Genomic DNA, 57,671 nt, shown 5'->3' with positions numbered 1-57,671 from the left:
TCTGGGCCATCGTCCCGGTGGTGCTCGTGGTCAAGCTGACCACCCGGGCGAAGATCCGGCAGCGGGCCGACCTGGAGGCCTGGCGCCGGCTGGCCAGCACGACCGACCGGCTCAACGTGACCGAGCTCTCGGCCGTGCTGCACGCGGCGGTGACGCGTACCCCCGAACTCTTCTCCGCCGACGAGGCCGAGATCCAGCTCGACGACGTCGAACCGCCCCGGATCGTGCGCGGCGCGGCGGGACGGCTGGGCTTCGAGGGCGCCCTGCGCGACGCGCCCACCCGGGTCGGCGCCGTGGTCGAGGCGCGCCTGGACGGCCCCGAGACCGGGAGCATCGGGGTGCTGCGGCTGCGCTTCCGCAAGCCGGTGAAGCTCAACGAATCCGAGCAGTACAAGCTTCAGGCGTTCGCGTCGTCGCTCTCCACGGCCATCGGCAATGCCCGGGCGTACGCGCAACTCAAGCGGATCAACGCCGAGAACGCGTACGCGGCCACCCACGACCCGCTGACCGGCCTGGCCAACCGCCGCGAACTGCTGGACGAGGCCAACCGGATCTTCGGGCAGCGCGCCCCGGACGGCATGTTCGCGATGCTGCTGATCGACCTCAACCACTTCAAGGAGGTCAACGACACGCTCGGGCACGCCGCCGGGGACGAGGTGCTGCGCGCGGTCGCCCGGCGCCTGGAGGACGCGGCCCGCCCCGGCGACCTGGTCGCCCGGCTCGGCGGCGACGAGTTCGCGGTCCTGCTGACCGGCCTGCCCGCCCCGGCCGTCGCCACCCACCGCGCCGCGGAACTGCTCTCCACCCTGGACCGCCCGATCGAGGTCGACGGCATGCAGCTCACGGTCGAAGCGGCCGGCGGCATCGCCCTCGCCCCCGGCAGCGGCGGGGTGCAAGAGTTGATGCGTCGCGCCGATGTGGCCATGTACGAGGCGAAACGCGGCGGCCGCCGGACGGCCATGTACGCCCACTCCCGCGACACCGCGGACGTCGGCCGGCTGGTGCTCGGCGGCGAACTGACCCGGGCCGTCGCGCGGCGCGAGTTCGTCGTGGACTTTCAGCCGATCGTCGACCTGAGCAGCGGCGAGGTCGTCTCCGCGGAGGCGCTGGCCCGCTGGCACCATCCCGAGCACGGCGACCTCACCCCGATGCAGTTCCTGGAGACCGTCGAGCGGTCCGGGCAGTTGCCCGCGTTCGCCGACGCCGTCCTCGACGAGTCGCTGGCCGCGATCGGCGCCTGGCGGGAGGCGGGCTTCGACCTGCCCGTCGCCGTCAACGTGTCGCCGCGCAGCCTGCTCGACCCGACCTTCCCGGCCGCGGTGCTGAACCGGCTCGCCGGCCACGCCGTACCGCCGGACCGGCTCGTGCTCGAGTTCGCCGAGACCCTCACGCTGAGCCAGCTGGAGGTGGTCGACCGGGCGCTCACCGAGCTGCGCGACGCCGGCGTCAAGCTGACCCTCGACGACTTCGGCACGGGCGTGTCCTCGCTCTCGGTGCTGTCCCGCATCCCGGTCCACCAGCTCAAGGTCGACCGCGAGTTCGTGGTCGCGGTCGAGACCTCCGCCGAGGCCGCCGCGGTCGTCCGCTCGACCGTCGACCTCGCCCGCAGCCTCCACCTCGCCGTGGTGGCGGACGGGGTGGAGAGCGAACCGCAGCGGCACGCCCTGTGGGAGCTCGGCTGTGTCGCCGGTCAGGGCCACCTGTTCGCGCGCCCGATGCGCGCCGGCCGGCTGCTGGCCACCCTCCAGCGCGGCTCCGAGGGACGCCCGGGCTTCCTGGCCGGCCCGCTGCACAGGTCCGGATCGGTGGTGCGGATGGCGCGCCGCCGCAACCCGAGATCGCCTCTGCCACACTTGCCTGCGTGAGGGTGCTGCAGCGGATCGATCGTGCCGCCGGCGGCCTCCTCGCGGACGCCGTGCTCTACGGGCTCTCCGCCGTCTTCGCGCTGGTCACCGCGCTGACCTCCACGCTGCTGCCGCACCGCGCCTGGGGCGGCGTCGCGGTGTGGGGCTACGTCGCCGCCTTCCTCGCCGTCGCCCTGCAACTGGGCCTGCGGCGTCCCGCGCTCCGGGCGCCGCTGACCTGGCTGACCTGGGCCGCGGTGGCGCTCCTTCCGCTGGTGGTGCAGGCGGTGCAGCGTTCGGCGGGGCGCGCCGACCGGGCCCAGGAGGAGGTGCTCGTCGTCGAGCACATGGGTGAGCGGCTGGCGCACACCGGCACGCCGTACCTCGGGCCGGAGGCGATCGGCGCGCTGCCCGCGGGGGAGCGGTTGCTGGGCTATGCCCCGTACCAGCCGGGAATGGCCGTGTTCGGCCTGCCCCGCGCCGCCTTCGGCGACGTCTGGTGGACGGACGCGCGGATCTGGTTCGCGGTGGTCACCGCGGCGGCCCTGGTCACGGCCGTCCGCCTGCTGCGTTCCTCCCCGGTACGCGCGCTGCAGTTCGCCACGGTCCTCCCGATCTGCGCCCTGACCCTCGCGACCGGCGGCGACGACCTGCCGGTGCTGGCCCTGTGCCTGCTCGCGCTGGCATGCTGCGCCGCCGGCCCGGCCGTGAGCGGTGCCGGCCCGGACGCGGGTGCCGCCGGCCGCTTGAGTGCCGCCGGCCCGGCCGCGGGTGCTGCCGGCCGCTTCGGGGCTGCCGGGGTGGCCGTGGGCGCTGCCGCCGCGCTCAAGCTCTTCGCCCTGCCGGTCGTGGCCGTCCTGATCGTGCTCGCCTTCACCACCGGGAACCTGCGCCGCTTCCTGCCCGGCGCGCTCGGCCTGCCCGTGCTCGCGCTGCTGCCGGCGTTCCTCGTCGACGGCGACGCCTTCGTGGAGAACGTGATCCGCTTCCCGCTCGGCCACGGCATCGTGACCAGCCCCGCGCAGTCGCCGTTCCCCGGCTACCTGATCGCGGAGGCCGTGCCCGGCGGACGCTTCGTGGCGATCGCGCTGCTCGCCGCGGCGGCCCTGGCGATCGCCGTCGTGCTCGTCCGCCGCCCGCCGGTCACCGCCGCGACGGCCGCGCTCTTCTGCGGGTACGGCCTGCTCGCCGCGATCCTCCTCATGCCGACGACCCGCTTCGGCTACCTGCTGTATCCGCTGGCGCTACTGGTCTGGGCCCCGGCGCTGGTCCTCAGGCAACCCACAGGAACAACGGCACCGCGGAGTGACAACGCCTTGTACCGTTTGTGAGATGCAGATGACCTGTCCCAAGTGTCACGGCGAGATGCGGGTCTACGAGCGCAGCGGCGTCACCGTCGACCAGTGCACCGAATGCCGGGGCATCTTCCTCGACCGCGGTGAGCTGGAAAAACTCTTCGAGGCCGAGGCCAACTGGAACAACCGCCAGGCCCCCGCCAGCGCGCCGCCGCGGCCCGCTCAGGCACCGCCCCCGCCCGCGGCTCCCGGTGGCTACGCGCCTCCGCCGCCCCCGCCCGCCCACGGTGGCGGCTACGCGTCCCCGCCGCCGCCCGCCCCCGCCTACGGCCAGCCCGCCTACCCGCCGGCCGCGTACGGTGGCGCGCCGCAGTACGGGCACGGCGGCTACCACGGGCACTACCGGCGCCAGGGCCACCACGGCCACTACCGCCGCCGGAAGAGCTTCCTCGGCGAACTCTTCGACTGATCGTCGCCACCGGCGTGCGGGCTTCCGAGCCCCACGCCGGCCGCCGCCCATCGCCGCCCGCCGACTCCCGTCGCGCCCAGCAGGGCCAACACGGCGGCCGGCGCAGTGGACGGCGAGCGGCGAAGTGGATCGACCGGCGGGCCAGCCCGATCGACCGGCGGGCGGGCCGGTGCGATGGACGGCGGGCCGGCGCACTGGATCGACCGGCGGGCCAGCCCGATCGGCCGGCGAGCCGCCGCGGTGGACTGGCGGGCGGGCCCGCGCGGTGGGCCGGCGCGGTGGACTCGCGGGTGGGCCGCTGCTGTGCCGACCGGCCGTGGGTTACCAGGTGCCGTCGTCGCGGATCCGCTCCGCGGGTCCGTCGCCGGTGAGCAGGCTGACCAGGCCCTCGTCGAGCGTCTCGCCGAGGAACCACTCCCCGCCCTGATCGAGCGCGAACAGCCGCCCCCGCTCGTCGATCGCCACGATCGCGTCGCCCTTCGCCTCCACCCCGAGGGGGAACAGCGCCGCCCCGATCACCTCGGCGAGTTCGCCGAGCACGTCGGCGGTGTGCGCGGCCGCCGCCGGTTCCAGCGACAGCCACCGGACCTGCCGCTGCGCGCCCGGCACGCGCAGGCCGCAGAAGATGCCCGGAAAGTCCATGATCGCGTTGCGTGCGGCGGGGAACGACCGGTGCGGGAAGCGCCGGCCCGGCACCGCGACGACGTCCTCGATGATGCCGTCGGCCAGGGCCTCCGCCACCATCCGGTGCATCGGCCGCCAGCCCGCGTCGGCCAGCGCGCCCGCGACCTGGTCCGGGAAGCGGCCCGGCTGCGCCACATTCTCCGAGTACGGCCGGAGCGGCTCCACGAACGCCAGCTGCGGCCACGGCACGAGCGCGAAGTCGACGAGCGTCACCAGACACGACTCGCACGGCCGCGCCGGCGCCCCGGCCAGCGGATCGCCCGGCTCCCGCACCAGGACCGCCTCGAACTCCGCCGTCCGCAACCACGCGCGGGCCTCGTCCAGCGTCAATGGGACGGCGCGGAGCCGGTCGGCCTCGTACAGGACGTCGGACAGCACGATGAGCTCGGCGTGACGTTCGGTGCCGCGTACGCGTGAACCGGGTTCCATCGCCCGCAGGTGGGCCGCCACCAGCGGGTGATGGTCGATGCGCTGATCGCCCTTCGCGCCCCGCGCGATGAACAGGCGACCGTCCACGGTCAGGTGCGCGGCGGTCGTCGGCGAGGGCCGGCGCCGGGCGTTACGCCGCAGCTCCACCTCGGGAGCCACGGTCCGCCGCCGGGCCGCCACCTCGGGCTGCTGCTGGCGGTAGAGGTCGGCGACCACCGCGACGGGCACCCCGGGAAACGTCGACACGGCGCCGGTCTCGCGGTCGATCACCGTACGCACACCGTCGCCGGGAATGGGCAGCACGCTCGACGGCTGCTTCGTCCAGACCACGAAGCCGAGGTCGAACTCGCTCACCATGGGCGTGCACTCGTACCCCCGGCGCTCGGACTCGCCCCGCGCCCACCCGGCGGCGATCTCCTCGGCCTCCGCCAGTGTGATCATCGGGCCCCCTCGTGTGCCAACCGCGTGCGCGCTGAAGTTACCGGAACGCACCGCCCCGCGTCGCCCGGTAGGGTCAATCCCCGTCGATGACGCCGAGGGAGGAGGAACCGTGCCGGAGACGGCGGACCGCGACGCCAACCACCCCTTGCGGGCACGCCTCGACGACGTGTTCGGCCGCTATCAGCGTCTGCGGTCCGATGTGGACGATATCCAACGCCGCCTCGCCGAGGTGCGGATCAGCGCCGAATCCGAGGACGGGCTGATCCGGGCCACCGTCGGCCCCCGCGGCCAGCTCCTCGACCTGCGCCTCGACCGCCGCATCTACCGGGACATGGACGCCGGTCGGCTGAGCCACGCCATCGTCGAGACGACCGCCCGCGCCGCGGAGCTGGCGGCGGCCGAGGTGCAGCGACTCATGGCGGGCTACCTGCCGGTCGACTCCGGCCCGATGCGCTACCTCCGCGACGACGACCTCGGCTCGCTGCTGCACCGGCAGGACGCGGCCATGCGAGAGGCGGACCCGGGCCATGGGTGAGCTCTGGCTCGACCCCGGCCGGGCGGCGGCCGGCGGGCGGGACCTCACGGACGCCGGCCGGCACCTCACCGAGCTGCGCAACGGCGCCGGTGCCGAGGTGGCGGCCCGCAGCGACACCCGCCCGTGGGGCAGCGACGACGCCGGACAGGCCTTCGAACGCAACTACCGCCCCATCGAGCAGCAGGTCCTCCAGGCCTGGGAGAAGCTCGGCGGCTACGTGGAAGGCCTCGGCGACGCGGTGGTCCAGGCCGTCCGGGAGGCCACGCGGACGGACGACGCCGCATCGGTACGCGTGGAGCACACGTACAGGAAAAGGTCGTGACGATCCTCCCCAGCCCGATCCCCCACCCGCTCGAGTTCTCCCCGTTCGAGGTGCCCGGCTGGGCCTACGAGGCGCTCGAGTGGGTCGTCGGCTTCGACTGGCCGGAGGGGGACGAGCAGGCCACGTGGGACGTCGCCGACCGCTGGTACAGGATCGCCAACCTGCTCGCGGACCCCCGCGACGAGGCGTTCGACGCCGCCCACCGGGTGATCAGCGGCTACGGCGGCGGCACCGGCGTCAGCGCGCAGGCCTTCATCGGCGCCTGGGACAAGGTCGCGGTCGAGGACCGGGCGCCGCTCATGTCCCTGCTGGAGATCGCCGACGAGCTGGGCAAACTCGTCGAGGAATGCGGCCGCGACATCGAGGGCGCGAAACTCGAGGCCTGGATCGAGATCGGCCTGTTCCTCACCGAACTGGTCGGCGCGGCGATCGTGGTCACCCTGACCCTGGGCGCGGCGTCCCCGGCCGCGGGCGGGCTCATCGCCGCCACCCGGTTCGCCATCCAGCAGATCTTCCAGCGCCTGGTCGAGCGGCTGGGCAGGAAGGCCCTCAAGAAGACGCTGAAGGAGGCCGGCGAGCGGGCGGCGAAGCAACTGACGACCCGCGAGGGCCTCCAACACCTCGGCCGCGAGGCGGTGACCGAGGGCCTGGCCGAGATGGGCGAGGAAGCCGCCACCGACGCGGGCATCCAGCTCCACCAGACCTCGACCGGTCGGGCGGACGGCCCGGAGTGGAAGCGGACGGCGAAGTCGGCGGCCGGCGGCTTCGTGGGCGGCTTCGCGGCGGCCGGGGCCGGCCTGGGACGCAGCGGACCACCCACCGGGATTTCCCGCGGTATGGGCGCGGAGGTGCTGGGAGAGCTCGGCGCGTCGGCGGTCTCGGGGGACCTGCCGGACCTCGAGGACCTGGGCAAAGCGGCAAGCTCGGGGGCGGCGGGAGCGGCGCTCGACTCCACCCGGCCGGACATGACGGGCCTCACCGTGCCGCAACTCGACCCGCTGGAGCCTGCGCCTGCGGCACTCGATCCGGCAGGGTCGACTGGCGGGCGCAGCCTGACACCTCAGACGGCGCCTCAGCCTGCCGGGCCCGCATCGTCCGTCGCGGCACTCGATCATGCATCGCAGAGCGCGCCGCCGACCTCCACCCATTCCGCCGTCCGGGTCTCCCCGGAACCACCGGCAGGGCCTCCGGGCGACACCTCCCTCGCCGCTTCAGCACCGCCCAGCGGTCCCTCTCTTCCTGCCGACACCGCCCTTGCTGACCCGGCGGGCCCTCCCGCACCAGCCGGCATGCCCGTCACCACCGCCACACCCACGGGCACTTCCGACTCGTATCCCGCAACAGCCAGCCTCTCCGCCGCACCCACCACACCAGCCGGCAATTCCGTCGCGGCGCCCACATCAACCAGCAGTTCCGTCGCAGCGGCCGCACCAGCCGGCAGTTCCGTCGCGGCCCCCTCTTCAGCGGGCATCGCTGGGCCGTATCCCGCGACAGTGAGCGTTTCCGTCACAAGCCCGCCACCTTCCGTATCGACACCCGCATCGGGTGGCGTTTCCGTCACAGTTCCCACGACCAGCGCCCTTCCCGGCGGCGGCGATCGGGACGAAGCTGTGGACGTGCCCGAGGATCTTGCGACGACGTTCGTGGCGCGACCGGCCGAACCCGGCGCGCCGCCGGCCGCTGCGTCCGCACCGCAGCAGCGCGAGGCGTACGCCCAGCTCAGGCGGCAAGACAGACTCGACGCGCTGGCGCAGAAGGTCGACAGCGCCCGCCGCCGCGCCCGGCACGCGCGGCGCTCCCTGCGGGTCGCGAAGTTCCTGAAGCTCGACCCGGCGCTGGCCCAGTTCTTCGAGGCGGACGTGATCGAAGCCTCCCTGGCCGTCGGCCGAGCGGAGACGGAACTCACCGACCTGCGGCACACACCGGTCGACACCACCCTGGTCACGCGCGCGCCCCACGATTGGCATCGCGCCTACCGCGACGAGGCGCCCCCCGCCGACCCCCAGCCGATGCTCACCCCCACCGGCCAACTACCGACGATCAACCCGCGCGCCTCCCGCGATCCTGCCGCGGCGACCGACACGCTCGGCTCGTCGTCAGCTCCCTCTCCCAACCCGCCGGCTCCCGCCGCGGAGCCAACCGCCGCCGCGTGGGAGCCAACCGCTCCTGCGTCGCAGCCGACGTCTCCCGGCGCGGAACCTTCCGCTCTTGCCCCGGAACCGACTACTTCCGCCGCGGAACCGCCTGCTTTCGCCGCGGAGCCGACCGGGAACCCGACCGTCGATGCCGCTCCGGCCGCGCGCGATCGGGTGCGGCGCGACGACCACACCGATTACCTGATCCACCTCGCCGACACCCACCGCGCGAAGATCCACCACCTCGCCGACGCCGCCGAGCGCCACCACCCCACCGACGAGTTCCAGGCCGACGCCCGCCTCACCCAGCAAGACCTGCAAAACCTGGCAAACCGGATCGATTCCGTACGCGCCGGAGCACCCGCCCCCACCCACCTGACCCCGCCCGCCTGGGCCCGCCTGAACGACGACCTCGACCTCAGGGCCACCGCCGGCGTCGAGACCGGCAACGAGTCGGCGCTCACCGGCGGCGACGATCCGCCCCCGATCGACCGCTCCCGCCCGTACGGGAAACGGGGTGGCCTTCGCCCGCCTCTCGCCGTACACCAGCTTGATCTTGAGCGCGCGATGCCGCGACGCTCGGACGGCCGGGTGCAGCGCCTGGCCGATCCGCGGGAGGGCGGCTGGTTCGCGCGGGCCAACGACGGCGGCCCGGCCGTCGACCCCACGCGCGGCATCAACTGCGTCGACGCCGTTCTTTCGCTGTTCGAGACCTACGTGCACGGCCGCCCGCGGGTCGCGGCACCGAGAACCTTCGACGCGTACGCCCAGGGCGAGCCGACCCGCCCGCTCGGCGCCGAGGAATCCGGCCTGGCCCGCATCGAGGAAACGACCGGCGCCGAATTCCAGGGCCTCTGCCCGTACGTGGGAGCGCTCCCCCCGGAGCAGGCGAAAGCCGCGGTCGATCAGGCCATGACAAACCTGCACAATCACCTGTACAACGCGGGGCCCGGCGCCTTCGCCTTCATCGTCACGGATTCGGAGCAGGGGACAGCACACGCCTGGACGGCCGTGAACCAGAACGGCACGATCCTGTTCCTCGACCCCCAGACGGCCCGCATTTCCGAAACCACCCCGCTGTACGCCCACAGGGGAACGACCGCCCCGGACAACGTCGTCTCCATGGACGCCCTGGTGGTCGACTCCCTGGGCAATCCGGCGCCGCTTCCCTACCACGAAGCGGGTTTGTGGAGCCGCAAAATCCCGGAGCCGACCGGCGCCACGCTGGAACACGATCAGGGCGAGCACGACCACCAGCAGCACCACGCGGACTCGCCCACCGAGGAACAACTCACCGCCCTGACAACCTCGGTGACCGAAGCACAATCGGTCGCCGACGCCGCACTGCCCCGAATCCGCGACCTCGCCGCCGCGATCGGTGGCGAAGTGGTGGACGAAGAGAATCGCGTCAGACCCGCGGCGTCCCTGATCAGCGCCTTCACCGCGACCGCCTCTTCCGTCGACGAATTCCTGGAGGCCACCACCGACCGGGTGCGCTTCTCGGTCGTCCTCCCGGAATCCGACTACGCCTTCCGCCTGGTCCAGGCCCTCGCCCACCTCGAGGCCTCGGGATGCCAAGCCCTGGAAATAGCCAGCTACTGGAACAACGGCCGAGGCCACCGCAACGGCCTGGACGTCACCGTCCGCACCCCCGCCGGCTTCCGCATGGAACTCCAATTCCCCACGGAACTGTCCCGTACGGTCGACAGCCACACCCGCGAACTCCAAGAGCTCCCGAACCCCACCCCCATCGAACGCGTCGAGGCCTTCCTGGCCACCCTCACCATCAACAAACTCCACGCAATGCCGGCCCACCAGCCGGAAGGCATCCCCACCCTCGAAGGCATCATCCCGGTCGACACCTCCCTGGCCCGCTGGACCACCACCCCCACAGGCGCCGCAGCCTGGACCACCTACTGCGAAGCCCTGGCCGCCGACGACATGACCCTGAACGAGGCGCTCGCCCACTGGGCCCTGCAACCGGAAGACGTCCCGGGCATCGAAAACCTGAACCCCACCACCGAACCGGCCCCCGCCCGATCAGCAACCTTCCTCGAACCCGACACCGCGGCCCTGACCATCCGCCCCCGCACCAACAACGAATCCCCCGCGCGACGCTTCCTCCGAGAACGAGTCATCGCCAGCAAACCCCCTGGCACCACAGCGGTCGAGAGCGAAGTGCAGCGCAAACCCGAGGCACGCCCCGACTCGGGACCGGAATTCGATCCGGAAGCAGAGGAGCGACGCCTGCTCGCCTCTCTCGCCGCCGGCGACCGTGCGCTGCTCGTCGCCTCCGTGGCCGAGGCGGAGGAGGCGGCTCCTCGAATTTCCGCCGGTCTTCACCGAGCCGTGAGTTCGCTCCACTCGCTCGAGGCGTCCCCTCCGCCTCGAATCGTCGGGGAGGAGCACCGGGTCAAGACGGCGCATTCGCTTGCTCGCGCGTTCGCCGTCGAGTCTGCGTTCGAGGACCTGGACGTGCCCACCTTCCTCGCGAACACCAAGGACCGGGTTCGTTTCTCCATCCAAGTTTCGGAAGATGACTACGTCGCCTCTGTCCGAGCGTCCCTCGACGAGCTGGCGAAGGCCGGTTTCACGTCCGGCAAGATGGTGAACTTCTGGGACGCCGAGGGCCGCCACAACGGGCTCAACGTGACCATCGCCGATCCCTCGGGCTTCACGTTCGAACTTCAGTTCCCGACGGCGCTTTCACGCGAAGTCTCGACGGCTACCCACAGCGCGTATGAGGTTCTTCGCTACAAGCGAGCACCCGCCGTACCCCGCGCCGAAGCGTTGCTCATGATGGTGCGCCTCAACCGTGAGGCAGGAATGGCGGACCACCAACCGCGGGGCATCGATCAACTGCCCATCACCAAGAATGTCGACACGTCTCTCCGGCGTTCGATTGCCGACGAGCCGGCTTTGTGGCGCGAGTACGCTCGCCACCTGGACCGGCTGGGCAGATCATTCGACGAATTGCTGGCTGATCATGGCCTCACCCGAGCGGAGCCGCTCCGCACTACAAGATCGGATGGCGGAGATGACCGACAAGCCGTTCGACTATCAGGCAGTCCTGAAGGCGGACATGTCGGGGACGATCACGAGCCTGATCGCGTACCAGGTCCTGCCGGACAGCCCCCTTCAGGCGGTGATCTGGAGCGTTCCCCGGAAGGACTGGATCTACGCCCCGGCGCTGGCCGTCCCGATCCTGTACGACCACAAGTACCAGGGCAGAACACGGGTGATCGATCGGTTGGTGGCGGAGGAGATCGCTCGGGAGGTGCTTCGGGTGGAGTTGCCGAGCGAGACGGCTCTGCTGGAGATGTGTCAGGAGGGGGAGAGGATGGGGTGGGAGTACGGTCCGCCCCGTCCCTGACCATTGAGATCGGCGGGTTGATCGGGGGGCGTGGGCTTTCCGGGCGTGGGGATCGGGCCGGGCTGGTGGTGGGTGCGCTGGGTGCCGCGTTCCAGGTGGGGGCCCATTATGCCGAGGTCCTCGGGTACGCCGAGCAGCGGCGGGCCGCCGAGCGGTTGGGGGATTCGTACGACGTTCGGGGTGTTGATGCTGATCGGGTGATCGTTCGCGTCGATGCGCAGGATGCCGGCTCGTACGGGCATCTTTCGTGGCTTGATCCTCGGGAGCCGGCGGGTGGTGACGATGCCGATTTTTCGCGCCGGGTGGAGCAGCGGTTGCGGGAGTCGTTCGGGTTGGATTCCCGGGTTGCCGTTGCTGTTGTCGACGGCCGGCCGGTCGGGTTGACGATCGACGGGGCGGTGCGGGGAATTCGGCGGACGTTGGAGGCTTGGCGCCGGCAGGGGCGGGACGTCGGCGCCGGTCAGCGGATGATCGTCTTCACCGGCGACGGTGGGTCTGTCGGGTGGCGGGGCGATTCGGGAGACATCAACGTCAGCGCCTGAGCGGTTCACGGCCCGGGATGCCGGTCGTTCCCGCCGTGGGACCGCGCGGCGGCTCGGGATGCCGACGCCCGAAAACACCAGTCGTCCCCGCCGTGGAATCGCACGACAGCTCGGGATGCCGACGCCCGGAACAGGGGGCGCCGAGCGGACCAGCGACGCTAGACGATGGCCATGTCGACGAAGCGGGACAGGTGCAGCTGGGCCGCGACCGTGACGGTGTCCGTCGGGCCGTTTCGGTGCTTTGCCACGATGAAGTCCGCTTCGCCCGCTCGGGGGGATTCCTTGTCGTAGTAGTCGTCGCGGTGGAGGAGGAGCACGACGTCGGCGTCCTGCTCGATGGAGCCTGATTCACGCAGGTCGGAGAGCTGGGGGCGCTTGTCCGTACGTTGTTCCGGGCCTCGGTTCAGCTGGCTCACCGCGATCACCGGGCACTCGATCTCCTTGGCCAGCAGCTTCAGGCCTCGGGACAGTTCGGAGACCTCCTGCTGGCGGCTCTCCGTCTTCTTCGGTGAGGTCATGAGCTGCAGGTAGTCGATCACCAGGAGTTTGAGGTTGTGGCGCTGCTTGAGGCGGCGGGCCTTCGCTCGGATCTCCATGAGGTTCATGCTCGGGGTGTCGTCGACGAAGATCGGTGCCTCGCTGATCTCGCCCATGCGGCGGGCGAGCTTGGTCCAGTCGTCGTCGGAGAGCTGGCCGGAGCGCAGGGAGTGCAGCGGGACGCGGGCCTCCGCGGAGAGCAGGCGCATGACCATCTCGATCTTGCTCATTTCGAGGGAGAAGATGGCGCTGGCGCAGTTGGAGCGGATGGCCGCGTTGCGGGCGAAGTCCATGCTGACGGTCGACTTGCCGAGACCGGGGCGGCCGGCCACGATGATCAGCTGGCCGGGGTGCAGGCCGTTGAGGAGCCGGTCCAGGTCGTTGAAGCCGGTCGGTACGCCGGTCATCATGCCGCCCGAGGCGCCCACGGCCTCGATCTCGTCCAGGGTCGGCTGCAGCATGTCGCCCAACGTGGCGAAGTCCTCGCTGACCCGGTTCTCGGTGACGTCGTAGATGGCCTGCTGGGCCAGGTCGACGATGTCGTCCACGTCCCGGCCGCCGTGGCCGTTGGCGCCGTAGCCGAGCTGCACGATCTTGGTGCCGGCCTCCACCAGCCGGCGCAGGACGGCGCGCTCGGAGACGATGCGGGCGTAATACGCCGCGTTGGCCGCGGTCGGCACGCTCTCGATCAGGGTGTGCAGGTACGGCACCCCGCCGATGCGCTGGAGGTCGCCGGAGTCGGCCAGCGCCGCCGCCACCGTGACGCCGTCGGCGGGTTCGCCCCGGCCGTACAGATCAAGAATGATGTCGAAGATCGTGGCGTGCACCGGGCGGTAGAAGTCGTGGGTTTTGAGGATCTCGACCACGTCGGCGATGGCGTCCTTGGACAGCAGCATGCCGCCGAGGACGCTCTGCTCGGCGGCGACGTCCTGGGGCGGCGTCTTGTCGAACCCGCCCTCGGCCGGGGGCGGCCCGCCGCCGCCGGGGGGCCTGCCGCTGCCGCCCGGACGCCCGCCGGACGACTGTGGCCGGGACTCCGGCCGTGCGTCATCGGTGATCGACACTCCGACCTCCCCTTCCCCGCCTGCCTGATCCCACCGCGAATTGCCGGAACCCGCCGCACCGCCCACCGAGGCAGCGCAGCCCGCGCCTCCCGATCACCCGTTCGAGTCGATCAAACAACCCGGGTACGACACTTTCGAGTGAGCGCGACCCGGCCGAGTGACACAGACCACCAAATCCCCCAAAACTCCGGGACGCCCGGCCCGAATCGACCCGTACGCGTGATCCGGCGCGGGTAACCATACGAAGCAGCACGTCATCGGCCCAACAGGGGCGGTGGACGAGCCTCGGGACAACCTGTGGACAACGGGGCCGCGCCTGTGCGTGGCCCTGTGCACAGCCTGTGTAAAACACCAGCCGCCGCGGCGCGAGGCGCGGCCGTGACCTGCCATTTCACCGTCCCCACCGTGTGGAGGGAATAAAAAGGTGCCGGTCGTGACGAAGCCATCGCCCTAGGGCGTTGCAGAACCGGGGAACGCACGTCACGCTTTTCAGGTGGACCAACGGGAGTGGGACTACGGCGCCCGCCTGCCGCGCGAAAGGAGCGGTGCGGAGCCCTGGTCATCCACAGCCAGCCCGGAAAGTCCTGATTCCTCCTCGAATGCGGAGCCAGGCGCCACCGTCTGGGGCACCGGGTCCGTCACGGACACCGGCAGCATGCAGCCCATTCCCGAAGCGGTCGCGTGGTCACTGCGCGCCGAGGCCTGGGCGCAGAATGAGGACCAGGCGGTCGAAAAGTCCAGTTCGGGCACGGTGAGCCGCTGGTCCGACGTCGAGGCGACCGGTCGCCCGCCGATTCCCGCCGACGGCGTGGGCTGGCGTACGTCGACAGCGGAGTGGCGTGCCACCACGGACAGCGCGCACTGGCGACAGACCACCGAATGGCGCTCCGCCTCGGGTAGGCACGGCTGGCGCACCACCACCGAGGCGTGGCAGGCGGGTGACGCCGACGGCTTCGTCCCGCCCGCGACCGAGCCGCCGACCCGGTTGCCGGCGATCTCGGGCACCGCCTGGCCCACCCCCGACTCGGCCGACCCGCAGTCCGCCACGCCGCCGGCCTCGGCCGTCCCTAGCTGGCAGCAGTCCGCCACCCCGTCCTGGCAGCAGCCGCCGGCGTCGTCGTCCGTGCCGAGCTGGCAGCAGCCCGCGGCCGACACCCCCTCCTGGCAGCGGGCGGCTCCCCCGGAGAGCACCCCGTCCTGGCAGCAACGTCCCGCCGACGCCCCGCCGTCGTGGCAGCGTGCGGCCGACCTCACGCGCCCCGGCGACGCGCCCCCGAGCTGGCAGACCCGCCCCGGCGACGCCACCCCCAGCTGGCAGCAGCGCCCGGCCGATCCCGCTCCCGGCTCGCTGCAGCGCCCCGCCGACGCCGGCCCCGCCTGGCAGCAACGGCCGGCGGACGCCACCCCCAGCTGGCAGATGCGGCCGGCAGATGCGGCCCCCAGCCGGCAGCAGCGCCCGGAGGACGCGACCCCGTCCTGGCAGCAGCGCCCGGAGGAAAGCACGCCGTCCTGGCAGCAGCGCCCGGCCGACGCCGCGCCGAGCTGGCAGCGCATCGAGGAGCGCCCGTCGTGGCAGGCCTTCGCCGCGCCGCCGACGGCTCCGCCGGCGCCGCCCTGGGAGACGTCGGCCCGGCCGGCACAGCAGCCCGCCGACGCCCCGCTGCCCCGCCCGTCATGGGATTCGCGCCCGAGCTGGCAGCAGTTCACCGAGTCACGCTCGGAGTCCGCACCCCCGCGTGAACCGAGCCGTCCGGCCGCCGATCGGCCCCAGGATCCGCCGAGTTGGCAGAATCCGCAGCCCTCGGCGTACACGGGAAGTTGGTCCGCGTTCGACAACGGCCGGCACCTGGTCCGCGAGGACGACCGCGCGCAATGGCGGCGGGAATCGGCCGCCGGCCAGGCCGGCCTGGACGACGGGTCGCGCTCCGCGGGCCGCCGCCGGGCCTCCGACCCCGGATCCCGTACGAGCGGAGGCACCGGCTGGACGGTGCGCTCGGACGCCGACAACTGGGCCGGGCACACCGACACGGGCAGCATCCCGGCCTTCCAGGACCCCGCCGCCGACACCCCGGGCTGGCGCCGCGACGCGCCCTCGGACAGCTGGCGCACGAGCTCCACCACCAACGGCTGGCGGAGCGGGGACGAGGCAGGCCGGGGCAGCGATCAGGACCGTGGCGGTTCGCGGGACGGCTGGCGCGACGGCGGCTCGTGGCGGCGGGACGCGGAGCCCGCGGACCCCTGGGCCCAGAATGCCTCCGAGACGGGCGTGATCCCGCTCCCGTTGCAGCCCCGCGACACCGAGGGTGGCGGCTGGCAGAGCCGCGCGGACACGAGCTCCTGGCAGCGCGACCCCGGGACGGCCGACAGTGGCGGCCGGCGCGGCCGATCCGACCGTACGGACACCGGCTCCTGGCAGCGAGACGACCCGCGTGACACCGGCTCGTGGTCCCGCGAGGCGCTCGGTTCGCCGCGGGGCGACGACTCCCGCGACACCGGCTCCCGGCAGCGCGACGACTTCCGCGACACCGGCTCCTGGCAGCGCGACGACTCCCGTGACACCGGCTCCCGGCAGCGGGACGACTTGCGTGACACGGGTTCCTGGCAGCGGGACGACCTCCGCGACACGGGTTCCTGGCAGCGGGACGACCCGCGTGACACCGGTTCCTGGCGGCAGGACGGGCGCGGCCGGGGCGAGGGCCGGCGCGAGATCGAGTCCGGCGCCCGTGCGGACACCGGCTCCTGGCAGCGCGATCCCGAGACCACCCGCGGCCGCCGCCCCGGACGCCAGCGCGGTCCGGAGGCGCCCCACGAGCCACGCCGGGGTCTGGACGCTCAGCGCGGCCCGGGCACGCCCCGCCGCGAGGGCCCGGCCGCGTACGCTCGCCGGCGCGAACCCGACACGAGCTGGCAGCGCGACCTCGAGTCCGGCAACTGGCACCGGGACCCGGAGTCGGACGTCTGGCTCCGCGACGCGGACACCGGCCAGTGGCACCGCGCCGAGGTCGACGACGACGAGGACGACGAGGACGACGGGCAGCCCCGGCGCCGGCGCAGGGCCCGGCCGGACGACGACAACGTCCCCGGCGGCCCGCTTGCCCTCGAGAGCGGCGAAACCGTCCGCCGGCGCAGCGCCCCGGACGACGAAGACCCCCGCGACCGCGACCTCCGCGACCGAGACCCGCGCGACGGTGGCCCGCGCGATCGAGACCCGCGAGAGGACGGCCCGCGAGTGGGTCGCCGCCGGGCGCCGGACGGTCCGCTGGAGCTCACCGCCCGCGCCGAACCTCCGCTCGATCCCGAGGTGTACCGCCGCGACAACGAGCCTCCGACCCGGCCCGTGTCGAGTCGTCCGGTCGCCGTGCCGGACGAGGACCCGACCGCGTGGCTCCGGGACCTGGCGCCCGGGGACGACCTGTCCCGGCAGCCCGACCCGGGCTCGTCCCGGCCCGCCATCGGTTCGGCCCGGCCGGTGTCGTCCCAGCCCGGCGGCGGCGCGCCACGTCCCACCTCGTCCCTGCCCGCCGCCGGCGCGGCCCGCCCCGTCTCGTCGCAGCCCATCCGCCCGCCCGGACCGGACCGCCCCACCGGCACGGCCCGCCCCGACCAGCCCTACGGCACGGCCCGGCCGGAGCAGACCTACGGCACGGCCCGATCCGAGCAGACCTACGGCACGGCCCGGCCCGAGCAGCCCACCGGCACGGCCCGGTCAGCCGCCGCGGCCGAACCGGATTCCTACCAGCCCGGCGGCTCGGCCCGCCCGACCTCTTCTCTGCCGGGCGGCGGCGCGGCCCGGCCCACCTCGTCCCAGCCCGGCGGCGGCGCGGCCCGGCCCACCTCGTCCCAGCCCGGCGGCGGCGCCGCTCGGCCCACCTCGGCGCAGCCGGGCGCGTGGCGGGCCGAGGCCCAAGCCGCGGCCCGCACCGACGCCTGGCGCAGCAAGTTGCGCGCCGAGGAGGGGGTGGCGCCGGACGACGCGACGGAGATCCGCCCGAGGGGCGACCAGCCGGCCTGGCAGCAGGCCGAGCGGGACGAGGGTCCCCGGGGTGGCGGGGCGACGTACCGCGAGGGCAGATCGGGGGACTGGCGGCGCGAGCTGGTCGCCGAGAGCAACCTCTCCGACGGCGAGTCCCGGCGCTTCGGCACGAGTGACTTCGTGCCGTTCCGGCCGCCGTCCAAGAACGGGGCTTCGGCGTCGGTCAAGGTGCCGGCCGCCAATTCGGCGTCCGAGGGCCGCACGGAGGTCATCGAGCGTACGGGGGCCAGCTGGCAGGATCCGCCGGACACCGAATGGCCGCCGAGGGGCGCGGTCATGGCCTCGTCCGCGGGCACGTACGAGCGCCGCCCGGTCAGCACGTTCGCGGCCGCCACGGCGCGGCAGAACGATCTGCTGGAGCCGGACGAGGAACTCGAGGAGGACACCGGCGGCCCGCTCGCGGCGGTCGGCTACACCGTCGTCTGGTACGGCGTGCCGGTCGTGCTCTTCGTCCTCTACATGCTGGTGCTCAACGGCACCCAGCAGGCGCACGCCCTCAGCACGCTGGCGGGAGCGGCGCCGCAGTTCGGCCTGTCGCTGGTGCTGAGCATGCTGGTGGCGGTCGGCCTGCGCTGGGCGAGCGGATCATGGAAGGCGGCCAGCGTGGGCCTGGCGGCGGCGGTGATGGGCGGCGGCCTGGCCACGGTGCTGACCTCGGCGATCACCGGCCAGTCCCTGAGCTGACCCGCGAGCGCACCCGAGCGGCACCCGGCAAGCGCAACCCCGACGGACCCGAGCGGCACCCGACAAGCGCAGCCCCGCGGACCCAGGTGGGTGCCCGACAAGCGCAACCCCGGCGCGCCGGCGGACCCGGGTGGTGACCGGCGGCGCGACACCTGGCGCTCCCGAGCCCGGCGGGACCTGCCGTTGAAGGCCAACGACCGGGGGGATGGAGCCGGATGCGGTCCTGACGCATCCCGCCACGGTGCGGGAGGCTCGGCGGCCGGCGGCGTACATGAAAAAGGCGCGCCACCCGCGGAGGGTGACGCGCCTTTCCCGGCGCTGCTGTTACTTGGCGGCGACGACGTTCACCGGGAACGTCGCGGTCACCTCAGGGTGCAGCTTGACCTTGACCGGGTACGAGCCGGTGGTCTTGATGTGACCGGGCAGCTCGAGGCGGCGACGGTCGAGGGCCGGGCCGCCGGCGGCCTTGACCGCGTCGACGATCTCGGCCGGGGTGATCGAGCCGAACAGGCGGCCGCCGTTGCCGGAGCGCGCCGTCAGCGTGACCTTGAGGCCCTCGATCTGGCCCTTGACCTCGGTGGCCTGACCCAGGTCGCGGATCTCGCGGGCGTCGCGCGCCCGCTTGATGACCGTGACCTGCTTCTCGGCGCCCTTGCTCCACTGGATCGCGAAGCCCTGCGGCAGCAGGTAGTTGCGGCCGTAGCCGTTCTTGACCTCGACGATGTCGCCGGGGGTGCCGAGGCCCGACACCTCCTGGGTGAGGATGATCTTCATCTCGGTGCCTCCCCTCAGCGCGCCGTGGCCGTGTACGGCAGGAGCGCCATCTCGCGGGCGTTCTTGACCGCGCGGGCGATCTGCCGCTGCTGCTGGGAGGTCACACCGGTGACGCGGCGGGCACGGATCTTGCCGCGGTCGGAGATGAACTTGCGCAGCAGCGCGGTGTCCTTGTAGTCGATGTAGGTGATCCCGTCCTTGTCGAGCGGGTTCACCTTCTTCTTCGGCTTGCGAAGCGCCGCAGCCTTTGCCATTGCTCTGACTCCTGAACTCAAGAAAGCCCGTCGGGCTTAGAAGGGTGGCTCGTCGTCGAAAGAGGAGGAGCTGCCGCCGCCACCGCCGGAGCGGTTGCCGCCGGAGGAGGCCGGGGCCGCCGTCGCCCACGGGTCGTCGAAGTTGTTGCCGCCTCCGCCGCCACCGCTGGACTGCCGGTTGCCACCACCGCCGCCGCCGAAGCCGCCGCCGCCCCCGCCGGACCTGCTCATCTTCTGCACCTTCGCCGTGGCGTAGCGCAGGGACGGGCCGATCTCGTCGACCTCGAGCTCGTAGACGGTGCGCTTCTCGCCCTCGCGGGTCTCGTAAGACCGCTGGCGCAGCCGGCCCTGCACGATCACCCGAGCGCCACGCTGCAGCGACTCGGCGACGTGCTCGGCGGCGTCACGCCAGATGTTGCACGCGAGGAAGAGTGGCTCGCCGTCTTTCCACTCGCCCGATTGCCGATCCAAGGTCCGCGGCGTGGAAGCGATGCGGAACTTGGCGACTGCCGCACCCGAAGGGGTGAAGCGCAGCTCAGGGTCGTCGGTCAAGTTGCCGACGACCGTGATGGTGGTTTCTCCTGCCATGATCTTCTCCTCGCCGCTTCTCTCGTTCGCGCAAAGGCTCTCAGAGCCCTACGACAAAAACGAGGGTCAGCGGGTCTCCGGCCGGATGACCTTGGTACGCAGGATGGACTCGTTCAGCCGCAGCTGACGGTCCAGCTCCGCCACGGCCTCGGGCGTCGCCTGCAGATCCACGACGGCGTAGATGCCCTCGGACTTCTTGTTGATCTCGAACGAGAGCCGGCGACGGCCCCACACATCGAGCTTCTCGACCGAGCCGCCCGCGGTCCGGATCACGTTCAGGTACGTGTCGAGCGACGGGGCGACGGTGCGCTCCTCGAGCGAAGGGTCGAGGATCACCATGAGTTCGTAATGACGCAAGACGTTCTCACCTCCTGTGGGCTTGACGGCCACGGTCTCTCCGTGGCAGGAGGTCTTGTGTCTGTCGCAGAAAGAAACCGTGGGTGGTTGCCCCACGGCGATGCTGCGAACCGGGCAAGCATACCCGCGCCGGGTTGGCCAGCCAAAAGGAGAGCCCCGTCGGTGGACGGGGCTCTCCTCGAGGACAAGCCGCGGGGCGCCCGTCCCGCATTCGCTGGGTGGGACCTGGGGAGGAACGACCACACCGATGAGGTTGGAACGGCCGCCCCGCGGAGCTTCTGCGGACTATCCTACGCGACGCTCGCCCGAGATGCACGTTGTGACACGAATGCCCGAATTGCTCCCACGGCGACCCCCGCCGCGCACACCATCGCGACCACAGCGAGCAGCCCGATCGGGCGCGAGCCACCCATCGGCCGCATCGCCGCGACCGGCTCCGCCGCCGCGACCTCCGGCGCCGGCAGGGCACCCAGGGCCGGCGCGGCCTCCGTCGGCGTCAACTCCATCGTCGGTACGCCGGGGAGCACCTTCTTGTCACTCCCCGGGGGCATCCCCGAGAACGCGGGTACGTCCGCTCCCGCCGTACCCCTCATGAGCTTGGTCTTCACCCGCGAGGTGGCGCCGCCCTGCGGCAGGGACCCGACGACCTCGGCCTGATCCCGCACCAGGGTGGGACGCGACCTTCCGGGCGGCGCGGTCAGCGGAAGCCCCAGGCCGGGGCCGCCGGGGCGCTGCGTGGCCGTCGGCGTGCCCGATCCGGGCTGCGACGAGGCCGGCGTCCCGGAAGGCGTGCCCGTACCCCCGTTCACGGCACCTCCGGAGGCGGACGAGGACGACGGGACCGGCGTGGGCGACGACGACGGCGTGGCGGTGACGAGCACCGGGGTGGCCTGGTCGGGTACCGCGCAGGTGGGGTCCAGCGTCACCGCCGTGGTGCCGCGCCGGAAGACGACCTCCGTCGCGCCGTCGTCCGGAATGGACCCCCGGGAAGCCCCGTTGAGCAGGAGCCTCGCGCCGTGCCCGGTACGGTTCACCACGCGTACGGTGCTCTCGGCCGGGACGGTCATCGCATCCACCGACGGGGTGGACCGGCAGGAGAGGCCGAGCATGCCGCCCCCTGCGAAGACGACCTGGCGGCCACCCTCGTCGACCTGCTCGGCGTTGGCCGTACCCGTCGTGACGATCGCCGCGCCGAGCAGGAAACCGCCCAGCGCGATCGTCGTCATACGGTGTCGGACTTGCCGCGACATGCCACCATCTCCCCGGATCGAGTGCAATACCCTCGATTAACGACGCCTTGTTCCCGCCGGTGACGCGTTCGGTGTCCGTCCCGCGACAAAGGGTGAGCGTCGTACCCACGTCGTAGGCTCGGTCCATGCGCATCGGAGCCCATGTCGATCCCGCCGATCCCCTCGACGCAGCCGCCGCCCGCGGCGCCGACGCGGTCCAGTTCTTCCTGGCCGATCCCCAGGGCTGGAAGTCCCCCGCGGAGCGACCCGACGCGGCGGCACTCCAAGCGTCCGACGTGGACATCTACGTCCACGCGCCCTATGTGATCAATGTGGCCACGCTGAACAACCGCATCCGCATCCCGAGCCGCAAGCTGCTGCTCGCGCACGCCCGCGCGGCCGCCGCCATCGGCGCCCGGGCGATGATCGTCCACGGCGGTCACGTCAACGCCGGCGACGACCTCGCGGTCGGATTCGACAACTGGCGCAAGACTTTCGCGTACGCGGAGAAGGAAGGCGGCCTGCCGCTGCCGGTCCTGATCGAGAACACGGCCGGCGGCGACAACGCCATGGCCCGCCGCTTCGACAACCTCGCCCGCCTCTGGGACGCGGTCGGCGAGTTCGGCGCCGGCTTCTGCCTCGACACGTGCCACGCCCACGCGGGCGGCGAGGAACTGCTGAACATCGTGGACAGGGTGAAGGCCATCACCGGCCGCATCGACCTGATCCACGCCAACGACTCCAAGGACGCCTTCGACTCGGGCCGAGACCGGCACGACAACCTCGGCAATGGCAAGATCGACCCAGACCTGGTCGTAGCGGCCATCCGCGCGGCGGACGCCCCGGCGATCGTCGAGACCCCGGGCGGAGCAGAGGGCCAGTCCGCGGACATCGCCCTGTTGCGGGAGCGGGCAGGCAGCTGAACCGGCAGCACGAGGGAGCGGGATGACGACCGAGCAACCGCAGGTCGGCGCCGCCGATGCCACCCCGGCAGGCCCACCCGGCCGACCCGGCACGGGCACGGCGCCAGGGCCGACCAGCGGCTCCAGCACGGCCGCGGCCAGCGACTCCGGCGCCGGCGCGACCAGCGGCTCCGGCACGGCCAGCGGCTCCGGCACGGCCAGCGGCTCCGGCACGGCCAGCGGCTCCGGCACGGCCAGCGGCTCCCGCGCGGCCAGCGAGGAGCAGGCCGAGGCGGTGGCTGCGCCGAGCATTCGGCGGTGGGGCGGGCTGCGAAGGGCCCGCGGCACGAAAGCGGGTGACAGCCCGAGCTTGCGGCCCGCGGTGCCACCCCGGCCTGCCGGTTCCGCCTCGAAGACGGACGGCGACGAGAGCGATAAGGGCAAAACGGCTTCCCTCTCGGCCACTCCCGGCGACACCAAGCCCGCGACCGACGGCCCGCAGCCCGGGGACGCCAAGCCCGGCAGCAACGCCACCCCCAAGACCGGCACCAACCGCGACGGCGACACCAAGCCGGTCACCGACACCAAGCCCGACGGGGAGGCCAAACCGGCCAGCGACGGCAAGCCCGACGGGGACACGAAGCCGGACGGCGACGCCAAGCCGGACGGGGAGGCCAAGCCGGACGGGGAGGCCAAGCCGGACGGGGAGGCCGAGGCGGGGAGCGACGGCAAGCCCGCGGAATCGACCGGGCGATTCCGGCGGCGGAAGGCCGCGTTGCCGTCCACGCGGCCGCCCGGCGCACCGCCCGATCCCTGGACCGTCTTCGCCCAGACCTCCGAGCGGCAGCCCGGGCGACTCCGGCGGGCGCTGCGGGTCACCGGCCGGGCGCTGATCCACGAGTATGCCCTCGTCATCTACGGTTCGCTGCTGCTCGCCGTGGCGCTCACCTGGCCGACCCTGCGCTATCCGCTGCACACGTTCCCGCAGGACATCTGGGATCCGGCCCGGCAGGCGTGGCAGGTCTCGTGGGCCGGGCATGTGCTCACCACCGAGCCCGTGCGGCTCTGGCAGGCCAACGCCTTCTTCCCGGAGCGGTACAGCTTCGCTTTCGGGGACAGCCTGCTCGGGTATGCGCCCGCCGGGATGATCGGGAGCGGGCCGCTCGCCGCCGTACTGCGGTACAACATCCTGTTCGTGCTGGCCCACGCGTTGCTGGCCATCGGCGGGTACGCGCTCGTGCGACAGCTCGGCGCCGGGCGTACCGGGGCGGTGGTCGGGGCCGTGGCTTTCGCGTACGCGCCGTGGCGGCTCGCGCAGGAGGGGCACCTGGACATCGTGTCGGCCGGGGGGATCCCATTGGCCCTCGCGATGCTGGCGCGGGGGCACGGCTGGTCGCTCCGGTACGGGTTCCGGCCCGGTCGCCGGCACGCCGGGTGGGCCGCGGCCGGGTGGGCCGTCGCCACGTGGCAGGTCAGTCTCGGCTTCTCCCTGGGCCTGCCGTTCGCGTACGTGCTCGCGGGGCTCATCGTGGTCGTCGCGTTCGGCGTGCTGTTCCGGCGGTTGCGGCGGCGGTCGCCCGTGCCCGTGCTGGGCTGGCGGCTGCTCGTCACCGACCTGCTCGGGGTGCTGATCGTCGCCGGAGTCGGCGCGCTGATCGCCGTGCCGTACCTGCGCGTGGGTGACACCGTGCCGGCCGGCACGGAGATCTCGTTCTTCTCGCCGCCCGTGCGGAGCCTGCTGATCGGTCCCGCCGAGTCGCGGATCTGGGGTGCGCCGCACGCCGTCGCGCGCGAGTCCCTGGCCTGGTCGGCCGAGATGTCTCTGCTGCCGGGCTTCGTCCTGTACGCGCTGGCCCTCGTCGGGCTGGTCTTCTCCGTCTGGCGCATGTGGCAACGGCTCCTCCTGCTCGCCGCCGTCCTGGTCAGCGCCGTCTTCACCCTCGGCACCACCTTCTTCGAGGGCCGCTGGACCTATCTGCCGCTGTTCGGGCATCTGCCGTCGTCTTTCGGCGTACGGATTCCCGGGCGGTTGATGGTGTGGGTGACGTTGTTCCTGGCGATCCTCGCGGCCGGGGCGGTGGCCGAGTTCGTCCGGCGGGCCGAGCATCTGACCGCGTCACGGATCCCGCCGTGGCCGGGGCCGTGGCTGCGCCTGGCCACGTTCGTACCGTTGTTGCTGATCCTGCTCGAGACCTGGAACGCGACCGCGCATCCGGTGGTGCCGGCTCAGCCCGCTGCCATGCGTACGGTGACGGGCCCGATGCTGGTCCTGCCCACCGGCACGCTGAGCGACCAGACCGTGATGCTCTGGTCGACGACCCGCTTCCAGGACCTGGCCAACGGCAGCGGCGGGTTCGCGCCCCGCCGCCAGTCCGAGCTGCGCCGATCGGTGGCGGCCTTCCCCGACGCGGCCAGCGTGCAGTACCTCCGGACGCTCGGCGTCGGCACGGTGCTGCTGCTCCGCTCCCAGGCGGCCGGAACCGTCTGGGAACGCTCGGGTGATCTCCCGGTCGACGCGCTCGGCATCACCCGCGAGGACCTCGACAACGAATCAGTCCTGTTCCGCCTGAACTGACGCTCCCGCCCGGGTGCCACGCCGCCGAGGCTTGCCACCGGTCCCGGCCGACCGGTTCGACGAGCACGGCGGGCTGCGCCGGGCCGGGCGACGCCCTCGGCCGCAGCCGTCAGCTGCCGCCCACCGCGGCCGGCGTCGGCGACGCCGGCGAGGACGACCCGGCCGCCGGCGTCACGTGGAAGAACCGTCGGAGCGACGCCACCCACGCCGCGTCCGGTGCGCCGTCGATCACCCCGCCGTCCGGGTCGTCGTCGTAGGTGCGGCGCACCACGTCCAGCTCCGGCCGCCAGATCTCCCGGACCACCAGCCCGCACAGCACCGCGACGGTGATCAGCCGCAGGCTCGAGGCCAGCACGAACGTCCCCTCCGGAATGACCGGCTTGCCGCCCGCGCCGAGCAGCTCGGCGTAGAAGGCCGCGAAGTAGCCGATCTCCGCGACGGTCCAGGCGATGATCGCGCCCCAGCGGGGGCGGGCGAGGACGATCAGCGGGAGGAGCCAGAGGACGTACTGCTGGGACCAGACCTTGCTGAAGATGAGGAAGGCGGCGACCACCAGGAAGGCCAGCTGGGCGAGCCGGGGACGGCGGGGGGCGAGCAGGCACAGCAGCCCGATCGCGAGGCACGCGACGATCGTCAGGACGAGGGTCAGGGCGTTGAGGGTCGGGATGTGGTCGCTGAGCCATTGGAACGGGCCGCGGTCGCCGTCGGTGTTCCATTTGCCGTCGAGGTAACGGCCGATGTACCAGAGGGTGCCCCAGTCGATCGGGCGGGTCTCGTTGAGCTCGAAGAAGCGGGTCCAGCTGGTGCGGTACAGGATGGCGACGGGCAGGTTCGTCGCGAGCCAGGCGAAGACCGCGCCGCCGAGGGCGAGCAGGAAGGCCTGCACGCGCCGGGAGCGTAACGCCAGCACGAGCAGCGGGCCGAGGATGAACAGCGGCCACAGTTTCGCCGCGCCGCCGAGGCCGAGCAGGAGGCCGGCGACCAGGGGCCAGCGCCGGGCCCACGCGTAGAGGCCGAACATCGCCAGGCCGATAGCGAGGAAGTCCCAGTTGACCGTCGCGGTGACCAGCAGGATGGGCGACAGGGCGAAGATCGCGGCGTCCCACGGCCGGGGGCGCCGCAGGGCGAGGAGCATCGCCGCGGACGCCACGGCCAGGATGGACAGCACGAGGGCGTTGGCGTTGTAGAACCACCGGCCCTGGTTGATCTGGGGGTAGCGCTCGCCGAGGGCGTGCACCGGCAGGCCGAGCGCGCCCATGAAGTAGCCGGTGGCCACGGGGTACTCGACCGGGTGGTCGCGGTACGGCACCTTGCCCTCGTTCAGCCCTTCCGCGTAGTAGAGGGCCAGCACGTCGGTGTAGCAGTACCGCGTGTACTGGATGTTCTTCTGCCAGTCGCCGTCCTGGCAGGGAGATTTCTGCACCCAGCTGAAGGCGAGCGTGAGGCAGACCAGGGCCAGCACGATGCGCTGCGGAGTCCAGAACCGGTCGGTGCGGGCCTCCGGCCGGGCGGCGTGCTCACCGATCGGGCCGCCGATCGCCTGCGACAGTCCGCGGACGAACCCATCGGACTCGGCGGGCAGGTCGGTCCGGTCGGTCTCCGGCGAAGGCGCGCTCATGACTCCGCATCATGCCCCATCCGGCACGCGAGGCGGCGCCCGACCGCACGCCGTGCCGCCCGGGCGGGTGGTCCCGGCGGAGGAGCCACCGCACAGAGTGAACCGGCGCCCTCCCCAGTGGGGGTGGGCGCCGGTTCGTCACGTCTGCCGAAGGTCAGCCTCCGGTGTTGTTCTCCTCGTTGTCGGCGCCTCCGCCGGTGCCGGTGTCGTTTCCGGGACCACCCGGGAGGTTGTCGCCGCCACCGTCGCCGGTGCCGCCGCCGTTGGTTCCGCCGTTGCCGGGACCGCCGTTGCCGGTGCCGTTGCCCGGGCCACCGTTGCCGGTGCCGTTGCCGGGGCCACCGTTGCCGTTGCCGTTGCCGTTGTTGCAGAACTGCGGGAAGTACTGGCAGTTCTGGTTGAGGTCGGGCGGCTGGTTTTCCGGCGGCGGCGGCGGAGCCTCACCGTTCGCGTACTGGCTGTTCTTGTCGCCGGTGCGGACCCGCTCCGGGAACGGCTCCTGCTTCCAGTCCAGCGCCTTGGTGACGGAGTCGATGAACTTCTCCCAGATGGCGGCCGGGGTGCCGGAGCCGAACATGTCGCCGCCGTTGTCCCGTAGCTCCACCTTGTTGCCGGCACCGCCGACCCAGACCGTCGCCGCCAGCTGCGGGATGCCGCCGACGAACCAGGTGTCACCGCTGCCGGTGTGGTTGTCCTTGCCGTCGTCGAACTCCCAGGTGCCGGACTTGGCGATCGCCGGCCGGCCGTTGCGCAGGGTGTTCTCGGCGTGCGCCGGGATCTTCGCCATGACACCCGAGAGGTCGGACATCTGGTCCTTGTCGAAGACCCGCTTCGGGGCGAGCTTCTCCTGCTTGACGACCTTCTTCTTGCCGGTGTCCGGGTCGACCGAGCTCACGCTCTTGATGAAGTGCGCCTTGTTGCGGACGCCCTGGTTCACGATGGTCGACACGCCCTCGGCGTGCTCCAGCGGGACGACGTGGTACTGACCGAAGGCGACCTCGTTGTCGAAGTTCTTCCGCCAGGTCGACTTGTCGGTCTTGGTGAGGTCGACGACCGGACCGTTGTCCGGCCACATGTGCTCGAGGCCGGCGTCGCGGGCGGCCGCGACGACCTTGTCCCGGCCGATGCCGTCCGCGATCCAGTAGAACGGGAAGTTGTACGACTTGACCGTGGCCGTCTCGAGGTCACAGTTCTTCTTCTTACCGCCACAGATCGTGCCCGGGTCGGCGCCGGCGTTGTTGATCTCCCGGCCGTTCGCGCGCTTCTTCGTGCTGTCCCAGATCGTCTCGAACGAGATGCCCTCGCGCAGGCCGGCGGCCAGCGTGTAGATCTTCATCGTCGAGCCGGGGGACTGGCCGCGACCGCTGAAGCCGGTGCCCTCGCCGTTCATGTAGCTGCCGTAGTCGGTGCCGTTGGGGTCGTCGCCGGCGTAGTAGCCGAGCACCCGTCCGGTGCCCGGGTCGATGCCGATCACCGCCGCCTGGTACGACTTCGGCTTGCCGTTCATCGGCGACTCTTTGCTCTTGCGCGAGCCGGCTTCCTCGGCGGCCTTCTGCACCTCGGGGTCGATGGTCGTGGTGACCGTCATGCCGCCGCGCTGGAACTCCGCCTCGGTGATGCCCATCTCGCGGAGCTCGAAGTTGACGTGCCGCATGATCATGCCGACCGGCTTGTCCGCGGCGCACGTCTTGCAGTTGTTCTTGGAGACCGGCTTGACCTTGGGATACTGACGAGCGGCGTACACCTCGGGAGTGATCCACTTCTCCTCGAGCATGTTCTTCATCGTGTATTCCCAGCGGTCTTTCGCGTCCACCGGGTTGTAGTTCGGGTCGTAGCCCTTGTGCGTCGCGGTGGGCTCCGGCTGCTTGATGATCGAGGCCAGCACCGCCGCCTCGTACGGCGTGATCGCACCCTTCGAACCCTCGGGCGTCATCACCGACTTGCCGAAGTAGCCCTGCGCCGCGGCCTCGATGCCGTAGCGGCCCTCGCCGAGGTAGATGTAGTTCAGGTACATCGCCATCAGCTCGTCCTTCTCGTACTTGGACTCGAGCTTGCGTGCGATGACGGCTTCCCGCAGCTTGCGGTTGTAGCTGATCTCCTTGAGATCGGCGGCGTGGCGGGCGTACTGCTGGGTGATCGTGGAGGCGCCCTGGGTGTCCCCGCCGGTGAAGTTGTTCCACGCGGCGCGGACGATGCCCTTCATGTCGATGCCGTTGTGCCGGTAGAAGTTCTTGTCCTCGGCGGCGGCGACGGCGTGCTGCACGACCTTGCTGATCTTGGCCTGGGGGACCACCGTGCGGTTCTGGTCGCCCAGCTTGGCCAGGATCGTGCCCTTGGCGTCCAGGATGACGTTGGTCTGCGCCTCTTCCTTCTGCGGCGGCAGGTCGACGTCGTCGAAGAAGTAGGTGCCGCCGACGACGCCGACACCGAGCAGGATGACCACCACGGCGGCCGCGGCGGTCAGGATGTTGGTGCGGCGGCGGCGCTTGGCGGCCTTGGTGAGGATCTTCTCGGCATCGCCGCGGCGGCCGTGGCCGCCCGGTCCGTCCGGACCCGGACCGCCGCCCACGGCCGGGGACACCGGCCGGACCGCGGCGCGCGCGACGGAGGCCCGCCCGGGGCCGGCGTTCACGGGCGCGGCGGCCGACGCGCGGCCGCCCACCCGGGCCGAGCCGACCGGCGCGGAGCCGGCCGGGGGACGCGCTGACCCCACCGAGGCTCGGCCGCCCACCGAGGCGGAGCCGACGGACGCGGAGCCGACGGACGCGGCACCGCTGACGCTGGCCCGGCCGCCGGTCGAGCGCCGGTACGCGTCGGGCGCGGGGCGTTCGTCGTAGCCGGACTGGTCGTCGTCAGGCGTGGAAGCAGCGGACGGCCCGGGCACTCGGGCCCGGGCGCGTGCAGACTGCGGATCGCCGTACGAGTTCATTCGGTTACACCTACCGGTCGCGGTGGCGTGCCCGGGGAGCCCTGGAGGGACTCCCGTCGGCTCTGCCACGAGCGGACAATTTGGGCTGCATCCCCGCAGCCGCCCTGTCGGATGTCAAGAATGACCGATTGCGGCGCTGGATGCCCGTGTCGGTCGGGGTCGTGTCAACGTTAGCGACGTTGAGGGCGATCACTGTCGGCCCTCCCGGCGATGTGACGACGGCCCTGTCTCGCGGTGGCGGCCCGAGGCGGACGCGGCGGCGGCCGTCGCGCCCTGTGGCTGTTCGTCTGGCTGGAGCGCGTCCCTGCCGAGCAGGTACTGCTCGATCAGATGGTTCCACGCGCAGGACTGGCACACCTCGACCACGAAGACCTGGAACTCACGCAGTGTCATCGCCAGGACCGGCAGCTCGGCGAGCTTACGGGCCTGGCCGGCGGACTGCTTGAGCTCGTCGCCGTAGATGTAGTGGACCAGGGTGAGGTTGTCGCGGCGGCAGACCGGGCAGCGCTCGTCCGTGGGCTCGCCATGGAACCGAGCTGCGTTTTTCAGGTACGGCGAGGCATCGCAGACCTCGAGCGTCCCGATCTTGCCGTTGTGCACGTCACGCAGCAACGCTCGCTTCTGTAGCGAGTAGTCGACGACCTGCCGCTGCGTGCGCATGGCGAAGAGAGTACGCGGTCCGCACCCGAAGGGCGACAGCCATCACGCAGCGTGGCGTGGCGGCGACCACGCATCACCGCCTTGCCATCCGTCTCGCCCCGATCTACGGTTGCGATGTATCAGCCCGATACATCGCGGCAAGGGAGGTGGCCTCATGCTGGAACTGGCGATTCTCGGCCTCCTCCAAGAGGCCCCGATGCACGGCTATGAGCTGCGCAAAGAGCTGGCCACCAAGCTCGGCACCATCCGGGCGGCGATCAGCTACGGCACGCTCTACCCGACGCTCAAGCGCCTGCACTCGGCCGGCTGGATCAGCGAACAGGCCACCCAGACCGACATCGTGCCGCCGATGACCAGCAAACGGGGCCGGATTGTCTACAAGATCACTGCTGAGGGCAAGGAGCGGTTCGGCGAGCTGCTCGCCCAGGCCGGGCCCGAGACGTACGACGACGCGGGCTTCGGCGTGCACTTCACCTTCTTCTCCCGGACCGACCGCGCGACCCGGCTGCGCATCCTCGAGGGCCGCCGGCGCCGGATCGAGGAACGCCGGGAGGGCCTGCGGGACATGCTGTCGCGCGCCGGGGACCGGCTCGACGCGTACACGCTGGAACTGCAACGGCACGGACTGGACGCCTGCGAGCGCGAGGTCCGCTGGCTCGAGGAGCTCATCACCAACGAGCGCTCCGGGCGTACGCCCTCCGCCGGACACGGCACGGAGAGCGGCACCACCCACCCGCCCGCCGATCAGGCGGCCGGGGCACCCCCCGAAGACCCGGCTCCGCACCAGGACCGGCCGTGATGAACAAGGAGGCAAACGCGATGGGCTCCGTCCGCGTCGCCATCGTCGGTGTGGGTAACTGCGCCTCGTCCCTGATCCAGGGCGTGGAGTACTACCGCAACGCCGACCCCAACGACCGCGTCCCGGGTCTCATGCACGTGACCTTCGGCGACTACCACGTATCCGACGTGAAGTTCGTCGCGGCGTTCGATGTGGACGCCAAGAAGGTCGGCATGGACCTGGCCGAGGCGATCGTCGCCAGCGAGAACAACACGATCACGCTCACCGACGTGCCGCCGACCGGTGTCACCGTCCAGCGTGGACCGACCTTCGACGGTCTCGGCACGTACTACCGCGAGATCATCGAGGAGTCCTCGGCCGAGCCGGTCGACGTGGTCAAGGCCCTCAAGGACGCCGAGGTCGACGTCGTGGTGTCCTACCTGCCGGTGGGCTCCGAGGAGGCCGACAAGTTCTACGCCCAGGCCGCGATCGACGCCGGCTGCGCCTTCGTCAACGCCCTGCCCGTCTTCATCGCCTCCGACCCGGTCTGGGCGAAGAAGTTCGAGGACGCGGGCCTGCCGATCGTCGGCGACGACATCAAGAGCCAGGTCGGCGCGACGATCGTGCACCGTGCGCTCGCCAAGCTGTTCGAGGACCGCGGTGTCGAGCTGCTGCGCACGTACCAGCTCAACTTCGGCGGCAACATGGACTTCATGAACATGCTGGAGCGCACCCGCCTGGTCTCGAAGAAGATCTCGAAGACCCAGTCGGTCACCAGCCAGATCCCGCACGAGATGGCGAAGAGCGACGTGCACATCGGCCCGTCGGACCACGTGCCGTGGCTCGACGACCGCAAGTGGGCCTACATCCGGCTGGAAGGGCGCAGCTTCGGCGACACCCCGCTGACCGCCGAGCTCAAGCTCGAGGTGTGGGACTCGCCGAACTCGGCCGGCGTCATCATCGACGCGGTGCGCGCCGCCAAGATCGCCAAGGACCGCGGCGTCGGCGGCCCGATCCTCTCGGCCAGCTCCTACTTCATGAAGAGCCCGCCGGTGCAGTACAACGACCACGACGCCAAGGCGGCCGTCGAGGCGTTCATCAAGGGTGAGATCGAGCGCTGACGACCCACGCGAAAGGCCGGATCCCGCAGGGGGTCCGGCCTTCGTCGTCCATCGATATCATGCGGGTATGACCCGCATCACGGCGGCGGGCGTCGCCCTGAGCATGATCGCCACGGTCGCCGCCTGTGCCCGGCCCGGCGACACCCCCACGGGTACGCCCACCCGAAACGTCACGTTGTTCGCCAGCGCCGTCGCCGTTCCTCCCGCGCCCCGGCTGATTCCTCACTCCCCCGGGGTAGTAGCCGTCGCACCCGGCCGGGCGATCAGTCGCTGCGGCGAACAGCCGGCCGGCGGGCCGCGACGGGCCGGCGGCCCGAGTGTCCCGCAGCCGACCGCGTCCTTCAGCGAGGAGCAGGAAAGACACCGCCGGGCCTTGGCCGCGGCGAGGAGCCCGGCACCACAGCGCGCCCCGGTCCCCGCCGGAGCGCTGCCTGCCGCCGAGGCCTGCATCGATCTCCTGCGGCCGGAGCTCACCCTCCTCGCGGCGAGCGGCAGCCTCGGCCGGGAAACGCTCCGGCGGAGTCTCGTCCGCCACGGGTTCGAGGCCACGGTCCGCCCCGACCTCTCGTTCCGCGGGGCGGTGGGGGACGCCTGCGTCTACGGCATCGTCGACGCCACCGGCCCGACGTTCGAGCTCGGCCCCCGCACCACCGACGGCTCCTGCGCCGCCACCTGACAGCTCGCCCCCCGCACCACCGACGGCTCCTGCGCCGCCGTCTGAGAGCTCGAGCCCAGGTCCACGCGACCGTCTGCCGGCCGAGGACTCAGCTCCAGGCGCGCTCCAGCGCCACCCGCGCCTCCAGCTCGAGCAGCTGACGCTTGCGTGGCAGGCCACCGCCGAAGCCGACCAGTTTCCCGCCGGCCCCGACGACCCGGTGGCACGGCACGATCACCGGGATCGGGTTGCGGTTGCACGCCGTGCCGACGGCCCGTGCGGCGCCGGGATCACCCAGGGCGGTCGCGATCTTCCCGTACGTGACCATTTCGCCGTACGGAATCAGGGCGATCTGGCCCCACACCGCCCGCTCGAAGGCCGACCCACCGCGCAGCTCGATCGGGACGCCGAAGTCGGTGACCGTGCCGGCGAAGTAGCCGGCCAGCTCGGTCAGGACGCGATGGCCGTCGCCGGCGTCACCCGCCCAGGCCGCCGAGGCGCCGAAGCGGACACCGATGACCGTTCCGGCGTCGAGCTCGACGCCGAGCGGGCCGATGGGGGTTTCGATGAGGAGCCGCACGAGCCGATTGTGCTCCATCGGTACGACATTCAGGAGATGTGGCCGTGCTCCCGGGCCCAGCGCCGCAGTTCCGCCTCGGCCTCGTCCCGGTCGAGCGGCCCGCGGTCCAGCCGGAGCTCCTTCAGATGGCGCCAGGCCTGGCCGACGATCGGGCCCGGCGGCACCCCGAGCAGCTCCATGATCGCGTTGCCGTCGAGGTCGGGACGGACCCGGGCGAGGTCCTCCTCCGCCTGGATGCGGGCGATCCGCTCCTCCAGCGCGTCGTAGTCGGCGGCCAGCGCCGCGGCCTTGCGCCGGTTGCGGGTCGTGCAGTCCGAGCGGGTCAGTTTGTGCAGGCGGGGGAGGAGGTCGCCGGCGTCGGTCACGTAGCGGCGCACCGCCGAATCGGTCCACTCGCCCCGGCCGTACCCGTAGAAACGCAGGTGCAGCGCGACCAGCTCGACCACCGCGGAGGTCACGTCCTTGGGGTATCTCATGGCCTTCATGCGCTGCTTGGTCAGGCGCGCACCGACCACCTCGTGGTGGTGGAAGCTGACCCGCCCGTCGCGGCCGACGGCCTTGGTCGCCGGCTTGCCCACGTCGTGCATCAGCGCGGCCATCCGCAGCGTGAAGTCCGGGCCGGTGTCGCCCTCGAGGCGTACGGCGTTGGAGACCACGATCAGCGTGTGCTCGTAGACGTCCTTGTGCTGGGCGTGCTCGTCGATCTCCAGCTTGAGCCCGGACAGCTCGGGGAGGAACCGGTCGGCGAGCCCGGTGTCGACGAGCAGGCGCAGGCCACCGACGGGGTCCTGGCCGCACAGGAGCTTGGTGAACTCGTCACGGATCCGCTCGGCGGTGATCCGGTCGAGGTCGGCGGCCATGGCACGCATGGCGGCGAGCACAGGCGGGTCCACAGTGAACCGGAGCTTCGCCGCGAAACGGGCGGCGCGCAGCATCCGGAGGGGGTCGTCGCCGAACGACTCCTCGGGGCGGGACGGGGTCCTGATCAGGCCGGCCGCGAGGTCCTCGAGCCCGCCGTACGGGTCGGTGAACACGTGCCCCGGCAGGCTGACCGCCATCGCGTTGATCGTGAAGTCGCGGCGGCGCAGGTCGTCGAGGAGGTTGTCGCCGTACTCCACGACCGGGTTGCGGGTGACCCCGTCGTACGCCTCGGCCCGGTACGTCGTGATCTCGAGCCGCAGGCCGTCCTTCTGCACGCCGATCGTGCCGAACTCGCGCCCGGTCTCCCAGATCGCGTCCGCCCAGCCCTTGACCACGGCGAGGGTCTGCTCGGGACGCGCGTCGGTGCAGAAGTCGAGATCGTCGCCGAGGCGCCCGAGCAGCGCGTCGCGCACCGAACCGCCCACCAGGTGCAGCTCATGGCCGGCGGCACCGAAGCGGCGCCCCAGCTCGTCGGCGACGGGGGAGACCCGCAGCAGCTCCTGGACGGCATTGCGCTGGGCCGTATTCAACACAGACATGGGACGACCAGCGTATCGGAGCCGGTGGTCAGTGCGGTCGTGCGGTCACCGGGCGCAGCGGGCAGGATAGGACCGTGCCCGTTACCGAGGCGCTGCGCCGCCTCAGCGAGGATCCCGCCTTCTGGTCCCGCCTGCGGGCGGACGAGGGCGCGATCGACGACCCCGAGCCCGCCGAGCTGCGGATCAACCTGCCCGTGACCGGCGGGTACGGCCTCGTGCTCGACCTGGACCTGGCCACCGGCGAGCAGACGCTGGGCCTGCGCGGGCCGGCGACCAGCGAGCCGGTGCAGCTGGGCTGGGCGGCGCCCGGCCGGCCGTACCCGGCGGCGCTGCGCTGGCACGAGTTGGAGCTGTGCGCCCGGGTGATCGCCCTGGAGGATCCGACGCTGCCGCATCCCGGGCTGGTGGTGGCGCTGCTGGGCCCGTTCGCGCCGGCGACCGCGGAGGACGACGGGAACGCGGTCGCGGCGGTGCGCGAGGCCGCGTACCGATCGTTGCGCCGTGATGTGCCGCAGCCCACACCTAACGCCCCGGAGCAGGCGCCGCTGCCGCTCTTCACCGGCGACGACTGGTGGCCGCAGCCGCCGGTGCCGTCGCCCCACGTCCTCGACGAGGCCGCGATCGCGGCCTACACCGCGCAGGCACCGTCGCACCTCCAGGTCCGGGGCGGCTTACGCTTTCCGCACGAGGGGCTTGCCGAGCTCGTACGCCGCGCAGCCCGCCGGCTGTCCCAGCTTCCGGAGGAGCAGTGGTACGCCGACGTCCGCCCGCTCGCCCGGCACATGGCCGACACCGGTGACCTGGGCCCGGTCCGCGCCCTTCTCAGCGTGCTGACCGAGGCCGGCTGCGACCACCCGACGGTGCTGGACGCGCTGAGCGAACCGCTCGTACCGCTCGAGGCCTGCTGGATGGTCGAGACGCTGGCGGGTGCGCCGCCGGGCACCCTGGTCCGCCATCACGTGTGAGCGGCCCGTGGCTAGGGTGACGTCTGTGTCCGTACCCCTGGGGAGGTCTTGGTGAGCGGCGGCCTGTACCGCAGCGCGCACGCCGCGCCCGACGGTGAGCCGGAGCCGTCCGACGGCGCCATGCTGATCTCCGTCGACAGCACGGGCACGCTGCCGACCGCGGCCGCCGACCAGGCGCTTCCGCCGGAGGTGTTCCCGCCGACGGTCGTCGAGTCGTCCGGCTCGGGCACCGTCTACGGCAGTTCGTCACGCGCCGAGCCGGCCGGGCCGGAGGCCGCGCCCAGCACGGCGGGCCAGGGGCGCAGCACCGCCGGCAACAGCGCGATCATGGCGGCCGGCAGCCTGGTCAGCCGGTTGATCGGGTTCGTCCGGAACATGCTGATCGGCATGACGCTGGGCGCCGGCGTCGGCGACGCGTACACGAGCGCCCAGTTCCTGCCGAACCAGATCTACGAGCTGCTGCTGGGCGGCATCCTGTCCAGCGTTCTCATCCCGCTGCTCGTCCGTCGCCGCAAGGCCGACCCGGACGACGGCCAGCTCTTTACCCAGCAGCTGCTCACCTTCGCCGTGGCGACCCTGGGCATCGCGACCGTGCTGGTCACCGTGGCAGCGCCGGTGATCACGCTGATCCAGTCGAGCAGCCAGACCGGCGACGGCTACCGCGACCTCGTCACGTCGCTGGCGTACCTGATCCTGCCGATCATCTTCTTCACCGGCCTCTCCGCGCTCATCGCGGCGGTGCTCAACGTCCGCGGCCACTTCGCCGCGCCGATGTGGGCGCCCATCCTCAACAACCTCGTCGTCATCGCGACGTGCGGCGTCTTCATCGCGGTCTTCGGTACGGGCCTGAAGAAGCCGGAGGACATGTCCGGCGCCGAGATCGCGCTGATCGGCGGCGGCACCCTGCTCGGCATGGTGGTGCAGTCGATCGGGCTGCTGCCCGCGCTGCGCAAGGTCGGCTTCTCGTGGCGGTGGCGCTGGGCCCCGCGCGAACTGGGCCTCGGCGAGATCGGCCGGCTCGCGGGCTGGATGCTCTGCTTCGTCGTCGCGAACCAGCTGGCGGTCTTCCTGGTGGTCCGGGTGCTCAGCGGGGTGTCGGACGGCAAGCAGGCGAGCACGCTGGCCTTCAACAACGTCTTCCTGCTCACGATGATGGCCCACGGCATCATCGGCGTCTCGGTGATGACCGCGCTGCTGCCCAAGATGAGCGCGGCCGCCGCGGAGGGCCGGTTCGCCGACGTCAGCGCCGACGTCAGCCGCGGCATCCGGCTCACGACGACCGCGCTGGCCCCGATCGCCGTCGCGTACGGGGTGCTCGGCGTGCCGATCGCGGTCACCCTCTTCCAGGGCGGCGCGCTCAACTACGACCAGGCGTTCGCCACCGGCCGCGTCCTGGTCGTCGCGGCGTTCGCGGTGATACCGCTGTCCGTCAGCTACCTCTGTACCTATGCCTTCTACGCGCTGCAGGGCAACAAGACGGTCGCGCTGATCAACCTGCCGGTCGTCGCCGTGCGCATCGCCGGCTACCTCGTGCTCGCCCAGGTGCTGTCACAGTCGCTGGCGGCGGCGGGCATGACGGCGGCCAACGCGATCTCCTATCTGCTCTCCGCGCTGATCTCCCTCGCCGTGCTGCGTCGCCGGATCGGCCGGCTCAACCTCGGCTCGGTGGCCGTCGCGCTGCTCAAGGTCGTCGCCGCCGCGGGCGCCGCCACGGCCGCCGGCCTGCTGGTCGTGCACTTCCTGCCCGGCGGTGACACGCCCGGGCGGCTCGACGCGGCGCTGCAGGTGGTGGTCGGCGGTGGGGTGATCATGCTGGTCTACCTCGTGGCGGCTACCCTGTTCAAGGTCCACGAAGTGAATCAGGTCGTCGGCATGGTGCGCCGCAAACTCGGGCGCTAGGCCCTGTGGACAACCTTGTGGATAACCCCCTGAACTGCTGATTCGTGTACGCCCAGAGCCTCGTACAGCCCCCGCGGAACGTCTCGGACCCCCAGGTCGCCCGGGGATGACCTGTGGGACCTTGGCCGCGGGCGGGTAAGGTCAGGGGCGACACGTGCGAACCCACCGAGGGAGGACGGGTGACCCAGGTCGGCGAAGGCCACGAGACCGCGGCCGACGAGGCCGGACCGGTCATGACCTTCGGTGCGCCCACCGTCGGTGAGATCCTGGCCGAGCGCTATCAGCTCGAGGAGCACGTCAACAACGACAGTGCTGGCCGGCAGGTCTGGCGGGGCATCGACGTCATTCTCCGGCGCCCGGTGGCGGTCGTGCTGCGCTACCCCGGCGGCGATCCCGCGGCCGAGATGCTGCAGGCGGCGGTCGACGCGAGCCGCGTGATCCACCCCAATCTGGTCGGCGTCTACGACGCGATCGACGAGGGCCAGCGCGCCTACGTGGTGCGCGAGTGGGTCGACGGCGAGGCGCTGCGCGAGCTGATCGCGCGGGAGGGTCCGCTCGACCCGGCCCGCGCCATCGCGATCGCCCACTCCATCGCCGACGCGCTCGCCGCCGTGCACGCCACCGGCATGGTCCACGGCAACGTGCACCCCGGCACGACCCTCATCGGCGACGACGGCCGGGTGGTCCTGGCCGACGCCCGGGCCGACGCGTCCGACAGCACCGAGTCCGACGTCCGCGCGGTCGGCGGCATCCTCTACTTTTCCCTGACCGGCCATTGGCCCCAGACGGAGATGGGTCGCCCCTCGTCCCTGCCCGACGCCATGCGCGACGGCAACGGCGCCCTCTCCGCGCCCCGCCAGATCCGCGCCGGCGTCCCGGCCTATCTCGACGACCTCACGATGGACCTGCTCGACAAGCGGGTCGCGACCCCCGAGAGCGACGCCCTCACCGGCGAGCTGGCCCGCCTCGACTCCGCCGACGAGGAGTACGAGGAGGTCGGCCCGCTCCGCTTCACCCAGGGCACCTCGGCGGAACCGGTCCGCAACAACCGCAAGATCGTCCTGGGCATCGCGGCCCTCGCGGTCATCGCGGTGATCGGCCTCATCTTCGGCATCCGCGCGATCAGCGACTCCAGCTCGAACAAGCCGGAGGGCACCACCCAGGCGAACACCGCCCCCCAGGGCGGCGGCAACCAGGGCGACGCCACCACCCCCGGCTCGGAGACGCAGGGGGCGGCACCCAAGAAGATCCCGCTCACCGCCGACATGGTCCGCATCGTCGACCCGCCGACCGGCGACCGCACCGACGCGGCCGAGGCGAAGCTCACCGTCGACGACGACAAGGACACCGCCTGGCGCACGGCCGGATTCCAGGAGCCGAAATTCTACAACAAGCCGGGCATGGGCCTGCTGATCAACCTCGGCTCGCCGCACACGATCAGCGACGTCCGGGTCGAGGCCTCCTCGCCCGGCGCGGCGATGGGCATCTGCACCGGCACCTCCGACCCGGGCGACAGCAGCCAGGGCGACGACCAGGTCGTCAAGACCTGGAAGAAGCTCGGCGACCCGGACGGCGAGGAGACGAACGCGGCCAAGAAGGCCTGCCGCGACGGGGAGTATTCGAAGACGGACGGGACCAACACGTTCTTCACCGTCTTCGAGGAAGGCGTGAAGTACCAGTACCTCATGGTCTTCGTCACCGAGCTGCCCCGCGACAACGACGGCAGGTACCGGCTCGAGATCTCCAACGTCGAGGTGCACGGCAACTGAGGCCGGCGCCCCCGGCGGTTGCCGGGTGGGGTCGAGTCGCTCCACTCCGCTAGATTGCTGGCGTGACTTCCGGCGACGCACGCGATGAGGCGCCCGGCTCGGAGCCCACCGACGCCGAGCTGCTGCGCGCCCACGTCGACGGCGACCAGCACGCCTTCGGGGAGCTGGTGCGGCGGCATCGCGACCGGCTGTGGGCCGTGGCGTTGCGGACGATCGGGGATCGTGAGGAAGCCGCCGACGCGGTGCAGGACGCGCTGCTCTCCGCGCACCGGGGCGCCGCGCGGTTCCGGGGTGACTCGGCGGTCACCACGTGGCTGCACCGGATCGTGGTCAACGCCTGCCTCGACCGGATCCGGCGCCGGCAGGCCCACCCGACCGTCCCCCTCCCCGACGGTACGCACACCGACGACGGCGGCCTCGGCGCCCGGGGAGAGCCGGCCGCCCCGGTCCAGGACCACGACACCGCCCTCGTCGTACGCGCCGCGCTGGCCGCGCTGCCGGCGGAGCAGCGGGCCGCACTGGTGCTGGTGGACGTGCAGGGCTACCCGGTGGTCGAGGCCGCCGGGATCCTCGGGGTGGCCGAGGGGACGATCAAGAGCAGGTGCGCGCGAGGACGGGCGCGGATGGCGCTGGCCCTGGGGCATCTGCGGGTCGGGTTCGATCCGGTCGGCGGTTCCGCCCGGGACGCCGGTGGCCCCGCCCGAGGGGCCGGCGCTCAGAGCGGCGCGCCGGGAGACACCGATCACCACGGGGAGCGCGGACGCGCCGATCACGGCGGGGAACGCCAACGCGCCGACCGCGGTGGGGAACGCGGACGCGCCGACGGCGGGGAACGCGGCACCGCCGATCACGGCGGTGCGCCGGGAGACGCCGATCACGGCGGGAACCGTGGGGCGGCGGGGCGCGTCCCATCGGGGTCGGGCGCGACCGTGCCGCTTCCGGCGACGGGATCGACGCCGGCTTCGACGTATCCGCCGGTGCCGGGTGACAGGGGGGAACAGGCGTGACCGGGGCAGAGTTCAGCGAGGTCGACTTCGACCTGCTGGCCGACTATGTCGGCGGCGCGCTGGACGGCACCCCCGATGAGGCCGTGGTCGCCGCGCTGATCGTCGGGCATCCCGGGTGGCGGCGGGCGCACGCGGAGCTCGACGCGGCGGCCGGCGCGATGACTTCGGCGCTGCGGTCCTGGGGCGAGGAGCCCGAGCCGATGCCGGCGGAGTTCGTGGCCCGGCTCGATGCCGCGTTCGCCGCCGAGGCCGCCGGGGGTGGGGAGGCGGGGAGTGGCAGTGCCGCTTCCGGGAGCAGCCCCCGTGCCGGGGAGTTCGACGTTGCGGCTTCCGGCGCGATCCACTCGGCGCCGGGTGGCGACGGTGCTGCTCCTGGCCGGCACCTGGTCGCCGTACCGGATGGGGAAGAGCGGGCCACGACGGCCCGGAAGCGGGTCCGGCGGTGGAAGTGGGCCGCGCCGGCCGGGATCGCGGCGGGGGTCCTGGCTTTCGTCGGGTTCGGGGTGCAGCAGCTGGGCGGCGCGGATTCGGCGGACGACAGTTCGGCGGCCGGGTCGGCGCAGGGTGCCGAGCACGCGCTGGCGCTGCCGGCCGGTCCGGGACAGATCTCGTCGAGCGGCATCGACTACAACCGGGGGACGCTCGCGCAGGCCGCCGCGCAGGCCCTGTCCGCGCCGGCCGACACCGGGCAGACCGGGTCCGCGCCGCGGGCTCCCGGTCAGCAACCGCCGGCCCCGCGGACCGGGGCGGCGGACGACTCCCGGAACAAGGGCGCGGAGCCGACCGGCGGGGTGATGGCCGAGCGGAACGAGGCGCTCGACCGGCTGCGCGTCCGGGAGGCGCTGCTCGCCTGCCTCGATGCGATCGCCGGCGCCAACGGTGCCGGGCCGGTCACCGCGCAGACCATCGACTACGCGCGGTACGAGGGCGCACCCGCACTGATCGTGCAGTTCACGGCCGCCAACGGGTCGTGGGTCTGGGCGGCCGGCGCCGGCTGTGGCACGCCCGCTTCCGGCGCCGACAAGCTGGGGTCCGCGAAGGTAGGCTGAACCGACGCCCGCCGTCGTGAGCACCCCCACTATGCCGGGGCCCACAAGCCCATGACGCGCGGGAATGTTGCTCTCCTACCATGACGTTCTAGCGTGCGATGTCGCCGGTGACCCGGCGAACCCAGATTGAGGAGTCGGCAGTGGACGAGGTCCGAAACCTGATCATCATCGGCTCGGGACCGTCCGGTTACACCGCGGCGCTCTACGCGGCCCGGGCCAACCTCAAGCCGCTGGTCATCGAGGGTGTGCAGTCCGGTGGTGCGCTGATGACCACCACCGAGGTGGAGAATTTCCCCGGCCACCCCGAGGGCATCATGGGCCCGGAGCTCATGGACAACATGCGCAAGCAGGCCGAGCGCTTCGGCGCCGAGTTCATCACCGACGACGCCACCCGGGTCGAGCTGGGCGACAAGCCCACCGAGCCCGGCACCGAGGGCCTCAAGACCGTCTGGGTCGGCGACAAGGAATACTTCGCGCGCGCGGTCATCCTCTCCACCGGTTCCGCGTGGCGGCCCCTGGGCGTGCCCGGCGAGCAGGAGCTGCTCGGCCACGGCGTCTCCTCGTGTGCCACCTGTGACGGATTCTTCTTCCGCGGTCAGCACATCATCGTGGTCGGCGGCGGCGACTCCGCGATGGAGGAGGCCACCTTCCTGACCCGCTTCGCCGAGACGGTGACGATCGTGCACCGGCGCGACTCGTTCCGGGCGAGCAAGGTCATGCAGAAGCGCGCCCTGGACAACCCGAAGATCAAGGTCGAGTGGAACTCCGTGGTGGAGGAGGTCCTCGGCGACGACGGCAAGGTCGCCGGCGCCCGGCTGCGCAACGTGGAGACCGGCGAGACCAAGGTGCTCGACGTCACCGGCGTGTTCGTCGCCATCGGCCACGACCCGCGCAGCGAGCTGTTCAAGGGCCAGGTCGAGCTCGACGACGAGGGCTACGTGAAGGTCGACCACCCGAGCACCCGCACCAACGTCCCCGGCGTGTTCGCCGCCGGCGACCTGGTCGACCACACCTACCGTCAGGCCATCACGGCCTCCGGCACCGGCTGCGCCGCCGCGCTGGACGCCGAGCGCTTCATCGCATCATTCGTAGAGCTGTAGACCAGGAGGTCCTAGTGGGAGCAACCAAGGCCGTCACCGACGCCACTTTTGCGAGTGACGTGCTGCAGTCCGACAAGGTGGTACTTGTCGACTTCTGGGCCGAATGGTGCGCACCGTGCAAGAAGGTCGACCCGCTGCTGGCAGAGATCGCCACCGAGATGGGCGACCGGGTGGAGATCGTCAAGGTCAACATCGACGAGAACCCCGAGACGGCCCGCGCCTACCGGGTGATGTCCGTGCCGACCCTGACCCTGTTCAAGGGCGGCGAACCGGTCAACTCGGTGGCCGGCGCCAAGCCCAAGGGCGCCCTCGTGAACTTCATCGAGTCGGCCCTCTGACCCGACCCCCTGCGACGCCCCGCATCCGCGTGGATGCGGGGCGTCCTGTCTTCCGGTCTCGTTCGTGATGCGACGCACGGAGCGGCCATCGACGGCGGGCCCTCCGCGGCGGCGAGGAGTACGCTCCGAGAGTTGCCCTCTGCACATCCCCCTCAGTTCTTAGGGAGCCGCGCGTGCGCTCGATCCGACGTGGAGACACCGGGCCGGCCGTCGAAGAGATCCGGTCGATCCTGGTGGGTCTCGAACTCCTGGAGGCCGGCGGCACCGAGTTCGACACCGCCACCGAGACCGCTGTGCGCGCCTTCCAGCAGAGCCGCGGCATCGGCGTCGACGGGCTCGTCGGCCAGGAGACGTGGTCGGCGCTCGACGGCGCCCGTTGGAAGCTCGGCGCACGCACGCTGTTCCACTCGGTGCCCACCTCGCTCGTGGGTGAGGACGTGCGGGCCCTCCAGGAGCGCCTCCTCGAGATGGGTTTCGACACCGGCCGGGCGGATGCGATCTACGGCCCGCGTACGGCACGGGCGGTCGCCCAGTTCCAGCGCGAGGTGGGGCTGACCCCGGACGGCTCGTGCGGGCCCAACACGATGAAGGCGCTGCGCCGGCTCGGCCGCAAGGTCGTCGGGGGCCGCCCCAACTGGCTCCGCGAGGCCGAGGCGTTCCGGCAGTCCGGCTCCAGCCTCGTCGGCAAGACGATCGTCATCGACCCCGGCCACGGCGGCGAGGAGGACCCGGGCGTGGTCGTCCCCGACGGGCAGCTGCGCTGGACCGAGGCCGACCTCGTGTTCGACATCGCGACCCGGCTCGAGGGCCGGCTCGCGGCGGCCGGCATGCGCGTGCACCTGACCCGCGGCCCCGCGCCCGCCCAGTCGATGACCGGCCAGGAACGGGCCGCCCTGGCGAACAGCCTCGGCGCCGACCTGCTGATCTCGCTGCACCTCGACGGGCAGGAGACGCCGGCCGCCGACGGCGTGGCCACGTACCACTACGGGACGGGCAACGGCGTGACGTCGACGGTGGGGGAGCGGCTGGCCAACCTGGTCCAGCGCGAGGTCGTCGTCCGCACCGGCATGCGCGACTGCCGGATCCACTCGAAGACGTGGGAGCTCCTGCGACTCACCCGCATGCCGGCCGTCCGGGTCGACCTGGGTTACCTCTCCTCGCCGACGGACCGCCAGCGGCTCATCGACCCGCTGTCCCGCGAGCAGATGGTCGAGGCGATCCTGGCGGCGGTGCAGCGGATGTACTTCCCGGTGGAGGCGGACGTGCCCACGGGCTCGATCGACGTCCGGCAGCTGCGGCTGGCGCTCGCCTCACGCAACAGCTGAAACGTACGTCCCGCGGGACGTCAGCTGTCGGTGGAGGTGGTGGCGGTGACGGGACGGACCGGGCGGAGGAGCGTTTCCGGGCTCATCGAGCCGAGGAGCTTCTCCAGCGCGTACTCGACGTCCGACTTCCACGACAGGGCCGTGCGCAACTCCAGCCGCAGCCGCGGATAGCGCGGGTGGGGGCGTACGGTCTTGAAGCCCACCGACAGGAAGAAGTCGACCGGGGCGACGCAGCCCTCCTCGCCCTCGCCCGCCTCCCCGAACTTGGCGTCGCCGAACGCCTCGATCGCCTTGATGCCCCGCTTCGTCAGATCACGGGCGACGCCCTGCACCAGCATGCGGCCCAGTCCACCCCCCGCGAACGCGGCCACGACGTGGGCGGTCATCAGCAGGGCGGCGTCGGCGCTCACCGGCGAGGTGGGGAACGCCATCGACCGCGGCACGTACGCCGGCGGCGCGAACATGACGAACCCGGCCGGCATGCCGTCGACGTACGCGAGCTTCCCGCAGGAACCCCACTCGAGCAGCGTCTGCGAGACCCACGCCTCCTTCTCGAGCCCCGGGTCGCCGGTGGCACAGGCCCGCTCGGCGGAGACCGGGTCGAGCTCCCAGTAGACGCAGCCACGGCACGGCCGGGGCAGGTCCTCGAGAGTGTCGAGGGTCAGGTTGACCAGGCGTCGCGACATGCGGGACCCCTCGAGAAGTCGGTGACATTCGGACGTGCGGCACGGTCCTCGTCACGTGCTCGTCCGCGCCCCCGGACGGATCCTACGCCGCAATCGGCTTGAACGGGAGCGGATCGGACTCCATCGGGTGGCCCGGCCCCGCCCGCCGGGCCGTCCCGCTGGCTGAGTATGCCGGGGGTTCCGAAGAGTCCGATGTCTAGCATGGATCCCGATGTGCTCAACCAACGGATGAGGTGAAGCCGCATGACCGGCACGACTCAAGACGACTACACGGATCGCTACGCGCGGCGCGTACGGGGGATGACGACCTCGGAGATCCGCGCCCTCTTCGCCGTCGCCAGCCGGCCGGAGGTGGTGTCGCTGGCCGGCGGGTCGCCGTACATCGCCGCGCTACCGCTCGACGCGGTCGGCGAGATGATGGGACGGCTCGCGTCGGAGCACGGCACGACCAGCCTTCAGTACGGGATCGGCCAGGGCACGGTCGAGCTCCGCGAACGCATCTGCGAGGTCATGTCCCTGTCCGGCATCGACGCCTCGAACGGCGCGTCCCCCGACGACGTGGTGGTCACGGTCGGCGGGCAGCAGGCGCTCGACCTGGTGGCACGGCTGTTCCTGGACCCGGGCGACGTGGTGCTCGCCGAGGGGCCGACGTACGTCGGCGCACTCGGCGTGTTCCAGGCCGCCCAGGCACAGGTGCGGCACCTGGCCATGGACGCCGACGGCCTGGTCCCCGCCGCCCTTGAGGCAGCGATAGCAGAGGCGGGTGGTCGAGCCAAGTTCCTGTACACGATCCCGACCTACCAGAACCCAGCCGGCGTCACCCTCACCGAGGCACGCCGCGAGGAGATCCTCGACATCTGCGAGCGGCACCGGCTGCTGGTGATCGAGGACGACCCGTACGGAATGCTCAGCTTCGAGAGTGAGGCGCCGCGACCGCTGCGCGCCCGCCGCCGCAACGGCGTCCTCTACCTGAGCACGTTCTCCAAGACCTTCGCGCCGGGGCTGCGGGTGGGCTGGATCCTGGCGCCTCACGCCGTACGCGAAAAGCTCGTCATGGCCAGCGAGGCGAACATCCTGTGCCCGAGCGCGTTCGCCCAGGGTGCCGTGACGCAGTATCTGTCGACCATGCCGTGGCGCGAGCAGATCAAGACGTACCGCGAGGTCTACCGCGAGCGCCGCGACGCCCTGCTCGAGGCGCTCGAGGATCTGATGCCGGCGGGCACCACCTGGACGCGGCCGGCGGGCGGGCTGTTCGTGTGGGCGACGCTCCCCGAGGGCCTCGACTCCAAGGCGATGATGCCGCGCGCCATCGCCGCGCGCGTCGCCTACGTGCCGGGCACCGGCTTCTACGCCGACGGCACCGGCGGCAGCAACCTCCGCCTCAACTTCTCGTTCCCGCCGCCGGCCCGCATCCGCGAGGGCGTGCGCCGGCTCGCGGGCGTGATGGAGCAGGAGCTCGCCATGCACGCGGTTTTCGGCCCGACGACCCCGCACCGCCGTCGTGGCCCGGCCGCCGCGGACGCTCCCGGTCCCGACTTGGCATGATCAATCCCATGGGTACGTCCACAGAACCGCATGTCCTCGTCCTCGCCGGCGGCCTCTCGTACGAGCGCGACGTCTCCCTGCGCTCCGGCCGCCGCGTCCTGGACGCGCTACGCGGCGCGGGCCTGTCGGCGGAGCTGCGCGACGCGGACGTATCCCTGCTGCCGACGCTCCGGGAGGACCCTCCGGACGCGGTGGTGATCGCACTCCACGGGGCGACCGGCGAGGACGGCTCGCTCCGGGGAGTGCTCGATCTGTGCGAGGTCCCGTACGTCGGTTGCACGGCGGCGGCCTCCCGGCTCGCCTGGGACAAGCCGTCGGCCAAGTCGATGCTGCGCGAGAAGGCCATCCGTACGCCGGACTGGGTCGCCCTCCCGCACGACCGCTTCTCGGAGCTCGGGGCGGTGGCGGTGCTGGACCGGATCGCCGACCGCCTCGGCCTCCCGCTGATGGTGAAGCCGGCCCAGGGCGGCTCGGGCCTGGGGGCTGCCGTGGTCCGCGACCCGGCCGAACTCCCGGCGGCGATGGTGGGCTGCTTCGCGTACGACTCGACCGCGCTCGTGGAACGGTACGTCGCGGGCATGGACGTGGCGGTCTCGGTCCTGGACCTGGGGGAGGGCCCGATCGCCCTGCCGGCGGTGGAGATCGTCCCCCGCAACGGCGTGTACGACTACGCGGCCCGGTACACGGCCGGCCTGACCACCTGGCACACCCCGGCCCGCCTGTCCCCGCCGGTGGCCGAATCGGTGGCATCGACGGCCCTGGCCGCGCACGAGGCCCTGGGGCTCCGCGACCTGTCGCGGGTCGACCTGATCGTGGACGCGGACGGGGTGCCGCACGTGCTGGAGGTCAACGTCTCGCCGGGGATGACGGAGACGTCGTTGCTGCCGCTGGCGGTGCAGGCAGGCGGCCTGGACTTCGGCAAGATCCTGGCAACGCTGGTGAGCCGGGCGGCCGCTCGCCGAGGCTAGGCGGGTTGAGCGCCGGCTACTTCTCGCCGGCGGGGGCGGGTGTGGTCTCGCCGCCGGTAGGTCGATTCGCGGCCGGCGGCCCGGACCGTTCCCCGTCCGGAGCCGTCACCCCTTCCGACCGTTCCCCGTCCGGAGTCGGTGCGTGATCCGAGCGTTCCCCATCCGGAGCCGTCACCCCTTCCGACCGTTCCCCGTCCGGAGTCGGTGCGTGATCCGGCCGTTCTCTCGGCGCGGCCTCTTGGTCCGCGACTTCTTCCGCGACCGGCCCCTCGACCCCGCTGCCCTCCGCTTCCATTGACTCGGCCGCGCTCAGCTCATCCGTGCGTTGCTCGGCCTTGCCGTCTTCCGCGGCCCTCGACTCGGCCGCGCTCAGCTCATCCGTGCGTTGCTCGGCCTTGCCGTCTTCCGCGGCCCTCGACTCGGCCGCGCTCAGCTCATCCGTGGGCTGCTCGGCCTCGCCGTCTTCCGCGGCCCTCGACTCGGCCGCAGCGGACTCCACCGCACCCGGGGCATCCGGCCCCTCTCCCGCGGGGCTCTCCACGACGGCGCGTTGATCCGACGCGGCACTCGGCTCCACCGGGCTCTGCGCGTAGGCCGTCAGATCCCGGGTCTCGCCATCGTCGAACGTCCGTGCCTCGCCGTTTCCCGACGCCCCGGCCGCCCCGACCCCACCGTTCGAGACGGTGGCGCTCGGCTGGTCGCTGAAGGTCGCCGGCGACTCCCAGTGGATGTGGGGCGGCTCGGCGATCGCCCGACCGCCGAACTCCCCGAGCCAGGCGGCGACGAGCGCCAGGTTCCCGCGCCACTGCTCCTCGGGGATCACGGGGAGGATGTCGTCCCACAGCGAGAGGAAGGTGCCCCGGAGCTGAAGCCGCCCGTACGGACGCGCGAGGAACCACATGTGGAGGTGCGCCGAGCCATCACCCCACCGATTCACGTGAACCCGGGCGACGCCGTCGAGGGAACGGATGGCGCGCTCCAGGCGTACGGTCATGACCCCCAGCTCGGCCGCGAGGAGATTGGGCAGATCGCCAAGGTCGAGATGCGACCGGCATTCAAGAATCAGAACCATCGGCAACCCGGTCGGCCGGTCCATGGCCCGGACCCGCCACCGCTCACTAACCCAGATGTACGCATCATCCGGCGTGCTACAGGCGACGCAGTCAGAGGCGTCTTCCCCGCTCCTCGGAGGCTCGACCGCAACAGGAGGCGCAAGGGGCTTGACCCGCATGTCGCCCTCAAAGGGGAAGGACGGCCAGCGCGTGAAGTCGGGCAGGGAGGGGGTGTACTCAGGCACGACGCTGACCCTAGTGCAGTCGGCATGGCACTGTCCCGGGTCAATTTCCCACCGAACTCGCCACCCGGTCCTCCACCGTTCAGACACCACTCACACGTCGACGCTCATCACCGTAGGTCCTCCACCCTTCCACCCACAAAGTTATCCACAGAAGTTATCCACAGGCCGACCCGTTTCACGTGAAACGCCATGTCGCAGGCCTGCACCGCCTGTGGATTACCGCAGTGGAAACCCCACCCCACATCCACGCCGTTTCACGTGAAACGGACCCGGGCCGCGTCATCAACAGCCCTGCCCACAACATGTGGATACTCCCGCCCACCTATCCCAGCCCGACCCCCGCCCACTCCAGGCGCGACCAACCAGGACCATCCCGCCACCGCCTCACGCCCGCTCTAGACGCAACCAGGCGGGACCATCCCCCCACCGCCTCGTGCCACCAACACCGGCCACCCGCCGCGGACCCTCGTCACCGATATCGCCCCACGGCAGACTGTCCCGCGCGGAGCGCAGCGGAAGCTGCTGCGTATCTGCCTACGCGGTCAAGGCTCCGACACCGCCATCCCCGCCGGCACCGACGATCCCCGCCTGCGCAGCCGCTCCGAGCCTCGGCGCAGCGGGCTACCACCTGAAGCCCGGCGGTGGCCCACCGAGCTCTAGTGGGCGTCGCCGCCCTCAGCTCGTGCGTGGGCTCTTCCCTCGTGCGCGGGCTGCTCACAGCTCGCGCGCCGACTCCCCTCAGCTCGCGCGACTCCCCTCAGCTCGCGCGACTCCCCTCAGCTCGCGCGACTCCCCTCAGCTCGCGCGACTCCCCTCAGCTCGCGCGCGGACTCCTCTCAGGTCTCGCTCGTCGGCGCTGCCCCAATCAGCCCTATCGCGCACCCTGTATGGGCCCCTCAGGTGGGGGCTCGTTGCCCAGACTGCGGCCGAACGGGACCGGCATTCCGACGCCAGCCATTGCGGTCGGACCGCGTGTTCGCTGTGGCCTGATCGGCTTCCCTCGTGCCGACATCTCAGGAGCGGATCTCCGATAGGCACCGTCTTCGTTTCACGTGGAACACCCGGCACCCGGCACCCGGCACCCGGCACCCGGCACCCGGCACCCGGCACCCGGCACCGAGGATGGTGCGTCATGGCTATGGAGATTGTCGAGGCGCGCTCCGAAAGGACTCCGGCCTCATGAGGCCTCGCGACCGACCCGCTCTCGTTTCACGTGAAACGACCTTCTGCCATGCGGAAGTGGTCGGGCCGCTGGATTGATACCGACAGTCAAGGGTGTGACTCGGCGGTCCGACCTCCTTCAAGCCGCCGAAGCTGAAGCCCGAAATCCGAAGCAGCTGACCCCAACGCCAGACCCAGGCGCACCGCCAGACTCCTCCCATCGCCGGACTCCTCTCCGTCGCCACAGCCCTCCGCATCACCACAGCCCTCCACACCACCACAGCCCTCCACACCACCACAGCCCTCCACACCGCTAGGCCCGATTCCATAGGCTCGCCGAACCCGCCGGCCGCGCTTCACCCCACGGACCAACCGAGCAGCTCCCGCAACCCGCGTTTCACGTGAAACGCGATCAGCCACGCGAGGACTGGGCCCGGAAGAGCGCTATCGACCAGCGCCGCAGCGAGTCCTGGGACCGGGCCTGGAATATGCGGAGACGAAGGTCGCCAGTTGGTGCGGGAATGGATGCCGCTGATGGCCAAGTCGAGGGCCGATACACCTGGTGGTCGGCGCGCCCATCGACCTCCGGGGTGAGAAGTCCGGGTGGCAAACGTCGCCGGTCGGCGAACGCGATAAGGGGTCGTCGACGACGCTCGCGCCCGGCCAACGGCCGCCGCACTAAGCCGTCGAGCGCTGCGGGGGCCGCACATTGTCAGGCGAGGCCCGAGAACGTTGAGTGGCCCCGGCGAGCGATAAATGGCCCCAGCGGACGACGGAAAGCCGCCGCGGCACGGTCGAGACCGGGAACGGACGGTCGGGACCGGGAACGGACGGTCGGGACCGGGAACGGACGGTCGGGACCGGGAACGGATGCTCTGAGCTGACACAGGGTCGGCCGGCGAAAGGATCGGCCGGATGTGGCAAGCACGCAGTTGATAAGGACCGCCGCGGCGGCGTGGCACTGTTCCGGCGACGCTGGGCCGCGGGCGGATCGCGGTGCTTGTTCGGATGGTTACGACGGATGCCTCCGGCTAGCTGGCGCCGCAACGAAGGAAGGGCGCCGCTCGAACGGATCGGTGGGGCAGATCAACAGCGGTCACAGGGCGGTGCTGAGGTCGCGGAGGGTTATGCGGCTGAAGTGCCAGATGACGGCTCAATGGGGCGCACCGTGCGCGAGGTCTCGTCCTCCTGGTGGCGACCATGGCCCTGCTGCTGCGGGCAGGGGTAGGCGCGGCAGGCATCGCTGTAACGCTGGTGCGGCTGGCGACGGGGCGCCGCGCCCTGCTTCAGCGCTCACGCCTCGGCACTCGCCTGAATGACTTGCGGGGCGCGGTCGGCTTGGGATGATCGGCGCTCAGCGAGCGGGCCCCGTTTCACGTGAAACGAGCGCTGGCTGGTGATTCAAGCGCGCGACCGGGCTTGGGTCTTCGAGCAGCGAGAAGAGGCGGCGGCGAGGTGCCGGGAAAGAGATCACGTACCGACTGACGGAGATCGCAGCTTGCTGGCGCGGCGACGTCGTCGGATCCGTGGGAACGGCTGGGGAGTTGCCCGACGGTCCGGGGGGCCGGGGAAGAGCCGAGTTGGTGTGCCCCGCGGCGGGGGGATCGCGTGCGGCTCTGCATTGCCCAGGACTCCTGCGCTCGACATGAGTCAAACGGAAGTGCGGACCGCCAATCCAGGAGCTTCTGGGTCGGTGGCCAGGGTGTGCTGGCACTCGCGCCAGCGGGCGAGTTCTCCGTCGCGGGTAACGCGGTTCGAGCCGGCACACCACCGCCCGATCTCGATCTACCGATCGGATGGAGTTCCGGTTGCCATTGGCAACCGGTCCGGAGGTGCACGCCGCGGTCCAGCACCCTGGGGCAGCATGGGGAACGGTAGGTGGACTCCGCTGCTCCGGCCGGGTGTAAGGGGACCGCCAGCCGACAACCAGCATCACGGCCGCTTGCACCACGCGGTCATGAGCGACGTGTCATCGGCGCTGCGCTCGTTGAAGAGTTCCTCGAGTCGCGAGCCGAATGGCATGACAACGACAGGGAGCTCACGTGCCTTGCCGAAGGCCGAGACCTTCATGAGGTAACGGGAGCGGCCATCCCCGCCATGAGCGTTCAATTGCATGCTGGTTCCGGCACAGGTCGTGGCGGAAGGGCTCTGCACTGACGGCGCTGATCGCAACCCGGAAGCAGGCCAAAATGCGATTCGATCTCGCGTTTTCGAGTTGCTCGATCAACGCTTCGTGTCTGGTGGGTCAAATCAGCCCAATTAGGGCGTCGGATTTGCCGGGGATCAAGAAATCTGAGGGCGGCGAAATCCCAGGAGAATCGTTCTGACAGAACCGGATTCGGCCCCAACGGAAGGAGTCTGTCTTGATCGACTGAGGGGACGAGCCCACACAAGCAGGTGATCCGAAGCGGTCAGGGTTCGGACATGAAGAAGGCACGTGATCCGCGAGTCTCACGTGCCTGTCTGTCAATCGATCATTGCCGCCGGCTCAGCGGCCTTCCAGTCGGCCAAGAGCCGAGAGCGTCTCCTGTCGTCGGCAAGAACCGAGAGCTTCTCCTGTCGTCGGCACGACCCACGAGCTTCCTGTCGGCACAAGACACGAGCTTTGTCTGCCACCAGCCACGAGCCGAGAGGAGTGAGTCTCGACTCGTGCGGTGAGCCGGAGGACGGTCAGCAAGATAAAACCAACCGGACCACGCTCAGTCCGAGGAGGCGGCGCCCTCGTCTTCTACGCCGATCATGCCGACGATTCGTTCGAGGTCGTCGACCGTGGCGAACTCGATCGTGATCTTGCCCTTGTTCCGGCCGATGTCGACTTTCACGCGGGTGTCGAAGCGATCCGAGAGGCGGTCGGCCAGATCGTTCAGGGCCGGTGCGTGCACCTTGGGGCGGCGGGCCGGGGCCGACTTCTTCGACGGGCCGTCGGCGACGGCGAGCGATACGAGCTCTTCTGTGGCGCGTACCGAAAGACCCTCGGCCACGATTCGTAGCGCGAGTTGCTCTTGGGCGTCGCTGTCCTCCAGGCCGAGCAGGGCGCGCGCGTGGCCGGCCGAGAGCACCCCCGCCGCGACGCGGCGCTGGACCGGTGCGGGGAGGTTGAGGAGCCTTATGGTGTTCGAGATCTGGGGGCGGCTGCGGCCGATCCGACGCGCGAGTTCCTCGTGTGTGGCGCCGAACTCCTCCAGCAGTTGCTGGTAGGCGGCCGCCTCTTCGAGAGGGTTGAGGTTGGCGCGGTGGATGTTCTCGAGGAGGGCGTCGCGGAGCATGGCATCGTCGCGGGTTTCGCGGACGATTGCCGGGATGGATTCCTTGCCGACCGCCTGGGCCGCGCGCCAACGGCGCTCGCCCATGACCAGTTCGTACTTGCCGTCGCCGAGGTCTCGGACGACGATCGGCTGCAGGAAGCCGACCTCCTGGATCGAGGTCTTGAGCTCCTCGAGCGCTTCCTCGTCGAAGACGTGCCGCGGTTGCTTCGGGTTCGGGACGATCGCCGTGACGGGCAGCTCGGCGAAGCGGGCGCCCGGGACCGGAGCGAGACCCTGCTCGGCCGGGTCAGGCGCGGCGACCGGCGGGACCGGTGCCGACTCGGTCGGTGCAGAGGAAGGAGCCGAGGAAGGAGCCGCGGGAGGTGTCGACGGCTCGGCCGGGGACGAGCTGGCCGGCGCGGACGGCTGCGCCGGGGCGGGTGCGGTCGCCGGCGGGGGATCCTCGGTGACCACCGCGGCGCCGGCCGGCGGTGCCGTGGGGATCAAGGCCCCCAGGCCGCGGCCGAGGCCACCTCGTGGACGGTTCTTCATGCCGTGCCTCCCGTGTTGACCCCGCGCATAGCGATCTCCAGAGCCGCCTCGAAGTAGCTCGTGGCGCCCCGCGAACCCGGATCGTAGGTCATCACGGACTGGCCGTAGCTCGGAGCCTCCGACACCCGTACGTTGCGGGGGATGACCGCCTCCAGCACCTTGTCGCCGAAGTGGTTGCGAACGTCCTGCTCGACCGCGTCCGCGAGGCGCGTACGGCGGTCGTACATGGTCAGCAGGATCGTGGAGACGTCCAGCGTGGGGTTCAGGTGCTGGCGTACCAGATTGATGTTGTTGATCAGTTGGTTCAGGCCTTCAAGCGCGTAGTACTCGCACTGGATGGGGATCAGCACCTCCTGCGCCGCACAGAGGGCGTTGACCGTCAGGAGGCCGAGCGACGGCGGGCAGTCGATGAAGACGTAGTCGAACTTCTCCGGGTGCGCGGTGATCGCGCGGGCGAGCCGCGACTCCCGCGCGACGACGGAGACCAGCTCGATCTCCGCGCCGGCCAGGTCGATCGTTGCCGGTACGCAGAAGAGGTTCGGAATCCCCTCCACCGGCTGCGCGACCTCGGCAAGTGGCACGTTGTCGATGAGGCAGTCGTAGACGTCGGGCACGCCGGCGTGGTGCGGCACGTTGAGCCCGGTGGACGCGTTCCCCTGGGGGTCCAGGTCGACCACGAGAACGCGGTTGCCGTGCAGCGCGAGAGCGACAGCCAGGTTCACGGTCGTGGTCGTCTTGCCCACGCCGCCCTTCTGGTTCGCCACGCACAGGACCCGCGGATGATCGGGCCGGGGCATCGAGATCTCGCCGCTCGGGTTGAGGATCTGCACAGCTCGCAACGCTTCCATGGCCAAGGGTGGATCATCCTCATCCCGGTTCGGCGTTTCACGTGAAACATGTTCGGCCCCGCCATTGACCGACGGCCCGGGCGCACCGGCGCCGGAAACCCCCGTAGCCGAGCCGGCAGCTCCATCGGCCGACGCCGTGGCCCCGCGGGCGGTACCGCCGGGCGAGCTGGCGGCCTCGAGCGAAGGAGACTCGGCCCCGAGCGAAGGAGTCGCCGGTGAGGGAGACCCCACGCCGGGCGATCCGGAAGCCAATGACGCACCAGTCGGCGGCCCCGAGACGGCGGCGGCCGGGGGAGCGGACACCGAGGGCACCGCCACCGTGGGCGCAGAGAAGGGAGGCGCCGAGGTCGGCCGGGCCGCGTATTCCCCGCCGGGCTGCATGCTCGGACCAGACGACGGTACGGGCGCAGAGCCCGACACCGGCGCCGCGGGCGGGCCTGTTCGAGGCGCCGGGGCCGGTCTACGAGAATCGGTCAGCGGGGAGTCCGGCGTGCTCACCGGGGTGCCGTACACCTGCCCGCCGTTGCCGGCGCGAGGCTGTGGGACGCCCTGGTCGCCGCTGTTGAAGCTGACACTCAAGCTCACACTCCGGTCGGACCCGGCCTCGGGATCGGTTTCACGTGAAACACCATCCCAGCCGGGGTCGCCGTCCGGGCCCCTGCCATACTCATGCACCGTTTTATCCCTGCCTGGTTGGATTGAGTCGGCACCGCGAGCGTGCGGTCCGGCAGGAAACGGCGGCGCGGTCGCGCCTGCCGTCCGGTCCACACTATCGACGCGCGGCCAGCCTACGGCCGTCGGGCGAGCGTTGCCACGGTTGTCCGCCTGTTGAGTCCAGACCGACAGGATCGGAGACGTCTCGAAGACCATGAATCCGGGCAGGAGCCGCAGCTTGCCGCCGTAGGTCCGAACGGAATCGGGCCAGCCGAGTCCGGAAGCCGACCGCCGAGGCGAACCCCTGACGACCGCGTAAGCGGGGACCTCCGGCTCGTCAGCCCGCTCGGGGATCGACCTCGGTTCCTCGGGGCGGCGCTCAACCGCGGCATGGTCGGAAGCGGCCAGCGCAACGCCCCTAGCGACCAGCGAAGCGGCAGAACCAAAGACCGAACCAGCAGAGCCCGGACCAGTCATGGCGCGATCAGCCAAGGGAGGACCGGCGGAGGCGGGACCAGGAGTGATGGGACCAGCCGAGAGGGACCGAGTAGGGGCGGGACCGGCCGAGATGGGACCAGTCGAGGCGGGCCGGGCAGGGGCGGGACCAGCCGAGGCGGAACCGGGCGTGCCAGGGGCGGGAGCCGGACCCGAACCGGCAGCGACGCCGGTCCCTGCCCTTCCGACACCGCCGGATTCCCCGACGCTCACCGGGGCAGGCACACCCGCCGACACCGAAATCCCGGACCGCGGCGAGGCGGGGGATGGCCCGGGCGCGGGTCGTGGCTGTTTCCCCGTACGTTTCCGCGCGCCCCGCCTGGCCATCTATCTCCTCCGCGATCTCCTCTTGCCGGAGCCGCGTCCGCCGGCGTCGTCGGCAGAGCGGCCCGGGGTGGCCGCCCGCTTGGACGGCCTCGGCCGTGGTGCCACGACGTCGCGTTCCCGCACGATCTCCACCACCGTGGACGGCGGGTCGATCAGACCGATCCCGCAGAGCCGGACGACCGGCTCGCCGCCGCCGAGACGGTCGACTGCCCCGCGGTGCTCCGCCACCTCCTCGTCGGCCGTGGCACCCTTGAGGGCCAGGAGCCGGCCGCCGACGGCGGCGAGGGGCAGGCACCAACCGGCCAGCCGGTCCAGCGGCGCCACGGCGCGGGCGGTGACGACATCGGCGAGGGCGGGGGGTCCACCGGCGAGGTCTTCCGCTCGCCCCCGGACGACTGTGACCGTCGCGTCGAGGCCGAGCGCTGTCACCGCTTCGGACAGGAAAGCGGTACGTCGTGCCAGCGGCTCGACCAGGGTGATCGTGAGATCAGGCCGGGCCACTGCCAGCACGATACCGGGCAAACCGGCACCAGACCCCACGTCAATCACCGAAGCACCTATAGGGATCATCTCGGACATAACGCCACAGTTGATGAGGTGGCGTTCCCAGAGTCGCGGCGCCTCCCGGGGACCGATCAATCCGCGTACGACGCCGTCCGTGGCCAGCAGGGAGGCATACCGGCCGGCCAGAGCGAGGCGCTCACCGAAGACGGACTCCGCGGCGGCCCGATGCTCGACCGGCGGCTCCAGCAACTCAGCCCCCGCGGAGACGGACGCCGACGCAGGCTCGGACGCGGAGGCCGAAGGCGAGCCAGAAGGAGGGGCAGAAAAAGAGGAAGAAGGGGAGGGGCCACCGGAAGCAGAGAGCCCGGCGGAAGCGGGCGGCGGAGAGGAGGCGGCAGACGGGGAAGACGAAGACGGCCCGGGCACCACAGCACCCGAGCCGCCGTCTCCCACGCCGAAGCGGGGTTCAGTCATGTCGCGCGATCAGTCCGCCGGCCGCACGATGATGCGACGGTTGGGCTCCACGCCCTCGGACTCGCTCTCCACGCCCTGGATCGCGTTGACCACGTCGTGCACGCACTTGCGCTCGAAGGCCGACATCGGCTCCAGGCGTACGGCGTCGCCGTGCTCCTTGACCTTCTCCACCGCGTTGCGGGCGACCGCGGTCAGTTCCTTGCGGCGGGTCGCGCGGTAGCCGCCGATGTCGAGCAGCAGGCGGCTCGGGGAGCCGGTCGCCCGGAAGATCGCCAGGCGGGTCAGCTCCTGCAGCGCCTCCAGCGTGGCGCCGCGCTGGCCGACGAGCGGCTGCAGCCGGCCGCCGACGACCTCGACCATCGGCCGGCCCGCCGACACGAGCTCGTCGATGTCGCCGTCGTAGTCGAGGATGTCGAGCAGTCCCTCGATGTAGTCGGCGGCGATCTCGCTCTGCCGGAACAGGTCGGAGTCGGAGGTCACGCTCTCCGACTTCTTGGTCTCCTCCGTGCCGGTCGACTCCGCGGTGGCGGCGGCCGTCTCCTCGGTGCTGGGAGTGCTGGTGTCGGTCACGGTCTCATCTCCGTACTCTCGGGCCG

The 57,671-nt window shown here is 71.6% G+C and carries 39 protein-coding genes and 1 pseudogene (1 of these 40 cut by a window edge); 22 read left to right on the top strand and 18 right to left on the bottom strand.

What is annotated here, in order from left to right; translation table 11 throughout:
* The 3 genes in view from CLV70_RS23545 to CLV70_RS23535 are tightly spaced (at most 1 nt apart) and all read left to right on the top strand, a layout consistent with a single transcriptional unit that may run on beyond the window.
* Window positions 1-1,865 carry the 3' portion of a putative bifunctional diguanylate cyclase/phosphodiesterase gene (locus CLV70_RS23545; protein ID WP_170148652.1) on the top strand. It extends 685 nt beyond the left edge of the window, so only the last 1,865 of its 2,550 coding nucleotides appear in the window; its start codon lies beyond the left edge, outside the window; it ends in the stop codon at window positions 1,863-1,865.
* Window positions 1,838-3,175, top strand: coding sequence for a glycosyltransferase 87 family protein (locus CLV70_RS23540; RefSeq protein ID WP_425440209.1), 1,338 nt, complete (start codon window positions 1,838-1,840; stop codon window positions 3,173-3,175). Before CLV70_RS23545 ends, CLV70_RS23540 begins: the two co-directional genes overlap by 28 nt.
* Window position 3,176: 1 nt before the next feature.
* Window positions 3,177-3,608: a TFIIB-type zinc ribbon-containing protein gene (locus tag CLV70_RS23535; RefSeq protein WP_425440202.1), complete on the top strand. Its 432-nt coding sequence runs from the start codon at window positions 3,177-3,179 to the stop codon at window positions 3,606-3,608.
* 321 nt (window positions 3,609-3,929) lie between these two features.
* Here the strand turns inward: CLV70_RS23535 and CLV70_RS23530 are convergent, their stop codons facing one another.
* A complete protein-coding gene (locus CLV70_RS23530) occupies window positions 3,930-5,162 on the bottom strand; it encodes an SUKH-3 domain-containing protein (RefSeq protein WP_106128746.1) in 1,233 nt (410 codons plus the stop codon).
* Window positions 5,163-5,271: 109 nt separating this feature from the next.
* Here CLV70_RS23530 and CLV70_RS23525 point away from each other — a divergent pair, with 109 nt between their 5' ends.
* Genes CLV70_RS23525 through CLV70_RS41780 form a run of 3 tightly spaced genes read left to right on the top strand, consistent with a single transcriptional unit; the run spans window position 5,272 to window position 12,069 of the window.
* Window positions 5,272-5,697 carry a YbaB/EbfC family nucleoid-associated protein gene (locus CLV70_RS23525; protein ID WP_245908407.1) on the top strand — a complete coding sequence of 142 codons (426 nt, stop codon included), beginning with the start codon at window positions 5,272-5,274 and terminating at the stop codon, window positions 5,695-5,697.
* Window positions 5,690-6,019 (top strand): hypothetical protein, encoded by a 330-nt coding sequence (locus CLV70_RS23520; protein ID WP_106128744.1) that lies wholly within the window; start codon window positions 5,690-5,692, stop codon window positions 6,017-6,019. Before CLV70_RS23525 ends, CLV70_RS23520 begins: the two co-directional genes overlap by 8 nt.
* Window positions 6,016-12,069, top strand: coding sequence for a toxin glutamine deamidase domain-containing protein (locus CLV70_RS41780; RefSeq protein ID WP_106128743.1), 6,054 nt, complete (start codon window positions 6,016-6,018; stop codon window positions 12,067-12,069). Before CLV70_RS23520 ends, CLV70_RS41780 begins: the two co-directional genes overlap by 4 nt.
* 158 nt (window positions 12,070-12,227) lie before the next feature.
* Here the strand turns inward: CLV70_RS41780 and dnaB are convergent, their stop codons facing one another.
* The gene (gene dnaB, locus CLV70_RS23510) at window positions 12,228-13,670 is read right to left on the bottom strand and encodes a replicative DNA helicase (protein ID WP_106128742.1); all 1,443 of its coding nucleotides are present in this window, start codon (window positions 13,668-13,670) and stop codon (window positions 12,228-12,230) included.
* A 655-nt stretch (window positions 13,671-14,325) separates the two neighbouring features.
* Here dnaB and CLV70_RS23500 point away from each other — a divergent pair.
* Complete coding sequence (locus tag CLV70_RS23500; protein ID WP_146164130.1) at window positions 14,326-18,387, top strand: hypothetical protein; 4,062 nt, start codon at window positions 14,326-14,328, stop codon at window positions 18,385-18,387.
* A 324-nt stretch (window positions 18,388-18,711) separates the two neighbouring features.
* Here CLV70_RS23500 and rplI read toward each other — a convergent pair whose 3' ends face one another.
* The 5 genes from rplI to CLV70_RS23475 form a co-directional block, all read right to left on the bottom strand.
* Complete coding sequence (gene rplI / locus CLV70_RS23495; RefSeq protein ID WP_106128739.1) at window positions 18,712-19,161, bottom strand: 50S ribosomal protein L9; 450 nt, start codon at window positions 19,159-19,161, stop codon at window positions 18,712-18,714.
* A gap of 14 nt (window positions 19,162-19,175) precedes the next feature.
* Window positions 19,176-19,415, bottom strand: a complete 240-nt coding sequence (rpsR, locus tag CLV70_RS23490; RefSeq protein WP_007073789.1) for a 30S ribosomal protein S18 — start codon at window positions 19,413-19,415, stop codon at window positions 19,176-19,178.
* A gap of 36 nt (window positions 19,416-19,451) precedes the next feature.
* Window positions 19,452-20,003: a single-stranded DNA-binding protein gene (locus CLV70_RS23485; protein ID WP_106128738.1), complete on the bottom strand. Its 552-nt coding sequence runs from the start codon at window positions 20,001-20,003 to the stop codon at window positions 19,452-19,454.
* A gap of 66 nt (window positions 20,004-20,069) precedes the next feature.
* Window positions 20,070-20,360, bottom strand: a complete 291-nt coding sequence (gene rpsF, locus CLV70_RS23480; RefSeq protein ID WP_106128737.1) for a 30S ribosomal protein S6 — start codon at window positions 20,358-20,360, stop codon at window positions 20,070-20,072.
* A 290-nt stretch (window positions 20,361-20,650) separates the two neighbouring features.
* The gene (locus CLV70_RS23475; protein ID WP_106128736.1) at window positions 20,651-21,586 is read right to left on the bottom strand and encodes a hypothetical protein; all 936 of its coding nucleotides are present in this window, start codon (window positions 21,584-21,586) and stop codon (window positions 20,651-20,653) included.
* Between the two features lie 149 nt (window positions 21,587-21,735).
* Between CLV70_RS23475 and CLV70_RS23470 the strand changes: the two genes are divergently transcribed.
* Window positions 21,736-22,512 carry a deoxyribonuclease IV gene (locus CLV70_RS23470; protein WP_106128735.1) on the top strand — a complete coding sequence of 259 codons (777 nt, stop codon included), beginning with the start codon at window positions 21,736-21,738 and terminating at the stop codon, window positions 22,510-22,512.
* A gap of 22 nt (window positions 22,513-22,534) precedes the next feature.
* Window positions 22,535-25,066 carry a hypothetical protein gene (locus CLV70_RS23465; RefSeq protein WP_342750401.1) on the top strand — a complete coding sequence of 844 codons (2,532 nt, stop codon included), beginning with the start codon at window positions 22,535-22,537 and terminating at the stop codon, window positions 25,064-25,066.
* 109 nt (window positions 25,067-25,175) lie between these two features.
* On the opposite strand, the gene CLV70_RS23460 is transcribed toward CLV70_RS23465, so the two are convergent.
* The 3 genes from CLV70_RS23460 to CLV70_RS23450 form a co-directional block, all read right to left on the bottom strand.
* The gene (locus tag CLV70_RS23460; RefSeq protein WP_106128734.1) at window positions 25,176-26,684 is read right to left on the bottom strand and encodes a glycosyltransferase family 87 protein; all 1,509 of its coding nucleotides are present in this window, start codon (window positions 26,682-26,684) and stop codon (window positions 25,176-25,178) included.
* A 154-nt stretch (window positions 26,685-26,838) separates the two neighbouring features.
* Window positions 26,839-29,613 carry a transglycosylase domain-containing protein gene (locus tag CLV70_RS23455; protein WP_106128733.1) on the bottom strand — a complete coding sequence of 925 codons (2,775 nt, stop codon included), beginning with the start codon at window positions 29,611-29,613 and terminating at the stop codon, window positions 26,839-26,841.
* A 189-nt stretch (window positions 29,614-29,802) separates the two neighbouring features.
* Window positions 29,803-30,273: a DUF5318 domain-containing protein gene (locus CLV70_RS23450; RefSeq protein ID WP_106128732.1), complete on the bottom strand. Its 471-nt coding sequence runs from the start codon at window positions 30,271-30,273 to the stop codon at window positions 29,803-29,805.
* Window positions 30,274-30,427: 154 nt separating this feature from the next.
* Between CLV70_RS23450 and CLV70_RS23445 the strand changes: the two genes are divergently transcribed.
* The 3 genes from CLV70_RS23445 to CLV70_RS39775 all read left to right on the top strand — a co-directional run bounded on the left by CLV70_RS23445 (window position 30,428) and on the right by CLV70_RS39775 (window position 32,848).
* Window positions 30,428-31,072 (top strand): PadR family transcriptional regulator, encoded by a 645-nt coding sequence (locus CLV70_RS23445; RefSeq protein WP_106128731.1) that lies wholly within the window; start codon window positions 30,428-30,430, stop codon window positions 31,070-31,072.
* Between the two features lie 20 nt (window positions 31,073-31,092).
* The gene (locus CLV70_RS23440; protein WP_106128837.1) at window positions 31,093-32,172 is read left to right on the top strand and encodes an inositol-3-phosphate synthase; all 1,080 of its coding nucleotides are present in this window, start codon (window positions 31,093-31,095) and stop codon (window positions 32,170-32,172) included.
* A 67-nt stretch (window positions 32,173-32,239) separates the two neighbouring features.
* Window positions 32,240-32,848, top strand: coding sequence for a hypothetical protein (locus CLV70_RS39775; RefSeq protein WP_158277807.1), 609 nt, complete (start codon window positions 32,240-32,242; stop codon window positions 32,846-32,848).
* 88 nt (window positions 32,849-32,936) lie between these two features.
* Here CLV70_RS39775 and CLV70_RS23430 read toward each other — a convergent pair whose 3' ends face one another.
* Together CLV70_RS23430 and CLV70_RS23425 are read right to left on the bottom strand one after the other, a co-directional pair.
* Window positions 32,937-33,407 carry a methylated-DNA--[protein]-cysteine S-methyltransferase gene (locus CLV70_RS23430; protein WP_425440201.1) on the bottom strand — a complete coding sequence of 157 codons (471 nt, stop codon included), beginning with the start codon at window positions 33,405-33,407 and terminating at the stop codon, window positions 32,937-32,939.
* 29 nt (window positions 33,408-33,436) lie between these two features.
* A complete protein-coding gene (locus tag CLV70_RS23425) occupies window positions 33,437-34,867 on the bottom strand; it encodes a CCA tRNA nucleotidyltransferase (RefSeq protein ID WP_106128729.1) in 1,431 nt (476 codons plus the stop codon).
* Window positions 34,868-34,941: 74 nt separating this feature from the next.
* Between CLV70_RS23425 and CLV70_RS23420 the strand changes: the two genes are divergently transcribed.
* From CLV70_RS23420 to CLV70_RS23380, 8 genes and pseudogenes are all read left to right on the top strand, one after another.
* Window positions 34,942-35,832 carry a hypothetical protein gene (locus tag CLV70_RS23420; RefSeq protein WP_106128728.1) on the top strand — a complete coding sequence of 297 codons (891 nt, stop codon included), beginning with the start codon at window positions 34,942-34,944 and terminating at the stop codon, window positions 35,830-35,832.
* A 51-nt stretch (window positions 35,833-35,883) separates the two neighbouring features.
* On the top strand, window positions 35,884-37,731 hold the full coding sequence (gene murJ, locus CLV70_RS23415; protein ID WP_106128727.1) for a murein biosynthesis integral membrane protein MurJ: 1,848 nt from the start codon (window positions 35,884-35,886) through the stop codon (window positions 37,729-37,731).
* 179 nt (window positions 37,732-37,910) lie between these two features.
* A complete protein-coding gene (locus CLV70_RS23410) occupies window positions 37,911-39,500 on the top strand; it encodes a protein kinase family protein (RefSeq protein ID WP_106128726.1) in 1,590 nt (529 codons plus the stop codon).
* Window positions 39,501-39,562: 62 nt separating this feature from the next.
* Window positions 39,563-40,150, top strand: a pseudogene (gene sigM, locus CLV70_RS23405) (RNA polymerase sigma factor SigM); the annotation flags it as partial.
* A gap of 353 nt (window positions 40,151-40,503) precedes the next feature.
* On the top strand, window positions 40,504-41,556 hold the full coding sequence (locus tag CLV70_RS39190; protein WP_146164129.1) for a hypothetical protein: 1,053 nt from the start codon (window positions 40,504-40,506) through the stop codon (window positions 41,554-41,556).
* A gap of 140 nt (window positions 41,557-41,696) precedes the next feature.
* Window positions 41,697-42,656: a thioredoxin-disulfide reductase gene (gene trxB / locus CLV70_RS23390; protein WP_106128723.1), complete on the top strand. Its 960-nt coding sequence runs from the start codon at window positions 41,697-41,699 to the stop codon at window positions 42,654-42,656.
* Window positions 42,657-42,670: 14 nt separating this feature from the next.
* Entirely contained in the window at window positions 42,671-42,994 is a 324-nt protein-coding gene (gene trxA / locus CLV70_RS23385; protein ID WP_106128722.1) for a thioredoxin, read from the top strand.
* 173 nt (window positions 42,995-43,167) lie between these two features.
* Complete coding sequence (locus tag CLV70_RS23380) at window positions 43,168-44,319, top strand: N-acetylmuramoyl-L-alanine amidase (RefSeq protein ID WP_106128721.1); 1,152 nt, start codon at window positions 43,168-43,170, stop codon at window positions 44,317-44,319.
* 20 nt (window positions 44,320-44,339) lie between these two features.
* Here CLV70_RS23380 and CLV70_RS23375 read toward each other — a convergent pair whose 3' ends face one another.
* The gene (locus CLV70_RS23375) at window positions 44,340-45,005 is read right to left on the bottom strand and encodes a GNAT family N-acetyltransferase (protein WP_106128720.1); all 666 of its coding nucleotides are present in this window, start codon (window positions 45,003-45,005) and stop codon (window positions 44,340-44,342) included.
* 243 nt (window positions 45,006-45,248) lie between these two features.
* Here CLV70_RS23375 and CLV70_RS23370 point away from each other — a divergent pair, with 243 nt between their 5' ends.
* Window positions 45,249-46,550 (top strand): aminotransferase-like domain-containing protein, encoded by a 1,302-nt coding sequence (locus CLV70_RS23370; protein ID WP_106128719.1) that lies wholly within the window; start codon window positions 45,249-45,251, stop codon window positions 46,548-46,550.
* An 8-nt stretch (window positions 46,551-46,558) separates the two neighbouring features.
* Entirely contained in the window at window positions 46,559-47,518 is a 960-nt protein-coding gene (locus tag CLV70_RS23365; protein ID WP_106128718.1) for a D-alanine--D-alanine ligase family protein, read from the top strand.
* Between the two features lie 16 nt (window positions 47,519-47,534).
* On the opposite strand, the gene CLV70_RS41200 is transcribed toward CLV70_RS23365, so the two are convergent.
* The 5 genes from CLV70_RS41200 to CLV70_RS23335 all read right to left on the bottom strand — a co-directional run bounded on the left by CLV70_RS41200 (window position 47,535) and on the right by CLV70_RS23335 (window position 57,645).
* On the bottom strand, window positions 47,535-48,590 hold the full coding sequence (locus CLV70_RS41200; protein ID WP_425440208.1) for a prolipoprotein diacylglyceryl transferase: 1,056 nt from the start codon (window positions 48,588-48,590) through the stop codon (window positions 47,535-47,537).
* A 4,085-nt stretch (window positions 48,591-52,675) separates the two neighbouring features.
* On the bottom strand, window positions 52,676-53,773 hold the full coding sequence (locus CLV70_RS23350) for a ParB/RepB/Spo0J family partition protein (protein ID WP_106128717.1): 1,098 nt from the start codon (window positions 53,771-53,773) through the stop codon (window positions 52,676-52,678).
* Window positions 53,770-55,002 (bottom strand): ParA family protein, encoded by a 1,233-nt coding sequence (locus CLV70_RS23345; protein ID WP_425440200.1) that lies wholly within the window; start codon window positions 55,000-55,002, stop codon window positions 53,770-53,772. The genes CLV70_RS23350 and CLV70_RS23345 overlap by 4 nt, the downstream gene beginning before the upstream one ends.
* Before the next feature lie 1,095 nt (window positions 55,003-56,097).
* Window positions 56,098-56,850 (bottom strand): 16S rRNA (guanine(527)-N(7))-methyltransferase RsmG, encoded by a 753-nt coding sequence (gene rsmG, locus CLV70_RS23340; RefSeq protein WP_106128715.1) that lies wholly within the window; start codon window positions 56,848-56,850, stop codon window positions 56,098-56,100.
* 234 nt (window positions 56,851-57,084) lie between these two features.
* Complete coding sequence (locus CLV70_RS23335; RefSeq protein ID WP_106128714.1) at window positions 57,085-57,645, bottom strand: Jag family protein; 561 nt, start codon at window positions 57,643-57,645, stop codon at window positions 57,085-57,087.
* Between the last annotated feature and the right edge of the window lie 26 nt (window positions 57,646-57,671).

The organism is Pseudosporangium ferrugineum (assembly GCF_003002065.1).
Classification (GTDB): Bacteria; Actinomycetota; Actinomycetes; order Mycobacteriales; family Micromonosporaceae; genus Actinoplanes; species Actinoplanes ferrugineus_A.
This window is presented reverse-complemented; position numbering and strand designations above follow the sequence as displayed.

What these genes read in the sequence shown, in the direction of transcription:
- CLV70_RS23530 (WP_106128746.1), bottom strand. Translation starts at nt 5,162, where the DNA reads ATGATCACACTGGCGGAGGCCGAGGAGATCGCCGCCGGGTGGGCGCGG.
- CLV70_RS23350 (WP_106128717.1), bottom strand. Translation starts at nt 53,773, where the DNA reads ATGAAGAACCGTCCACGAGGTGGCCTCGGCCGCGGCCTGGGGGCCTTG.
- CLV70_RS23445 (WP_106128731.1), top strand. Translation starts at nt 30,428, where the DNA reads ATGCTGGAACTGGCGATTCTCGGCCTCCTCCAAGAGGCCCCGATGCAC.
- CLV70_RS39775 (WP_158277807.1), top strand. Translation starts at nt 32,240, where the DNA reads ATGACCCGCATCACGGCGGCGGGCGTCGCCCTGAGCATGATCGCCACG.
- CLV70_RS23455 (WP_106128733.1), bottom strand. Translation starts at nt 29,613, where the DNA reads ATGAACTCGTACGGCGATCCGCAGTCTGCACGCGCCCGGGCCCGAGTG.
- CLV70_RS23375 (WP_106128720.1), bottom strand. Translation starts at nt 45,005, where the DNA reads ATGTCGCGACGCCTGGTCAACCTGACCCTCGACACTCTCGAGGACCTG.
- CLV70_RS23485 (WP_106128738.1), bottom strand. Translation starts at nt 20,003, where the DNA reads ATGGCAGGAGAAACCACCATCACGGTCGTCGGCAACTTGACCGACGAC.
- CLV70_RS23450 (WP_106128732.1), bottom strand. Translation starts at nt 30,273, where the DNA reads ATGCGCACGCAGCGGCAGGTCGTCGACTACTCGCTACAGAAGCGAGCG.
- rplI (WP_106128739.1), bottom strand. Translation starts at nt 19,161, where the DNA reads ATGAAGATCATCCTCACCCAGGAGGTGTCGGGCCTCGGCACCCCCGGC.
- CLV70_RS23470 (WP_106128735.1), top strand. Translation starts at nt 21,736, where the DNA reads ATGCGCATCGGAGCCCATGTCGATCCCGCCGATCCCCTCGACGCAGCC.
- CLV70_RS23475 (WP_106128736.1), bottom strand. Translation starts at nt 21,586, where the DNA reads ATGACGACGATCGCGCTGGGCGGTTTCCTGCTCGGCGCGGCGATCGTC.
- CLV70_RS23535 (WP_425440202.1), top strand. Translation starts at nt 3,177, where the DNA reads ATGCAGATGACCTGTCCCAAGTGTCACGGCGAGATGCGGGTCTACGAG.
- CLV70_RS23460 (WP_106128734.1), bottom strand. Translation starts at nt 26,684, where the DNA reads ATGAGCGCGCCTTCGCCGGAGACCGACCGGACCGACCTGCCCGCCGAG.
- CLV70_RS23465 (WP_342750401.1), top strand. Translation starts at nt 22,535, where the DNA reads ATGACGACCGAGCAACCGCAGGTCGGCGCCGCCGATGCCACCCCGGCA.
- CLV70_RS23345 (WP_425440200.1), bottom strand. Translation starts at nt 55,002, where the DNA reads ATGCAGCCCGGCGGGGAATACGCGGCCCGGCCGACCTCGGCGCCTCCC.
- CLV70_RS23440 (WP_106128837.1), top strand. Translation starts at nt 31,093, where the DNA reads ATGGGCTCCGTCCGCGTCGCCATCGTCGGTGTGGGTAACTGCGCCTCG.
- CLV70_RS23500 (WP_146164130.1), top strand. Translation starts at nt 14,326, where the DNA reads ATGCAGCCCATTCCCGAAGCGGTCGCGTGGTCACTGCGCGCCGAGGCC.
- CLV70_RS23425 (WP_106128729.1), bottom strand. Translation starts at nt 34,867, where the DNA reads ATGTCTGTGTTGAATACGGCCCAGCGCAATGCCGTCCAGGAGCTGCTG.
- CLV70_RS41200 (WP_425440208.1), bottom strand. Translation starts at nt 48,590, where the DNA reads ATGGTTCTGATTCTTGAATGCCGGTCGCATCTCGACCTTGGCGATCTG.
- CLV70_RS23370 (WP_106128719.1), top strand. Translation starts at nt 45,249, where the DNA reads ATGACCGGCACGACTCAAGACGACTACACGGATCGCTACGCGCGGCGC.
- rpsR (WP_007073789.1), bottom strand. Translation starts at nt 19,415, where the DNA reads ATGGCAAAGGCTGCGGCGCTTCGCAAGCCGAAGAAGAAGGTGAACCCG.
- CLV70_RS23520 (WP_106128744.1), top strand. Translation starts at nt 5,690, where the DNA reads ATGGGTGAGCTCTGGCTCGACCCCGGCCGGGCGGCGGCCGGCGGGCGG.
- CLV70_RS23365 (WP_106128718.1), top strand. Translation starts at nt 46,559, where the DNA reads ATGGGTACGTCCACAGAACCGCATGTCCTCGTCCTCGCCGGCGGCCTC.